The organism is Novosphingobium sp. BL-S-24 (genome assembly GCF_055521575.1).
The window spans coordinates 689,706-747,376 of record NZ_CM145487.1 but is presented as its reverse complement, the minus strand read 5'-3'; the positions used below and the strand labels follow the sequence as shown (position 1 = coordinate 747,376).

Sequence of the window (57,671 nt, the reverse complement as noted above, 5' to 3'; positions counted from 1 at the left end):
TGGTTGCGAAGATAGCCGAGAAAAAGGAGACCGCATGATGACCGTCGAGGACTGCATCGCGTTCGAACAGATCCGCGCGACCGTCGTCCGCTATGCTTGGTCGGTCGATGCGGCCGACTATGTCGCGATGGCGCGGTGCTTCACGCCCGAAGGCAAGCTCCACGTGACGAGCAAGATGACCCTACATGGGCGCGTGGACATCGCCGAAACGCTGGGTACGAGAGCGCTGGCGCGAGGCCACGGCGGGGGCGGCAAGAAGTTCCAGCGGCACAATGTCACCAACATTGATGTCAAACTCGATGGTGAGCAGGCTCGCGTACGCTCTTATTTCACGGTGTTCACCGAGATCGGTCTCGACCATCTGGGCCGCTACGAAGACCGCTTCGTCAAGCTCGACGACGAATGGCTGATCGATGACCGTGTGGCCCGGCTTGATGCGGTGAGTGAACGCTCACGCTTCGCACCGGCGGTTAGCGGCGAGGCTCCGTTCATATCCGATGCGACGCCGGTTTAAGGATTCGCAATTAAGGCGACGTCGAGGCCATCAGCGCCTTCTTTGTTTCCGCTCGATCGGTATGCATACTGACCATTAGCGCGCACACGAAAGTGTGCGGCGCACTGACGAACGGTCGCACCTGCTGAAGGCGGCCATTTGACTTGAGGGCCGCGCCCCCTTTAACGGTTCTCGAATACGGGGCGGCGCTTCTCGAAGAAAGAGGATCGTTTTTCCACCCGATCGCTGGTGCCGATCGTCATCATCTGGCCGCGTGATTCCATTTCCATCGCGGCATCCAGGCTGGGCGCGCCCAGGTTCAGCCAGACCGACTGTTTGGTTATCTGGATGCCGAGCGGCGCATTCTGCATGATCGCGTCCGCAAGTGCGAGCGCTTCGTCCATCAGGGTCCCATCATCGACAACGCGTAGGATCAGCCCAATGTCGCGGGCTTCCTCGGCAGGCAGGTGACGCCCGGTCAGCAGCAGCTCCATGGCACGCTGCGATCCGACCGCGCGGGGCAAGAAATAAGACAAGCCGAATTCGTGGCCTGTGCCGGCATTATGGAACGCGTTGACGAACTTGGCGGAGCGTGCGGCGATCGTCAGGTCCGCAGCAAGAGCAAGTCCATATCCGGCGCCGGCTGCGGTGCCGTTGACCGCACAGATGATCGGCTGGGGCAGATTGCGCATCAGCACGGGTAGCTGGTTGATCGCCCGTGTCGAAAGGCGTGCGCTGTGGGTCGGCCCGACGTCTGTCGGCACGATCGAAGACGTGCCGCCGTTGCGAAGATCATGGCCGACACTGAACATGCGGCCATTGGCCGTCAGAATGACCACCTGAACGTCCGAACGATAGGCCGTCTCTCCAAAGATTTGGGCCAGCTTTTCGTACATGGCGAATGTGAAGCCGTTGCCCGCATCAGGGCGGTTCAACGTCACACGCAGCACGCCGTTACCGGGCATGTCGATCAGGATCTCGTCATGTGCGTCGTTCATTGAAACCTCTTGTCTGAAGGGCGGTCCCCGGCGGAAGTACGGACGGCGAGCCTTGAGGCTCTGCATCATATACAGCCGATGGGCAGCGGCCTGCAGTTATCGTTAGAGCATGATCTGTCCGCCATCGGCATTGATCGTCTGCCCGGTCAGATACCGACTGTCATCGCTGGCGAGGAACAAGGCGATCGGCGCGATATCCGCATTTGGGTCGCCGAACCGCCCCAGCGAGATCTCCTTGCGATAAACTTCGGCCAAGTCGGGGTGCGCGACCAAGAAGTCCGCCGCTGCTGTCGTGAGCGCGGCCGGGCAAAGGATGTTGACGCGGATGTTGTGGCGGCCGAATTCGCGGGCGGCGACACGCGAAAGTCCCCGTATGCCTTCCTTGGTCGCGGCATACATGCCGGCGCCCTGGCCGCCATAGATGCCCTCCCGCGATCCCATGTTGAGGATCGTGCCGCCGCCTGCAGCCTTCATGTGGGGAAAGGCGGCCTGCATGTGATAGAGTGTGCCAAGCAGGCCGGAGTGCAGCACGCCCTCCACCATCTCATCGGTTACTTCCTCCAGCGGCGTACCTGTGCCGGTAGAGGTCTGCGCATTGTTGACCACGATGTCGATCGTGCCGAAGCGTTCGATCGCCAGCGCGATAGCGGCATCCGCATTGCTCCGTGATGACACCTCTCCTGCGATATGCGATCCGGTCTCCGCCGATTTCCTGAGCCGCCCGCTCCAGCTTGGCGCCGTCACGGCCCGTGATCACGACCGATGCGCCGTTCGCGTTGAACAGCTTTGCCAGCGCTAGACCGATGCCCTGGCCACCGCCGGTAATCAACGCGACCTTACCCTCCAGAGTCTGTTTCATGGCTGCCGTTCCTCCATCCCATCGAAATCACGCAAGACAGCATCAAAGCGCTCCTTCATCATGGGTTTAGCATCAGTGCTAGCGCAAATGTTGGCTTTCTCCGCGCGGATGCCGGCCAGGGCGATGCGACCCATCTCCAGGGGATCGATGCCGGCCGAAAGGTCGAACGCTTCCCGCACCTCTGAACCGTCCAGCGTCTCGCGCACCCGCAGATTGGCCATGGCACGCGTCTGCACCACGAAAGGGCACAAAAGCGACACCTGTATATTCTCGTCGGCAAGACTGACGCGAAGCGCATCGGTGATCGCCCAGACGGCCACCTTGGAAATGCTGTAGGCACTGGTGTGGCAGGAAGGCCGAGAAAGAGGCCGTGTTGATAATATGTCCACCCTCGCCATGCGCGCGCAGCTTGGGCAGGAACGCCTTGATCCCGTTGACGACGCCTCCGACTATGATAGCCATCAGCCAGTCCCACAAGGCAAAGTCGTCATCGGCTATTCCGCTTTGCGCCCACGCCGGCATTGTTGGCAAGGAGATGGAGCTTCCCGAAAATGGCCTCGGCATCGTTGGCGGCGCGCAGAACGGCGGCGCGGTCGGCCACATCCAGCAGCACCATGAAGCGCACGTCTTGATGGTCCGCCAGAGCCGCGCGCGCTTCCTCTAGGTGTTTCTCACGTACATCGGCAACGATGACCTTCATGCCGGCGTCCAGGAACGCCCGGCTCATACCGAGGCTGATGCCGCACCCTCCGCCCGTAACGAAGGCGATCTTGCCCCTGACATCACGCATCCTTGTCTCCCTTATCGCGCGCCGCATTATTGTTGGCGCCTCTTACGCACGGTGCGTCAGGCTACGGCACATCCCATTCCAGTTCGAGGTCCCGCATCGTGTTGATGATACCGGAGGACATCCGCGGCGAAGTGCCGGGGACTATCCGGAACTCCGGAATGTTCGTCATCCACTCTTCCAGAAAGATTCGGATTTCGCGGCGTGCAAGGCGGGCGCCGAGGCAAGTATGCGGCCCACTGCCGAAATTCATATGCTTGCGGTTCCGGCGTCGCGGATCGAAGATCATCGGATCTGGGTTGGCTCGTTCGTCCAGTCCCGCCAATGGGAAAATTCCCAGCACCTGCTCGCCTTTGGCGATAGATACGCCACCCAGTTCCACATCTTCGCGAGCGATCCTGGCCAGATTGCTGGTACCGAACCGGCGTGTAATCTCTTCGACAGCGCCGTCGTACAGTTCGGGGTTCGTGCGCAACTCACGCTGAAGTTCGGGGTGACGCGCGAAGTGGGTGGTGGCGAAGCTAGTGGTGTTGATGACGGTGTCCAGCCCCCCGGTCACGACCAGACGCACGATGTTTGAGCGTTCAGTCGGCGTCAGATCGCGGCCCATGACTTGGGCGTGGACCAGCATGCTCACGAAATCGTCGCTTGGCTTGCGCTGTCGCTCGCGAATGAGATCCTCGATGTACTCGCTGGCTTCGACATGCGCTTCCGCCATGCCGGGCTGACCCGGCACCATGCGTTCCGACAGGCCGCGCAGATACGTCGCTTCGCTTTCCGGCATGCCCAGAAGGTTGAGGAACGTCACGATCGGCATGACGCCGGCGAAGTCCGCCATGAAATTGCATCTACCGGCAGGCTTGAGTTGCTCGATGATGGCAACGGCGGCGGCGCGCGCACGGACACTGGCTTCGTTCAATTTGGCGGGAGTGAAGGCGAGTGATACCAGTTTGCGAAACGGCATATGTTCCGGGGCGTCCATCTGGCTCGGCCCGGTGTGGGGCACGATCCCGATCGGGACGAACGGGTCGCTATTTGAAAACAGCGACGGCTCCTGGCAGATGCGAACGATCTCGCTGTACCGCGTGACGACCCAGTGCCCGCCATGGCGAGGTGTCCAGAAGACATCGGGGAAGCTGTCCTGAACCTTCTTCCACAGGGCATGGATATCATCGGTACAGCCGTCGACCAGTCCCGGAATGTCATAGAGGTCGAAATCAAAGGTGCGTTCTTCGGAAAGATGCTGGCGTGCGGCGATCATCGTATCATCCTCTGACTTGTATCATCACAGGCCGGCGAGTTCCGCCGGCCTGTGCAGGGCCCTACCATTTCCTGCGGATCTGCGCGCCACGCCACCGTTCCAGCAACTGCTCACGGCGATCCTGTTCGCTGAAGGCCGGCGTGTCGGCAGGTAGATGATCACGGACTTCCGCCAATTTGACCCGCTTCAACTGAGGCACCGGCGCGCTGCTCGCCTTGTACCACCGGCCTTGGACGACGCCTCGGGTTCGTCCGGCAGTTTCCAGCCAGTTGTGAACTCCGGGATCTCCAATCGAGATGACCGCGCGAAACCTGCCGTCACTATCAAGCCGCGCCTGATGAGCATTGAGACTGGACTGGCACTTGTCCCACTCAATGGTGTTGAAGATGCGATCCGCCAGCAGGACCGACCAGTACTTCGCGGTTTCGGGGATCTCCGTTTCGAGGATCACGGCCTCGTCCTCGGCGATCTCGAACAGTCCCTCGTAATAGCTTTGCCCTTTCAAGCCGCCGATGCCCGACCAGTCGTGGAGGGTCACCGTGTTGATCGGGTTCTGCTCTAGGTTTTTGACGAACTGGACGAAAATCCGCGCATAGCGGTCGGCAAAACCCGTCATTCGTTCAAGCTGATGCGCGATCTCATCCTCGCTCCACCGGCGATACTGGAGCGCGGCGTCGAGGCGGACGATGGTGAAGATGCCGTCGCGCTCATTGAGCCAGTCGTAGCTCGCCTCGCGGATATTGACCGTTCGCGCGCCCTTGTCCAGTTTGAACCAATCGCCCTCATAACCCTCGGGACGCTCGGGGCTGATCAGGAAAGAGAAGCTGCCATCTTGGCCGACCGTCAGGTCGTCGTCGAGTTCCAGACTCAGCATCGGCGGTCCCGGCACGTCGTCCACACCAATCAGTCCCGAACCGATGCCCATCTGAGTGAACAGATTGGTTCCGCGCGTGCCCTCGACCCGATACGTGCCGACGTCGTCGATAAACGCCAGTCGGTACATGTAATCTGGATTGGGAGCCGCGGATTTGATGATCGGGTTGAGCAGGGAGAAGAATGTCGGGCGTTGTGGGTCGTCGGAGAAATGCAGTGCATAGGCTTGGGACAGGCTCATAGCCATTTGCTGTATGGCTTCCTGCCGAAGCCAGCTGTCGTCTGCCCCCAGCACGTAGGACAACGTGTTCTCTATGTCCTTGAGCGAAGCGTGTAAGGTGGACCACTCCATACGTGCGGTTACGTTTGTCATAACGGTATCCTTGCTGGATCAATTGCGCGGGACAGAGGCAAACAATGCTTCACCGCCGGGCTGTAGATGGATCAGTTCGCAATAGTGACCGAGGACCGCGGTCGAGTCGGCATAGAGATAGTCCATGAGGCCTTCCGCCGTGCCAGAGGAGACAGTCGGATAGCCACTTTCCTCGAACGTCCAGATCGTCGCCTGCCACTCCTCGTCACTATGGACGAGAAAGCCAAGATGATGGAAGCGAAGCCCCGATCCGCCGGCTGAAAGCCAGTTCTGATAAAGGGAAGGTTCTGCCGAAGGCTCGATAAGCTCGACCATCGTTTCGCCCGAATAAGCGATGGCAATCGCGTTTGCCGGAGAGCCCGGTCCTGCGGTGTTCATGATAGTCCAGTCCCGGATGGCAAACCTGTCACGGAAGTACGCCAAGCCCCGGTCCATGTTGTCGGTAAGATATGCGGTCTGGAACTGTCCCGCGAAGAGCCTGATGGTCATGCGGCTTCCCTCCTAAAGATTATATCGTTCGATATAGGGTGCGAACGCTTCCGCCACGTGGCGCTCACTTTCGATCGGCTCGTAGACGTGGCTAGGTTTGGCATGGGCCGCATTGGCCGCGGCCCAGCGCCGCATCCGCTGTTCCGCGTCCGCCGACAGCTCCAGACCGAATTGGCCATAGATTCGTTCGACCACTCCCATGGGATCATCGCGTGTTTCATGTTGCCAGACATTGACGATACGGCCCGGCTCGCGATCTTCCACCGCCATGGTGCGGCGCATGGCCTCAGCCCAGAACGATACCTCCCGGGCTTCGACGACCGAACGGTCCACGGACTTTCCGCCCATCAGCCCGCGAAAACCGCTGAGAAGATTGACGAGCGAGGCGATCGTCCGGGCCGGATGCCGGTGCGTCTGGACAAGACAAGCGTCGGGAAACACGCGCAGCATTGCCTCGACCCCAAATGTATGACTGGGATTTTTCAGCAGCCATGGGCGATCATCGTGCAGGCCGACCAGCTTCATTATGTTGAGAAACCGTGCGTAGGATGCAGTTTCGTCCTGGCTCCGGAACCACGCGTCATATTCCGGAATATCGTGCATCGACGTCAGGAAATTGGACAGGAATGTCTGCGCCATGGGGGTGAGGCACTCATCATAGTCGTCCGGCTCTCCGGAATGTGCGTCCATCGTCTCGGGCGAAGAAGCACGCCACGCGGCTAACTGCTTGACGGCTGCCTGGTGTTGAGGATGCGCGGGCCAAGCCTCGCGCGGCGGCCTGGCTATCGGCCCCCAGACGAACCAATGCTCGAGGCCCTGGAATTGCGGGTCGAGACTGAGCAGATGGTGCAGCGCCGTCGTGCCGCTGCGCGGTATGCCCATCACGATTAGAGGTCGCCGTATCGAGCGATCCTTCCAGCCGGGATTGCCATTCCAGCTATTATGGGTGATCAGCCGACTGGAGAGCAAGTCAGTGGCCGTTCGTTCCGCCGCAGCCTGATGCAGTTCCCTGTCTTCGGGGATCGCCGCGACCGCGTCCAGAAAACGCTCAAGACCCTGCTGATAGTCCGAGTCACCGAAGTCGCTGTAGCCCGTCCGCGCGATTGCCGCCTCGTGTAGCGTATCGATGCGGTCCTTCACCATCATGCCCACGGATCCACCATCAGCTTGCCGACGATGCTCTTGCCGTCGCGGAAGGCCTCGAACGCCTGTGGGAAATCGGCGAGGGACACGGTGTCAGTCACCATGGCATTGGCCCGTTCGCCATCCTTTGCGAGCGCTTCGGCGCAGGCTTGGAAATCTTCGCGCGTGTAAGTGCTCGAGAAGCGCAGCGTCAGGTCCTTCATGAGCGCCGCGGCGGGGATGATGCCCTCGGGTGTTGCGCAATAGCCGAGAGCGATGATCTTGCCCTGCGGCCGGATCAGCTCGATCGCCCGCGCCAGCACTCCGGGCACACCTGCGGCCTCGATGATCAGGTCTGGCGCACCACCCAGGACGCGCGTGATTTCGCTCTGGGCATGCTCGCCTTCGAGAATATAATGCTCGGCACCCATCTTCTCGGCGAGCACGCGCCTTCGGCTGCTGCTGGCCAGCACTGCGATGTTCCGTACTCCGGCCTGCCGCAGCCAGAAGATGCAGGCAAGCCCGATTGGGCCGGGGCCGATGACCAGCACCCGGGTCTGCGCGCTCGGCGCGGCCAGACGGACACCGCGCCTGCCGACGGCCAACGGCTCGACCAACGCTCCATCGGCCAGCGTGACGGTGCGCGGGAGGATCGTCGCTCCGCGTGCGCTGACGCGGGCGAACTGCGCCATCCCCTCGGCGTAAGGCCGGAAAGTGGAGCAGAGAACATCGACGCCCGTCTTGCAGGCTTCGCAATGTCCGCAGCCCACAACCGGTAGTGCGGCGACATGATCGCCCCGCTTCAGAGTCTCGACTCCTGCTCCCAGTTCGACCACCTCGCCGGCGAATTCATGCCCCATGACCGTAGCGGGGGGGTAGGTGTAACCGTGACCGCTCGTCGAATGCAGATCGGTTCCGCACACGCCGCAACGTGATACTCTGACGATGACCTCCCCCTCGGCGGGTACGGGCTCTGCTATCTCATTGATGTTCAGCACCGTTCCGGGCCGGTCGAAAATCGCCGCTTTCATCATCTCTCTCCACTTGTCGCTTCGTTCCGCGCGCTTGCGACCTTTACCAGCGCATGCAATCACGGCGCTGAAGATAGTCATATCCCCAAATGGGAAAGAGGACGAGCATGGGACAGGATAAGGCCGAGGCGCTCATCCTCGCGATCCAGCAAGGCGCTCTTGAAGCGCGGCCTTTTGAAAGCTTCGTTCCGCTGCTCTGTGATGCGCTGGACGCAACCTACGCGAATTTGATATTCCGGCGGATCGGAGGATCGCTGTCGGACGAGGTAGAGATTTCGACCGGGGCCGCACCTGACTGGATCGTCAGCCGCTACCTCAGCGAGTTCTCCCACCGAGATCCGATCCCCTATTTTCAGATGGAGCCCGGCCGTGCCTACATTTACGAAGAGCTGACCGACTGCGATCTCGCGGACGATCCCTTCCGCCGCGATTTCCTTGCCCCCGCGGGCTTCGCGCATTTTCTGATCTTCCGGGTCATCGAACCTGCTGGTTCCAACATTTGGATCACCGTGACCCGGAACGCCCAGGGTGCTCCGTTCGGCTTACCGGAGCGCGCGCTTTGCGCCCGGCTGGCAACGCATCTCTCTCCCGCGCTTTCTTGTCACAGCGCTCTGATTCGCGCTCACGCCGAGAAGGCGGAATACCAGCGCGCCGCAGAGATGTTGTCTTTCGGCGTGATCGCCCTGGATGGAAGAGAGCAAGTGCTCAGGATCGACCGCACTGCCGAACGCAGCCTTGAGATGTGCCGCGACATTTCGGTCTCCCATGGGCGCCTGCGTGCCCGGATAGACGATGCCCGCTTGCAGCGTTCACTCCGCGCCGCGCTGGATACGCAGCGTGCGCAATCGCAGCATGTCGCGGGCAGCGCAGGTTTTGACCTGCTGATCGTGCCGATCGATGGACCGCAGTGTGCGGATCGCGATGCCACGCGCCTGCTCGTCTATATTTCCGGGCGAGAACGCGATTTTCGAGACAGGTCCAGCCATATTGCGGCAGCGTTCGACTTGTCGCCGACCCAGGCTCGCCTTGCCACGTTGCTGGTCGAAGGCCGCTCGCTGACCGACGCGGCCAAGGAAATCGGCATCACCGAGCAAACCGCGAGAACGTATTCCAAGGAAATCTATTCACGCACGGGCACCAGCAGGCAGGGCGATCTCATCCAGAGGCTTTTGAAGAGCGTCATAACCCTGGCTTGATCCACGAGTACGAAGGCCGAGATTGCTGTCGTTATCATGCCTGCGGTTTCGGATTTCGCCACATCTACGATCAGCGCGACTGACAAAAGCTCCTATGTTGTAGGCTTGAGCAAAGCCTCGGCATAAGAACGTCAGGTTTTCCTGATAGGTCACAAGACGGCGTAGATGATACTGCAAGACGATGAATGCGGCCCCACGTCTCATATCTTCACGTCACAGCGCCTTAGACTGCACTATCTTGACTGGGGCAATTCCGGCGCTCCGACGGTCGTGTTGCTGCATGGAGGCCGCGACCATGCTCGCAGCTGGGACTGGGTGGCGCGCGCGTTGCGCCCGAAATGGCACGTTATCGCACCCGATCTGCGCGGCCATGGTGACAGCGCATGGTCGCCTGACTGCGCCTATTCGCTGCCTTACCATGTCGCCGATCTGGCGCAATTGGTCCATCAGCTGGAGGGTCCCGTCAGGATCGTCGCCCATTCCATGGGAGGCGCGATCGCATTGCGTTACGCCGGGCTATACCCTGAAAACGTCTACCGCCTTGCCGTCATCGAGGGGCTGGGGATGGCGACCCCGTCGATCAGGGAACTTCGGGACCTCCCCGTGCCACAGCGTTGGCGCCGCTGGATCGAGGAACGACGCGGCCTGTCGGCCCGGGGGAGCGCGCTATGCTTCCTTGGACGAGGCCTATGCCAGGATGCGCGCCGAGAATCCGTTTCTCAACGATGAGCAAGCGCGTCATCTGACCATTTATGGGATGAGTCGGAACGAAGATGGCAGCTGGAGCTGGAAGTTCGACAACTACGTCCGGTCCATCATGCCGTTCGACATCGCCGACGATGATCGGCACACCTTATGGGGCAATATCGAATGTCCCGTGCTCCTGCTTCATGGCAGGACAAGCTGGGCCAGCAACCCGGCTGAAGACGGCAACGCCGACTACTTCCGGCATGCGAGCGTCGTCAGCGTGGAAAATGCCGGTCATTGGCTTCATCACGACCGGATCGACGCCTTCCTCGAGACCTTGCAAACGTTCCTTTGACGACATAGCCGTAGAGTTGGAGTATAGTCGAGGCCGGCGCTGATAGCCAAGTCTTGCCAGGGCGCTTGCTTTAACGGGCATGGCCCGCCCCGACATGTCGATCAAATCTGCTGCTGATGTGAGCGCGCCACTGTCCCACGAACACTAACTGAGCGCGGGGTTAGGAAGGGGACGGTATTTTGTTGCTCGTCTGGCGCCGGACGCGCGCTCTACGCGCTCCTTTTGAAATTCTTCAGAAACGATCGCTTCTTCGTCATTCTCGCGAGCATTGTTCTACGGATAGATACGGTCTCGCCGAGGCACTTCCTTGCGTGGCAGTAAAAACTAATATTGCGAACCTTTTTCTATCATGTTAGTTGAGATTAATCCTACTCGCCATCCGAGCGGCGTGGGGAAGCAAGCGTGGGCTTTGGCTTTTTCACAGCTTTCCAGGTCGAAAGTGACCGAGGCGACAGCGCCAGGTTACGTGATTTTAAATCATCCTCTGCCTCTAAGGCGACCTGTCGATTTGTGCTTGCTGCACGATCGGCGAAGTGAACTTATTTCAGGAAATAGCATGCGATCGGATCTATTCACGCCAGTGCGCGTCTTTCAGGACCGACGGACAGAATGCGTTCGCACAGCCTTGCTGTTGTTCCGCAGCCTTGCGACGCTGTCGATCATAGCACCCCTGCCTGCCATGGCGCAGCAGCGTGCGGCAGAGGCGGCCGCCGAGGATGGCGAAAATAACGCCATTCTCGTTACCGCCCGCCGCCGCAACGAAAGCGCGCAGGATGTACCGATCGCGCTGACCGCCATCCGCGCGGCGGAAATTGCGAATACAGGCAGCTACACCCTGCAACAGTTCCAGCAACTCGCGCCCAGCCTGCAAGTGTTCGCCGTCAACGCTCGCAACACGAACATCAACATTCGCGGTCTCGGATCGAACGTCGCGACAGCTGCCGACGGACTCGACAACGGTGTGGGTGTTTATGTCGACCAAGTCTATCTTGGCCGTGTCGGTCTCTCGGCCTTTGATCTTGTCGACTTGGCTCAGGTCGAAGTGTTGCGTGGCCCCCAAGGCACACTGTTCGGCAAAAACACGACCGCCGGCGCGATCAACATCACCAGTCGTCCTCCAAGTTTCAAGCCACAGTTCGAGGGCGAGGTATCGGGCGGAAACTACGGCTATCACCAAGTGAGGGCATCGGCATCGGTCGGCATTATCGACGATGTTCTTGCTGTTCGCTTGTCGGGATCCGACACCCATCGCGACGGCTTTATCTACAATGTCACCAAGCGCGAGCGCGCTCAGGACAATGACAGCAGTAGCCTGCGCGGGCAGATCCTGTTCAAGCCCGATCCCGATATTTCATTGCGGATCATCGGCGATTGGGCGAGGCTGCGACAAAAGGGCGTCGTGCAGCCGATCGCTGACATCTTCACGACGCTGGACAGCGGTGCCACGCTTGCGAACAATGCTACCATTCGGGCTTCTAGGCTAGGCTATACGTTGCCGGTCGTGGACCCATTCGCGCGTCGTGTCGAAAGTGACGGATATTATCGGATCGCGATGAACCAGTGGGGGGTTTCGGCGCTTCTCGACTGGACGCTTGGCGGCAATGCGTTGACTTCCGTTACCGGCTACCGCGAGTGGAACTGGAGTCCCCGCAACGACGCTGACTTTCTGGCTCTGCCAATCCTTGATGCTTCACATATCAACAACCACCAGCGCCAGTTCAGTCAAGAGGTGCGTCTCGCCTCGACGGGTAAGCGCACCGTCGACTATGTGGTGGGGGCCTACTATTTCCATCAAATTATCGATGGCGATGGCTATACGCGCTATGGTGCGGCGGCACCGTCCTGGTATCTGGGCTCTTCAACGGCCACCAATGTTGCCGCGCTGAACGGATTTACTGCCTTTACGCGCTCAAATCCCAAAACGGACAGCTACGCCGCTTTTGGGCAGGGCACGTGGCATGTTGGCGAGCGCTTGAGCATCACAGCCGGTTTGCGCTTCACGCACGAGGAAAAATCCGGACGCTACATCCAGACGCCTGTTGGCCCGGATCTCGCCGGGTTTGCCGATGCGCAGATTGCAACCATCCAGGCAATTCGCAACGGCTTCGCTCGACCGCTGGACTTCATGGCGGGGCGTAGCGACAACAGCCTGTCCGGAACTATCAACGCAGCCTACAAGGTTTCGGACGGCGTCCTCGCCTACGCGACTTACGCAAAGGGGAGCAAGTCGGGCGGCATCAACCTGACCGCGCTGCCTTTGGGCGTAGACCCGAACGTTCGGCCTGAACAGGTGAACCATTTCGAACTCGGCGTAAAAAGCCAGCTGTTCGATCGCAAGGTCACGGCTAACTTCGCTGCCTTCTGGACGGAGGTGAAAGACTATCAGACATCGGTGAGCAGCACCGACACATCATTCGGCGTGCGTCAGTATATTGCCAACGCCAACAAGGTGCGCACGCGTGGACTGGAGGCGGACGTCCGGGCCGAGCCAACCAGGGGTCTGACATTGTCGATCTCCGGCGCCTATATCGATGCCACGTATCGCGACTATGTCAACGCACCGTGCCCGCCGGAGGCACCAAATCTACCCAACAGGGTTTGTGACCTGACTGGTCATCGACTTGCCGGCGCCTCTAAATATGCCGCCTCGCTTTCCGCGGACTACAGCACGTCCGTCCCCACTGGACTGGAGGCTTACGGACGCGCAGACTATAGCTACCGATCCAGTTATTATACGGCGGTCAACAATAGCCGTTATGCGCTGGTACCGAGCTACGGACTGGTAAATCTTCGCGCTGGCATTCGTAGTGAGAACAAAGTCTGGGATGTGGCCATCTGGGTGCGCAACCTATTCGACAAGGATTATTATCAGGTCCTGACACCCAACGACACCGGCCTGGTGTTGGGCGTGCTCGGTGATCCGCGTACGTGGGGCGCCACAGTGCGCACCAGTTTCTGACAATAAGGGAGAGATACCATGAGACTTCGTCAGTTCGTGCCGGCCGCAGCGCTTCTTATTGGCGCACTGGCCGCCGTTCCTGGGATCGCCGACACACCGGCTGGCTCTTACCACCTCGATACCGAAGGGCAGGTCGCAACCGAGCGCAAAGTGCTTCGCTTGCTTGCGCGGCCCGAGTTGAAGGAGGCAGGAAGTAAGATTTCGGCGATCCTCGCCGCCGATCCCGTCGCGAAGACTCTGGCCGGTCGCGCTCGGTTGCCTCAGGCAGTCGAGGAGCTCCTTTTCGCCGCGACCTTCAACACCGTCGCCGACGATCCCTCTCGCCCCGAGGTACTCTGGGTCTCCAGCCCCGCTCACCGATGGCATGGCCTGTCGGTTCCAGGTTCACGCTATGGCGTGGATAACCCCGACAATATTTATCGCATGATCTTCCTTGACGATGCGCATGAATATCGCATCCGAGGCCGCCATGGGGCCGGCGAACCTCCGATACAGTTCAGTTTCGAATTGTTGACCCACGTCCATGGCGCGAACCCCGAACCTTCGATGCACGGTCTTGGTAAGGCGGTGAGCTTCCTCCTCGACAAGAACGTGAAGACGGAACCCGATGGCAGCTTTACCATTACCGTCGGACCGCGTGGGGAAGGGCCGAACCATATGCGATCTGCTGGTGCGCACGTATTGATCATCCGCGACAGTCTGTCCGACTGGAACCGTCAGACACCCAACGATCTTTCGGTGGAACTGGTATCAGGCCCGGTCGCACCCCAAATCAGCGACGCGGAACTTATCCGCAAGGCTTCGCGGCTGGCCCCCGAGACCGCCCGCCTTTGGCTGGATTTCCGCAAGGATTACTACGCGAAGAACGGGCAGGGGACGGTCAATGCGCCGCCGTCACCTCTGCCTCGTGAGGGCGGCTGGGGCTATGCCGCGCCTTCACAATTGAAATTGGGTCCCGACGATGCGCTGGTCATCACCATCTCAAGCCTTGACGCGCGCTATCTCGGCTTCCAGTTGGCCGATCCGTGGATGATCTCGCAGGATTATTGGAGCCGATCCGGCAGCATCAACAACGGCCAAGCGGTAGCCAATGCTGATGGAAGCATCACCTACGTCATCGCGCGCAAGGATCCCGGCGTAGCGAACTGGCTTGATGCGGACGGACTGGATGAGGGGTCGCTGCTCATCCGCTGGCAAAATCTGGCTGACCAGAACGTCTCTCCCACCGGCGCGATACGGGAAGCGAAGATCGTTCCGGTCATCAGCGTCGCGAAAGAGGCCGGGGCACTCCGCACCACCGCTGCGCAGAGAGCGGAATCGGCGCGCGAGCGGGCAGAAGGCTACGCCCGTCGCGTTCAGGAAACACAGCGAACGGGAGGCTGATTTCACCTGAGATCCGCTTTGCATTGCCGGAAGCCGATTGGTTGTTTGCTGGCGGATCTTGTACAACGCATGATGAAGAATGAATTGCTCCCGTGAGATGCTACGCTTGACCTGATGCTCCGTCGGCTACGATCCCTAGTAATCGGATGCCAATGCAGGGGGAACATCGTTGCAGGCTATCAATCAGGTAAGCGTCCATGGATCAGCACACGCAGGCGGGCGAGTTTATCGTTGGCCTCGGCAGTCAGCGACATCAAGGCGGAGCGGCTGCATCGCAAGCCGTGCCTGATCGCCCTATACCACCTGTCGCGCAAAAAGGATATGACTCCGGCTAGCGGGACATCTCACCCCACTCTATCCTGAGCGTCCAGACCGCTTCTGGTTTGCACCGTCTGGGTCACCGACTCATTATGCTTCAGCCAAATGCGGATGGAAGCAAGTTGGACTGAAGCCAGGAAGTTGTCGTCTCGTTTGTCGTAGCGCGTAGCGACGGCTCGGAACTGCTTGAGTTTGCTGAAGAAGCGCTCGACGAGGTTGCGGTAGCGATAGAGGAAGGCGCTGAAGACGGGGCGGCGCTTGCGGTTTGGCATCGGCTTGATGTTGGCCCAGGCGCCGCGCGCGGCCAACTCGGTCCTGAGCGCGTCACTGTCGTAAGCGCGGTCGGCGAGCAGGACATCACCATCACCCAGAGTGTCCAGCATGTCGGCCGCGCTACGGCCATCGTGCGCTTGCCCTGCAGTGAGTTTGAGTGCGATCGGCAAGCCGTTGGCATCGACCAGCGCGTGGATCTTGGTCGTCAGGCCGCCGCGCGAACGGCCCATGCAACCGGGTCCCCTTTTTTTGCGCCGTTGGCGCCATGCTGGTGAACCCGGATCAAGGAACTGTCGATCATCTGCACATCGCCCTCGTAAGCCGCTGACACAGCCTCCAATATCCGCGCCCAATGTCCTGCCCGCCGCCAGCAGTTGAAGCGGTTCACGCATGTCGTATGCGGGCCATAGCGCGCCGGAATGTCCGCCCACGGCGCACCGGTTCGAAGTCGCCAGAAGATGCCGTTGAGTACACGCCGGTCATCTGCCCGCTTCACCCCGCGCTCCTTCGTGGGCAGCAAAGGCTGGATCACCGACCATTCGAAATCCGTCAGATCAAGCCGCGCCATCCTACTCTCCTTCAAGAGAGTTGGGTCACGATGCAGCCAATCTGTGAATCCCCTTTATGGGTCTGTGACCTAATCCATAGGCCGGCCACATATGCGTGTCGGATGATGTCTTGGTTGATCACCCGAGAAAATATCTTCGAAGGCGAGGACGCGATCAACCAAACCAGTTCCGCCATACGTGGGAAACTCCACAAGGCACGACCTGCCGCAGTCTGGAGCTACGTCGCGCTCGAAGACGCATGCGAAACTCAATTGTTGGCGGTGACGCCAGGAAGGATGGAGCCGACACGTCACGCGGTGTCGCGACGCAACGCCGATCAGATGCGGTGCGCTATCCAAGGATTCACAACTACAATCGCATGTCAAATCGCATACCTCGGGACCAGTCTAACTCACTGGATTGTCAACGCTTTACGCATCAAGACGGATCTGCTGCGGCATCTAAACCACACGTCAAACTGATTTTGAGGCCAAAATCAAATTCGTCTGGACAGTGCTGCTCCGTTCTCTAGAAAAAGCAGAAATAAGGTTTTTGGGAGAATTAAGGAAATGCGCATTCATCTGGCGGCCCTCTTTGCTGGTGTCGGCTTTTCAACGTTGGCATTCGCCACCGCAGCTTCAGCTCAATCGACAACTGACAGTCCTGCGGCGCCAGAGGCTCGGCAGGGAGTTGATGATATTGTCGTTACGGCGACGCGTCAGGAGCAATCGCTGCAACGCGTTCCAATTGCCGTTGTTGCCGCAAGCGGCGAGTCTCTCGCACAGGCTGGCGTGACGAACCTGTCGAATATCAGTCAGATCGCGCCTGGCGTTCAGATCGCGCCCCAGTTCAAGCCAGGTGACGCGGTGTTCCAGATCCGTGGGCAGGTGCAGGCGGATACCGCCCCGACCATCGATGCCTCGGTCGGCGTCTACTTTGATGATGTGTATGTTGCCCGCTCGGCCGGCTCGCTCATCAATTTCGTGGATATCGAACGGGTCGAAGTGCTGAAGGGGCCTCAAGGCACACTGTTCGGCAAGAACACGACCGGCGGCGCGATCCGCGTTATCTCCAAGCGGCCGACCCATGAGTTTGAAGGCTATGGGCTGGTCAGCTACGAAAGCTACAACCGTGGCAAGCTGGAAGGCGTGCTCAATATCCCCATAAGCGACACGCTGGCGGCGCGCTTTGTCGGTCAGATTGATCGCAAGACCGGCGGATATGCCACCAACTACGTCACGGGTAACAAGGTCGATAAGAACAAGACTTACTTCACGCGCGGGTCGCTCCTTTGGGAGCCAACTGATCGCCTGACGGTATTGGTCAGCGGCGACTATACGCGTGTTCGCGGCAACGGTCTTCAGCAATTCCTGCGCTATTATGTACCGGAAAATGGACCTTTCACGGCGCTAGAAGCAGCCTTTGAGAGTGGTCTCGGCTTCGACGCGGCGGCTGGTACGGCAATCCTGCAGGGCCTTGCTTCACCGCATGGTACGCGTACATCCGGTTCGGATTTGCGCGACGTCACGGCCTCGTCTTACAGCTATGATCCCGTCACGGGTAACATCACGGCGAACGGCGGCAGATCCGACCCAAGAACGCGGAACACGACTTGGGGTGTGCTCGCCAACGTAAGCTATGACCTTGATTTTGCCACCCTAAAATCGATCACCGCGTATCGTAAGGTCAAAACTCAGATCGCCTATGACGTCGATGGCACGGAATTCGCGATCCTCGACAGTAACCAGGCAGTGCGTGCGAAGCAGTTCTCGCAAGAGCTGTTGCTGAACGGCAAGGCGCTGGATGATCGTCTCGATTGGACGATCGGCGGCATGTATTTCGACGAAAGTCCGTTTTCGAGCGATACCGTGATCCCACTGGCCGGCGTTTCGTCGCTTTCGGGCGGGGGCGGTACGACGACAATCGCTGATGCTCGCAACTCTTCATGGGGTGCTTTTGTTCAGGCAACCTACAACCTGACTGAAGCGCTGTCGGTAACGGGCGGCGTGCGTTATTCACATGACAAGCGCGAATTCGATGCGAGTTCATTCAGCCTGACGCCAGCGGGCGGCAGTAGCTGCGTTTATACCGCCGCGAACGGACTAGCGACGCTGCCGAGTTTCAGCGCGCCGTGTACCATATCGTCAACGGCAAAGTTCAACGAGTGGAGCTATACCGGCTCGATCAACTATCAGCTCGATCAAAGCAAGCTGGTCTATCTTCGCACATCGCGAGGTTACCGTGCAGGTGGCTTCAATCCTCGCATCAACGCGCCCGAGGTGGTCGGCTCGTTCAAGCCGGAGATAGTGACCGACTACGAATTCGGCATTAAGGCGGACTGGCTCGATCGCGCCTTGCGCACCAACCTGGCTGTCTTCTACTCCAAAGGCACCGACGTGCAGGTCACCGCGAATGGCATATCGCCCACAAACGGCAACGCGACGACGATCGTGCAGAATATCGGCAAGCGTAAAGTGAAGGGCTTCGAAGCCGACATTGTCGCGCGTCCGGCCAATTTTCTCACCGTCAATGCCGGCGTTTCTTACCTGAACGCGCGGTCCAACAATCCGCTTGCCCCTGACGTGCGTTATGTTGAGTTGACCCCGCCTTGGTCTTGGAACATGGGTGCTAGTGCGGACATGAAGCTTGGCCCGGATCTAAAGGGCACCGCCCGCTTTGATTTTAGCTACCGCGACAAGATGCATGATTCGTCGCAGCCGTTCCGTGGTCCGACGGGGGCCATCATTTATACCGGCTATTATCGTGATGTTGCTCTGATCAATGCACGATACACCCTGCGTCATGAGCCAACAGGCATCGAATTCTCCGTGTTCGGCCGCAATCTTGGAAATGAGTTGTATGAGGGTCGCGCGTACAATGTTGGAGGACTGGGCATAGGCGTCGGAACGCTGGCAGAGCCTCGCGTCATCGGTGCTGAGCTGAAGATTCCTTTCGGCGGACGCTGAGTAAAGTTGCAAGCATCTTGGGATTTAGTCCCAGAGTGCTTGAACATGACAAAAGGCCGGGCTGTTAGCTCGGCCTTTTTCGCGTGTCGCTCAGGCCGTCGGGGAGCGAGGCGCCAAACCTGCAGCCAACTCGTCAACCAGCCGCCTTGCCACTTCCGATGCGCTCAGCGCGCCATCGGGATCGTGCCAGCGTGCTGGCCAGTTCAAAGCGCCAGCAAGGGCGAAAGCTGTCAGCTTGACATCGCGGGGCGCCATGGACCCGTCTGCCACGCCTTCCTCGATCAAGGAGCGCAACGCCTGATCGACATCCCTCTTTCGGGCCCGGAAAAGGGTCGCGCCGTTTGGTGAGAGCATCTCCTCACCCGTGCGGATCACACAGCGGCCAAAATCATCCATGTTGATTTCGGCATAGCGGCGCAGGAATGTCAGCAGCCGTTCCAGACCGGTACCGGGTGTGTTTCGGACTTCATGCGCCGCTTGGCTCAATTGCTCCAGGCCTCGGCTTACGCATTCGATCAGAACCTGCTCCTTGTTGCCTAGATAATGATAGATAGTCGGTTTGCTGATGCCTAAGCCGGTGGCCACATCGTCCAGCGAGGCGGCGTGGAAGCCTCGCAGATTGAACATCCGCACAGCTGCGCGCAACACGGCTTCGCGTTTACGCTCGCGCTCCAAAGCACGTATTTCGCGGCTCTTGAATGGGGAGTTTGGATCACGACTGGCCTCATGCGGCAAAGATATTCTCCTTCCGCATTATGTTGACAAAAAACGCGAGATTAAGCAATCTACTCACGAGTAGATAAGGTGTTGGATGTATGAGAAGCGAGTTGCTGGGGGCGCTAAAGCGACCGTTCCATGCGTTCCGCACGGAACGATCCGAATGCGCTTTGCGGACGACGAGCAGCCTCGGAAAAATTTGATCAGCCTTTTGGAGGCGCTAAGTGCAAAATCCAGGTCATGCATGCGCGCGTTAACGCGGTGGATCTCGGATTTAGCGCGGTGACGGTGTCGGCACTCGGTGATCTGATTGACGGTTCGAGTGCTGGAACCATGGCGATGGTGCGTATAGCGTTTGAGAAAATGGTTGCGGTGCAGGATTGCCCGACTGTGCATCAGCGCTGGCGAAGCCAAGGCTGCCGCGATAGAACCGATTGAAGGAGACGGAGCATGGAATTGAATGATGTCGCGGCGATCGTGACAGGCGGAGCCTCGGGCCTTGGTGCCGCCACGGCTCGGCGCCTCGCGGCAGGTGGAGCCAAAGTCACGCTCTTCGATCTGAACGTTGAGGTAGGAAGGACCGTCGCGCAAGAAATTGGCGGCCAGTTCATCTCCGTCGATGTTACGAATGACGGGGCTGCGAATGCTGCGCTGCTCGAGGCCGAGGAAAAGCATGGCAAGGCGCGTATTCTGGTCAGCTGCGCCGGGATCGCGCCACCCTCGAAGGTCATTAACCGGGACGGTTCCGCCGTCGCGCTCGCAGATTTCGCTAAGATCGTGAACATCAACCTGATCGGCACATTCAACGTCCTGTCGAAGTTTGCCGCACGCATCCTTGATGCCGACTTTATCGGTGAAGAGCGCGGTGTCATCATCAACACGGCATCGGTCGCGGCCTTCGAAGGGCAGATCGGTCAGGCGGCCTATGCGGCGTCGAAGGGAGGCGTTGCCAGCATGGCGCTGCCGATCGCGCGTGAACTCGCACGTTACGGTATTCGCGTGATGACGATCGCGCCGGGCATCTTCTGGACGCCGATGCTCGAATCGTTGCCGGCTGAAGCCCAGGCGTCGCTGGGCAAGCAGGTACCTTTCCCTAGCCGTCTCGGCAGACCAGAGGAGTATGCGCAGTTGGCTGAGAGCATTATCGCCAATCCAATGCTGAATGGTGAAGTTGTTCGCCTCGACGGCGCCATCAGGATGGCACCGCGATGAGCGCGCAGCACGGCACCGGCCTGGGCGCGGAGCGCACCTCCGAACTCGCAGCGAAGGTTGAGGATTTCGTTCGCACGATCGTCGTCCCCTATGAGCAGGATCCCCGGCGGGACCATCACGGCGCGCCGACTGATGAACTGGTCATGGAACTCAAGGACAAGGCGCGCGAGGCTGGCGTACTGACGCCGCACGTCATGGCTGATGGCAACCACCTGAGCCAGCGCGAGACGGCTCAGGTCCTGATCGCGTCCGGCCTATCGCCGCTTGGGCCGCATGCCTGCAACACCCAGGCCCCGGACGAAGGCAATATTTATCTGCTGAACAAGGTCGGCGGGCCTATGATCAAGGATCGCTTCCTTAAGCCGCTCGTGGAAGGGCGCGCACGTTCGGCCTTCTTCATGACCGAACCTGCCGAGACAGGCGGCGCCGGATCGGATCCGTCCATGATGAAGACGACCTGCCGCCTGGATGGCAATCACTGGATCGTCAATGGCCGCAAGGCATTCATCACCGGGGCGGACGGAGCGAAGGTTGGTATCGTCATGGCAAAGGCCGACGAAGGGGCATGCATGTTCCTGGTCGACTTGCCGGACCCGGCGATCAAGATCGTGCACATTCCCAATACCATCGACAACTCGATGCCCGGTGGACACTGCACGGTCGATATCGAGGACTTGCGTGTTCCGGCCGACCAGATGCTGGGTAATGCGGGTGAGGGCTTCAAGTACGCCCAGATCCGCCTCAGCCCCGCGCGGCTTTCCCATTGCATGCGCTGGCTCGGCGCCTGCATCCGCGCGAACGAGATCGCGATTGACTATGCCAACCGCCGCGAGGCATTCGGCAAGACGCTGATCAATCATGAGGGTGTCGGGTTCATGCTGGCTGACAACATGATCGACCTGCGCCAGGCTGAACTGATGGTTTACTGGTGCGCAGACGTACTGGACACCGGCGCACTCGGGACGGTGGAAAGTTCGGTTGCCAAGGTCGCGGTGTCGGAAGCGCTGATGCGCGTGGCGGATCGTTGCGTCCAGGTGATGGGCGGAACCGGTGTAACCGACAAGACGATCGTGGAGCGCGTATTCCGGGAGATCCGCGCATTCCGCATCTATGATGGCCCCACCGAGGTCCACAAATGGAGCCTCGCCAAGAAGATCAAGCGCGATTGGAAGGCGGCGCAAGCATGAGCTCGAGCACCGAAGCCAATGCTGGGACAACTGCGGTTCGCGAGCGCTACAGCTTCGACGAAGCGGCGCTTGGCCGCTGGATGGAGGCCAATGTAGCGGACTACGCCGGACCGTTGAGCGTCGAACAGTTCAAGGGGGGGCAGTCCAACCCCACCTACAAGCTGGTGACGCCGAACCGGTCCTATGTCCTGCGGCGCAAGCCGCCGGGGCCGGTGCTTAAGGGCGCGCATGCGGTAGAGCGCGAGGCGCGGGTGATCGGTGCGCTTGGAAAGACCGGCTTCCCGGTCGCACACGTTTATGGTCTGTGCACCGATGACGATGTCATTGGCAGCTGGTTCTACGTTATGGAGATGATGGAAGGCCGTAATTTCTGGGATGCGACCTTTTCGGACGTCCCACGCGACGAGCGCCCGCTGTATTTCGACGCGATGAACAAGACCATCGCGCAGTTGCACAGCTTCGACCCCGCAGCCATCAGTCTGGGCGATTATGGAAAACCGGGCAACTACTTCGAAAGACAGATCGCACGCTGGTCGCGGCAGTACCTGGAAGACAAGGATGCCGGGCGTGATCCCGGGATGGACCGACTTATCGATTGGCTGCCGACCGCCATTCCGGCCGGCGACGAGACGACCATCGTTCATGGCGACTATCGATGCGACAACATGATTTTCCACCCGACCGAACCGCGTGTGCTAGCGGTTCTGGACTGGGAACTATCGACGCTTGGTCATCCGCTTGCGGATTTCGCCAATCATGCGATGATGTTCCGAATGCCGCCAGACATCGTTGCGGGTCTTGCGGGCGTCGATCTGGCGGGCCTCAACATCCCCACCGAGACGGAGTATCGCGAGGCGTATGCGCGTCACGCCGGGCGTCCTCCGATTCCCGATCGCGACTACGCCTTCTATATCGCCTTCAATTTCTTCCGCATGGCGGCGATCTTCCATGGGATCAAGGGCCGCGCCATTCGCGGCACGGCGGCGTCCGCCCATGCTCAGGAGCGCGCAGCCAAGCTCCCGATGTTGATCGCTTTGGCCGTCGAGAGCATGGAGGCGTGCCGATGAGCGAGCCGTCGGTTCTATTTGAAGTCGCGGAGGGGATCGCAAGGATCACGCTCAATCGGCCGCTGGCGGGCAACGCCATCGATCTGGCGATGGCGCGAGCGCTGGTCGAGGCGTCGATACGTTGCCAGACGGATACCTCCGTCCGCTGCGTGATGCTGACGGGCGCGGGAAGATTGTTCTGCGCAGGAGGCGACGTGGCGCTGTTCAAGGATGCCGGCGATCATGTCGATGCTCTGCTTAGCGATCTTGCTGGCACGCTGCACATGGCGATCGCCGGCTTCGCTCGCATGACGAAGCCGTTGCTGATCCTCGTGAACGGCCCTGCCGCCGGAGCGGGGCTAAGCCTCGCGATCGGCGGCGATGTCGTACTGTGCGCCCGATCGGCGCATTTTACGGCCGCATATGGCGGTATCGGGCTTACCCCTGACGGAGGCATGAGTTGGTGGCTACCTCGCTTCGTCGGTTTGCGCAAGGCGCAGGAGATCATCTTGTCCAACCGCCGCATCAAGGCGGATGAGGCCGAGACGATCGGCATGGTGACACGGATCATCGACGATGGGGATCTGGCGCGCGAAGGCGAGGTGCTGGCGCAGCAGTTGGCCCGCGCCGCGACCGGCGCGCTGGGGGCTGCCAGGGCACTGCTGCGCACCAGTTTCGAAACAGCCTACGAGACGCAGTTGGTAAATGAACTGCAATCGATCGTTCGCGCCGGCGCATCTGATGAATGTCGTGAGGGGCTGGCCGCCTACTTTGAGAAGCGCGCGCCGGATTTCGCAAAGAGCTGACATGGTGGATCATCGCGCTCGGTTCGATCCATATGAGGCTGTTGGCGAAGTCTGATCTTGTATTGCCGGCGCTGGGCAGCCGTCATGCCCTGCAAGGCGCGTATAAAGGCGGCGGTGTCGCCAAGACAACGATAGTGTGGAGGCTCTGTAATGACTATTCGGACCGCAATCACGGATCTGCTCGGTATCGAACACCCGATCGTACAAGGCGGGATGATGTGGGTAGGGAGGGCCGAACTGGCTGCGGCTGTATCCAATGCGGGCGGGCTGGGCATACTTACCGCCTTGACGCAGCCTAACCCGGACGATCTTCGTCGCGAGATCGACCGGTGCCGTGCGATGACGGACAAGCCGTTCGGCGTGAACCTGACCATCCTGCCTTCGGTTACGCCACCGCCCTATGCCGAATATCGTCGCGCCATTATTGAATGTGGAATCAGGATCGTCGAGACCGCTGGTTCCAAGCCACAGGAACATGTTGAAGATCTGAAGTCGCACGGCATCGTCGTCTTGCACAAATGCACGTCTGTTCGTCACGCGCTCTCGGCCGAGCGTATGGGCGTCGATGTCATTTCTATCGACGGTTTCGAATGCGCCGGCCATCCCGGCGAGGATGACGTTCCCGGCCTGATCCTCATACCGGCGGCCGCCGACAAGTTGTCCGTGCCGATCCTGGCCAGCGGCGGCATCGGCGACGGACGCGGCCTTGTCGCTGCGCTGGCGCTGGGTGCGGAAGGCATCAACATGGGAACGCGCTTTTGCGCCACTGTCGAGGCACCGATCCATCAGAATGTGAAGCAATTCATCGTCGACAATGACGAGCGTGGCACAAACCTGATCTTCCGCAAATTCCACAATACGGGCCGTGTGGCTCGCAATGGCGTATCCGACCAAGTGGTAGAGATATCCAAGCGCCCTGACGCCGTTTTCGAAGACATTCGGCCTTTGGTGTCTGGCGCTAGAGGTCGGGTGGCGCTCGAAAGCGGTGATATCGAAGCGGGCTTGGTCTGGGCAGGGCAGGTGCAAGGATTGATCCGCGACATTCCGACGTGCGAGGAGCTATTGAATCGGATCGTCACAGACGCGGAGGCGATCATCAGTCGTCGTTTGGGTGCGTTCGTATCTTCGGATCACGCCCTCGTAGCCTAAGCGATAAGCAGCTGTTCGCTGCAAGGATCCCATCAAGCGAGCAGCAGCACACTCTTGTGGCGATCGGCGTCCCGTCCAAACAGGACGTCGATTTCCGCTTTTCTAGCCGCGAGGACGCGGCTGCGATTGAGACTGCCCTTCTCAGTGCGTTCGAACCGCTCCTTCTGTATCGGCAGATCAGAAAAGACCAGCCTGGTGATGCGCTGCGAGGCGCCACTCACCGTGTCGTTGAAGATGCGCATCCTCCTGGCCACCTCCCCTCGCGCTCCGAGGTCTCCCCAAACCATCAGACCCAGTTCCTCGAACCCTTCGCCCAGCACGACGCATTCCGAGATCAGCCCTTCCAATGCGTCGAGCAGTGCCATGCGCAGCTGTCCCGCTAGAACCCAAGTGCCCGTCGCCATCTTGAAATTCTCGCCCGTTCGACCGGCGAAGAAAAGTCCCGAGATTGGGCTCTTTGGATCGAAATGCACCATGTCGCCCGTCCGGAAAAAGCCTTCTTCGTCGAACGCAAGCGCTGTCACTTCGGGCGCGTCGAGATAACCGGGAGTAACCGACGCCGACTGGATCCTGATTTCATAACGTTCTTCCACCGGTACGAGTTTCAGCCGAACACCGGGTTTGGGCAGGCCCAGCGCACTTGCGACATCGCACGACCACGTCAGTGACACGACACCGTGAGTTTCTGTAGTTCCATAGCCGGAGAAGATGGGGATCTCATGGCCGGTCGCTTCCACGGCCATGGACTGGAACTTGCGGCCTACAGCATCCGGCATGGCAGCAGCGCCGGCCTTTATGAATCGTAATCCCTTCAAGAAGCGCGTGCGGAATGCCGCATCCCTTTCGAGTTCAGGCACCAGCATCACCAGCCCCGCCGGCGGGGAGGCGAATTCTGGAGGCATGAGTTCCTTCAGGTTGCGGACTGTATCGTCGAAGAGGCCTGGGACCGGCTTGCCATCGTCCAGATACAGCGATCGCCCCGCATAGAGGATGTTGTTGAAGACGGTGACACCGCCACCGACATGCGACCAGGGCAACCAGGACAGCTCCTTCTCCGGTGGCCGCAGTCCGACGGCTCCCGTCGTCAGCGATGCTTCGAAGCTAAGGCTGGCGCAGCTCATTCCGTGCGTTTGGAGCACGCCCTTGGGCGTCGCAGTGGAGCCGGAGGTCAGCAATATGCGATAGACGGTGTCGGGTCCGATCGCGTCGAGTGCCGCGTCGATGTCGATCAGATCGGCCTCTTGCTCCAACAGGTCCAGCCCCGAGGCCCCGGTAGTCAGGATCGAGCGACGCTCCTGAGCGCAATGCGCCAACGCCGGTTCGAAAGCGGGCGCTGCATCTGCGAAGACCATCGAGGGCTGAATGAGTTGCAGCACATGCTCCATTCGGCTGCGATCCTTGGCCGTCGAATAGCGCACGGAGATCGGCACGGTGATGAGGCCAGCCAGCATGGCGCCAAGTTGTAGTGCAAGATGATCGATGCTCTCGCCCGACAAGCACATGATCCGATCGCCGGGCGTGAGCCCGCGCCCTAGCAACCCGGATGCGATACGCCGCGCGCGCTCAAACATCGCGCCGTAGGAGGCGGTCACCCACTCACCTCCATCGTCACGCTTCGCGATCAAGATGCGACCGGAAACCGCCGCTGCGCGATCCACCAATAGGTGAGCGAGGGATCGCTCGGCGGGCACAACCGGCAGATCATCCCACAGGCGAATGACACCGTCGGCTTCGGCGTGAAATTGGGGACGGCGCGCCAGAAAGGGAGGAGGCTTGGCCACCAGCGAGCTTGATAGATCCATCGGCGGCGTCATTGCCGGAGAGGCAAGACTGGGCCGCGAGCGAAACGTCTCATGAAAAATCCCCGCAACCTAGAACCATGTCCGCAGCAGCCCACAATACCTGCGATTGATTTCGCCGAAGGTCCGTCAAATTATCCTCACACGCCTGTCACCAAGACGATCTTTCCGCCGCCCGGCCCATTTTGCATGATGTCGTGGGCCTGCGGAGCCTCGTCCAGCGGCAAGGTGCGGACTTGTGGCGATCTTATGCGCCCGGCAGCGACATCCTTGCCGATCTGCTCTAGCCGGGCCTTGTCGGGACGCACACTGCTGAACACAGGCAGAATAGCGAGGCTATCCGTCGGTACCGGATCGGTGGATACGGTCCGAAACTTTCCGCCCGGCTTGATCTTCAGGGCCCAGGGGGTGACGAGCGCTCCACCGACGGTATCGACGAGATGGTCGGATGCGACCGCCAGATCGGCCCGATCGAGCGCGATGGCGCTGTCGGCACCCAGATCTAGCGCGGCTTGCTTGTGCGCCTCGCGCACCGCCGCCACCACGATAGCGCCACGTCGCTTGGCGGCATAGAGGGCGAACCGGCCAACCGCACCTGTCGCCCCGGTGATGACGACCGTCTCTCCCGCCCCCGGTTGCACATCTTCGTCGATTACCTGTACGCCGGTCAAGGCGGGGCAGGGCAGGGCGGCCGCCGCGATGAAGTCCAGATCATCCGGGATGACCGCTACGGTATCGGCAGCGGCAACAGCGAATTGTGCGTAGGCGCCGCCCTTCAGGTTATCGAGCATGACCATGACCCGGGTTCCGGGGGCTAGGTCACTGCCTTCCTCGACGATCCCAGCAACGTCGTACCCGGGAACGTAGGGGAACGTGAGCGGCACGATAGTCGCCAACATGCCCTGCCGCCATTTCCAGTCGGCAGGATTGACCCCGATGGCGGCGACACGGATCAAGATCTCGCCAGCAGCGGGTTGTGGCGTCGGCAGATCCAGCGATTCCAGTACCTCAGGGCCCCCGTACCGGTTTAAAATTACTGCCTTCATCCACTCGTCCTCTTATTGCCTTATCAACAAATAGCCGCATAAGTTAACATTGGCGAGTTGCCCGCCATCTATACGCAAGATGGCGCTCGCCATGAAAACAGCATCCGGGCGGCTTCGGTCGCTGCGGAGGAACTTGCGTCCCAGCCATACTGGCCCGCGTGCGTCTCACTCCATCGCCGGACGGCGAGAGCCGGGATCAGGCCAGGGCTGATGTTGTTGACCGTCACTTCCTTTGCGGTGATCGCCTTGGAAAGGCTTACCGTCGTTTTTAGCGTACCCGACGTACCCGCGCCGCAGTCAGGCGCCAGAGGCATCGGGCTTGTGCTCGCCGTGCTGGTTTATTGATGATCCGACCACCTTTCCTAGCTTGCATTGCGCCAGCATTTTGCGAGCCGTAGGTCCCATTACACTTCTACTGTGCATTTGGCCCGACCTGACAGCATCCTTTGCCTATGTCTAGCGTCAGGGAATATTGCGGCATGGTAACGACGTAATTGGACGCGTGTGACGATGCCCGGATCAGTCTATGCTCCACCGCTGAATTGTGCGCGCATATGATGTCTACCGTTCCACAGAACGGCCGCAGCGAGTAGCGAACCTGTGAGGAAGACTGTGACCATGGCGGTGCCCAGCCGCGCGGTACCTACCCAGTACTCCGTCAGGAGCCCGACCGCGAGTGGCCCGCCTCCAGCGCCAACGAGGTTGAAGACAACCAGGAAAATCGACGACGTGCGGCCACGTAGATGTGGCGGAGTGATCATTTGCAGGGCGGCCGCGGACACTGCGGCCACGGTCGTGAAAAGCGTGTTGGCTCCGAACAGCAAAATAGCCAGCCAAGACCATGGTGCGAATATCGCGCCGGCACTTGTCGCCGCCAGCATCAACGCGCCGATCGCCGGGTAGCGAAAATGCGCGTCCAGCAAGCCACGTGCGAAAGCCTTGCCGACCAGCCAGCCGCTTGCCAGAAATCCGGTCATGCCAAAGATGAGTGAAGCGAGCCCGAAGCCCAGACCGATCTCGCCCATCGGCAGGTCGAACCGTCGTGATAGATAGGTCGGCGCCCACGCCCCTGCCGCATAGCTCACTAAGCAGATCAGACTGAAGCCTGCGAAATGCCGCGACAAGACCGCACGATGACCGACAAGAAACGCCAACAATTTTTCGTCGCCAACTTGGCTTTTGGTGGTTACGCGTCGATTAGGCTCTGGAAACAGGAAAACCAGGAAGGCCATGGCTATCCCCGGTAGGCCGATGAGGATGAAAACGGTCTGCCACGGTCGGCCGCCACCCCATCCCAGCAGAGTGACAGCTTCCCCGGACATCGAATAGGTGACGACTAGTCCACCAATGCCCAGGGCTGCGCCAGTGCCGATCATCGCGCCGACCGAAAAGACGGACATCGCCTGGGTGAGACGATCGCGCGGGAACAGATCAGACAGGATCGAATAGGCGGCCGGCAACAACGCTGCCTCACCGGCGCCCACGACGAACCGGGCAGTCAGCAGCTCGCGGTAGGTGTCGGCAAGGCCACAAGCGACAGTGGCAAGCGCCCAGATGAGGACGCCAGCAAAGATTAACAAGCGGCGGTTGACCTTGTCCGCAGCCCAGCCGAGCGGAAGACCGCAGATGGTGTAGAACGCGGCAAAGGCGAAACCCTGCAGCAGCCCCATCTCCACGTCCGAAATCCTCAGGTCGTGCTTGATGGGATCGACCATCAGGTTGAGGATCTGACGATCTATGAGAGACAGGGCGTATAGCAGCAGCAGGATGACGATCGCGCGCCATCCCGCTTTTGCTCCCCGGTCGAACGGGGGCTTGTCGACCGCGACCTGGAGGCGTGTCAGAAGCGGAATCCCATTCGGACGCCATAAGTGTATGGCCGCCCGTAATTGACGTTGCTTGCCAAGGCGGAGATCAGGACGGATTGCTTGTAGACCGTGTCGGTGATGTTTTGACCGTAAATGCCGACATCGAAGTGATCATCTGCCGATGTCCATGTCGCCGAAGCGTTCAGCAATTGATATGGCTTCTGCGATACCAGATTGGCGACATCATAATAAAGGCGACTGGAAAAATAAAGGTTGCCCGCCAAAGCGATAGTGCCACCGAACGCTTCGACGCTATAGTCGGCGCCGACCGTGCCCGACCAGTCTGGCGTGCGGATCATCTGGTTGCCACTCGCATTGGGTATGACAATGCTCAGATTACCTCCGGTTGGCCGGGGTACAAAGCCTTGCGCGCGCGGAAAATCGCGATATCTCGCATGGGTATAGGCGACACCCAGGCGAATGTTGAGGGCATCGAAAAGTCGCACGTTCGTCTCCAGTTCACCACCTCGGATCCGCGCATCGGCAGCATTTTGCAGCACTGATATCGAACTGGTGGCGCCGAATGACTGGAATTGTAGGTCCTTATAGTTGTACTGATAGGCCGCTAGACTGAACGATAGTGTGCGGGCTGCGTTCCCTTTAACGCCGATCTCGTAAGCATCGATCTTCTCGGGATTAACGGGAGATGTTGTCAGAGCGCTCGAGTTGAAGACGCCAGCCTTGAAGCCTTTGCTATAGGTGGCATAGATGTTGGCCGTATCGGTGATGTCGTACTTGACGGAAGCGCGAGGCGTCACACTGTTAAAGTCGGCTTTCGCGGCAACGTCGAGAATACCGTTGGTTCCAACATACGATATATCGTCGCGATTGTAGCGGAGGCCGCCGATCAGCGACAGGCGATCGGTTGGCTTGAATGTCGCCTCTCCATATACCGCATAGGAACGGGTGTGCGTCTCCACGTCGGTCAGCAGCACTTGTGCGACCGAGGTGTAAGTCGGAGCAATGCCGCCGAAAGCCCGGAGTAGCAGCTTGGCACGATCATCAAAGTAGAAGGCGCCGACCAGCCATTGCAGTCGACCCGGCGAGGAGGCAAGATTGACCTCTTGCGTGAACGTCTTGTCACTCGGGCTAAGCCGACTTTCCGACAGTCTGACGGGCGTGACATCGGAGTCAGGTCGCTGATCCGTCGTGTAGCGCCGATAGGCAGTAATTGACTTGAGACGACCGAAGGGAAGGTCGAGTTCCATACGCAAGCTGCCACCGCCGCCGCGCACCTTGACGAACGGAACGAACGATAAGGCGGCGCTGTTGGGGTCTGTTACTATGACAGATCCTGGTAAGGTAGCGGCGGCCGTGTTCCCGTTCAACGGTTGGCCAGAGAACACCGTGTTGTCGAAAGTGTTGAGGTAATCCCCCGACAAGACTAGGTTCAGCGTATCGGACGGCTGAAAACGGAGTTTCGCCCGTCCGTTGAATACCTTGCGTACCGCCAGGCGCGCGCCGGTGACGGCATCCTTGCGGAAACCGTCGTCGACCTGGCGTTTCAAAGTGACGGACATGGCCGCCCGATCACCTAACGGCAGATTGATATGCCCCTGTGCGTTGATCTCGTTGAAACGACCGTAACTGACCGATGCCAGGACGGAACGCTTAAACTGCGGATCGGGTGTGGTAATGCTGATGGCGCCACCAGTCGCGTTACGTCCGAAGAGGGTGCCCTGCGGCCCCTTGAGCACTTCGATCCGTTGGATGTTCACCAGGTCGAGATAATTGCCTGCCTGGAACGGCTGGTACACCCCGTCGACGTAGATCGCTACGTTCGAAGCGTCGCCCGCCGTCGAACCGCTGGACGAAACCCCTCGGATCGCAGGCTGGGCCGTTGAACCATTTGCCTGGAAATTCAGTCCGGGCACGAGTTGATTAAGCGCTAGCCCGTCCGACACACCGGCCCGCGTCAACTGTGCACCAGTAACGGCGGTAATCGACAGGGGAACGTCACGTAGCCGTTCTTCTCTGCGCTGTGCGGTAACGATGATGTCCTGTCCCGCCCCATCAGACTGAAGGAGTGACCCCGACGTATCTGCCTGGGCAAACCCGGCGCTTGGACAGGCTAGAAAAGCGCAAACAATCCCCATGCTGCCAAGCAGTTTGGCCTTTGGCATCGTTCTCTCCCTTTATTGTATTTGAATATAGCACTGATTTAGTCGCCGCTGGCAATGCCGACGTCAAAGGCCGATGTTGAAGGTTGCCATTTGGCAGCCATCAGAGCTACCCCCGTGTTCACGAACAGTTCCTCGCTTAGGTGCTATGCAAGATCAGGGCATCGACATGCTCGAGCTAGTCCGTAATACAAGCGTCCTGCTCAAACGAGAGGATCGGTCAATGCAAGCCAAGTTTCGTGGCGAGCTATTACTACCCGGCTACAACCATGGCTAAGTAACGCTGTGGTGGCGATGCCACCACAGCGATCGAAAACCCAGTTCAAGGCGCTTTAATCAGAACTTGATCGACGCTTCCACCATGAGCAGGCGAGGTTCACCGACGACCCCGGCCGCCATGCCGAGCGAGTCAAGGATGCTGATGCCCGACGCATAATACTTCTTGTTAAGCGCATTGCGAGCGCTCAACGCCATCGAAATTGGAGACTGCATGATGTCCTTCCAGTCTAGCCGTAGGTTGAGGAGGCCGTAGCCCTTATTCGTCAGCCCTTTGAGATCGTCGGGAATAAGAGGCTTTTGGGCAGCGGACAGACGGGCCCGCAGCAACTCCGGCGTCTGAAAAATCTCTGGTAGAAAGATTTTGCTTTGATAAAAATAGGTTGCGGTGAAATCGATGGTGCCAATCGTCTCATCGACCGGCAAGCCCAACCGAGCATTGGCGTTGAACTGATGGCGTGGAACGCTCGCGAATTTCACATCCTTGAAGTTGACCGGCTGGCCGGGGACGCCGTCGACACTGTCGAGGCTTGGAAAGTCCATATACTTTGCATCGACAAATGAATAACCGACCCCGCCACTGAAGATGCGTCCGAAGTCAGCATTAAGCTCAAACTCACCTCCTGAGACTGTAGCTTTTGCGGCATTGATCGTAGAGGATTGGAGTGAATTGTTGGTAAAGACATTAACATTGCGCTGAATGTCGCTATACCATTGATGGTACACGGCCAAGTTCGCCTGAAGCGACCAAGTATCGAAGCGAAAATCCTTCTTCAAGCCGAGTTCGATGTCATCGACGATTTCCGGCTTAAACGGTCTGAACTGCGTGTCTGAAGCCGCTCGCGTGTCAAGTCCGCCGGAGCGATATCCTCGCCGATGCGCGAGATAGACCAGCGTGTCAGGATTGACTTTGTAGTCGGCCGTCAACGACCAGGTCGGTTTGGCAAAGCTCGTGTTTTCCGATCGAGTGCAATTGGTGTACGTGTAGACTACGCCAGGTTGTGAGAGGTTGCATACAAGCCCGATAGGGGCGCCCGGCAATGTTCGGGGAGATACAGCGATCGATCGACGATCTACCGTATATCGCAGTCCGGCAGTAACCGACAAGTTTTCGATGGGAGTCTTGGTTGTTACCTGCCCGTAACCAGCGAAGGCTTCGTTCTTGTAAAGGCCGCCAAGCGCACTTGGGCTTCCTGGATTAATCGGTTCGAGGGCGTGAGACTCAAAGGTATTTTCAATTCCACTCATCTTGAAGTAGTATAGCCCAACGACAAAATTCAGATTATCATCAAATGCATTACCAAGAAACTGAGCCTCTTCGCTAAATTGCTCGGCGTTTTCGATATTTCCGGATGCGAGAATCTGTGTCGGTGTTCCGTCGAAATCGTCAAAATTCCGGTACTTTAAGTCACGATAGCCGGCGATGTTCTTGAAGGTAATGTTATCACTCAGATCGACTGAGGTGGTGTTGTTGATACCCCACACCCGGATCCGGGTGTTTGTTGCAAAATTCGCGCCATTTTCGTACCAGCCGCGCGCCTTCTGGCGTTCGAAGGCAGCTAAGGCACCGGGTACGAAACCGATGGCCGAAGTCGGTAGAATTTCGCGCAACTGAAACATCACGCCCTTAACATCAGCTTTGCTGCCGTAGAGCGTCGTCGTGCTTTTCACTATGTCCGACGGCTCGAAGGCCGCGGTAAGTCGGCCGCTCAATTCCTTACGACCATGAAGCCGATCACCGGTCCTGGGGCCTTCGACAATCTTCCCCCATCCATTGCGGTCGACCACGTTGAACGCCGCACGGAACTTAAGGCTATCCGACGCTGGAATGTTGATCGAGCCTTGAGCACCATAATGATGCCCGCGAGGCTCAAATCCGCCAATCGATGCTGTGAGCTTCCCGCCGAACTCATCCGTCGGCTGTGCGGTACGGAACAAGATTGCACCGCCGGTTGAATTACGCCCGAAAAGCGTGCCTTGCGGCCCCTTCAAGACCTGAACGTTCTCCAGGTCAAACAAACCCAGGTTGCTTCCCTGTACCGCGCCGATCAGGATGTCATCGACATAGGATGCCACGGCGGCATCCTGGGTGAGAACCGTGTCGTTGGCGCGCTGACCGCGAAGCAGATAAGTCGGGTTTTCGTCCCGTCCGGATGCACCCTGCACATTGAGGGCTGGCGTGACCTGCCGAAGATCGGAGGTCTGCTGGATACCGAACTGCTCCAGCTTGGTCGCATTGAACGCGGTAATTGCGACGGGAACGTCCTGAAGGCGCTCATCACGGCGGCGCGCGGTCACCACGATATCGCCGGCACTTGCTCGTTGAGAAGCATCTTGAGAGGCATCGGCGTTTGGATCTTGCCCCGCCGGTTGATCGACGGCTAGTTTCGTCGGTTCTGCAAGCGCTGGACATGCGATAGTAAATCCTGCCGCAAATACGCTCACGAACGCACCCGCAGGAAAAGCATTCCTGTTCATCTCTTTCTCCCCGTTTTTTATTCTTATTAGATTTCAACTAAAGTTAAAATCTCTTGTTGTTAAGTTTAGCCTTTCACATTCGTTGTCGAATGTCACTCCCCATTTGGGGATCAAGCGCCAGTTCTAACTCGCAGGCTAGCGATCCTTCCAGAAGTCGGCTCCGGCGACGCCATCAAGCTGCAGTTCCGCCATTTCCGAAATGCGCAAGATCATCATGTAATTGCCGATGACGAACACGGTTTCGATCAATTGGCGACCGTCGTAAAATGCTGCGACGGCGTTAAAGACGGCATCGTCTACGCGAACGGATCGAACAACCTGACGGGTGAATGCGAGAAGTGCCTTCTCGCGCTCACTAAAGATCGGATCTCCGAACCGTTCCTTGGCGATGGCGTCCACCTTGACGCGCGGGATTCCCATTCGATCGGCGACGACATCGTGCTGCGCGATCTCATACTCGCCTCGCTCCAGATGCAGCGTGGCGAGCGCCACGATCTCACGCTCTAGAGGAGGGACGGTTATCGTGGTGGCCATGGCCATGTTGAATTCAGCAAGCTGGGGCCCCATGGTCTCCGCGATCGAAAGAAGCCGCGCCAGATTGTTGCGCGCGCTAGGCTCCGTCTCGTAGCGGGTCCGCTGAGCCGCGGTCATCGCGTCGGGTTCTACTAACCTGATCCGATTGGCGCGGGGAGAAATTTTGGTAATGGCTTCAGTCATGAATGCTGCTTCCTCTATCTATGTTTGGTTGCTCACGCTGAAGTCAATTCGAGGCTGGCGAGGCGCCTGACGTCGGTTCTTCGCATGATCATCCATGCCATGGGCCGACAACGCCATATATCAGCCCAGCAGGCCGATCGTGTCATGGTCGATCATCGCCGCACCGAAACGCGGCGTAGGCCGTGTTGGTTGCCTCCGTTTGGAAGGTCGTCTCGTTGATGATAAAAATGAAGTAGCCGTATGCGAGACCCTGGCGATAACGTAGCCACGCCTCGTCGAAGTCCAGGCGTGAGCCGCCCGCCTGCTCAAGCGCATCGAGATAATGCATCAGCAGCGCGCTTTCCCACCTGCGGCGATCGGCGATGTCGGTAACACAACCGATATGATAGGCGACCTCCAGCCACCACGGTGCGCGGGCCACGGCGGGATCTAGAAAGGCGGGGCTTCCATCGGCATCCATGTATAGGTTGCCGCTATGGGTATCGCCGTGGATCAGGCAAAACGGGTCCGCTTCGCTAATCTTGGCGAGCTGATCCAGGGCATGCCGCATCCAATTGCGGTCATGGAAAGCGACTGACACGGCGGTGCCGCGCGGCGATTCCACGTATTGCCGCCAACGTTCGGGCTCCAGATAATATTCGGTATAGCCCCGCGAGAATTCGTTGAAACGATTCGCCATCCAGTCCCATTCCCCGCCAGCGAGGAGTTTTGGCGAGTTCCACGTCTTGGCATGCAGCCCCGCAAGCATTGCCAGTCGCTTGCGCGTGTGATCGAAAGAAAACGGCTCCTGCGCCCGACAGAAGCTAACATCGCGCGTCGTCAGATCTTCCATCAGGATAGCCGCGCGCCATCCGCCAGGATCGATGCCGGACCAGTAGGACGCAGGGACATTCAACTCGATCTGCGGTGAGACCTGGGCATAGAAGCGCGCCTCCCACTGATAGAGGTCTTTCATCCGCTCGGAATGATCTTCGAACGCACCCTTGACGATCATCCGTTCCGGCAAGCCGATATCGCGATCATATTCCAACCGGAAGCGGGCCTTCGTGCACGTCGTATGCATGACATCTTGTCGCTCGGCGGCGAGGATGTTCACGTCTCGGCCGCCTGCATGCAAACGCATCGTTGAGCCACTGGATGTCGATCTCGTAAACGCTCTCGGGCAGGCGGATTGTTTCCATTGCCTCTGCCGACATGGCTCCCTCCTCTTCTGAACGGCGTTCCGTTTTTATCGCTAACTGGCAATAGATACCTTTGCAAGGCGGCCGATATGTCTAGAGAAAATGTGCTGACGTCGACTAAGATCAATCGTTGCGAGAATGACGCCGCATTGTCGCCAAGCAAAAGCCACCTTGGCGTCAGTTTCGTTCTCTTTCCGCCATCATGATTTTTGAACAGCGTTCCAAATGCCCTATACTTTCGCCCACCGATCAGCTCAAGATGAAGCCGATCCGCTTAGGCGAGTGAAAACGAGCCGGGATCGGGATGAGAAAGGACCGTAAGTCATCATGAGGTTTGCACCGCTTGATAAGACAGGTCTCCTCGTCTCGCGGCTTTCCTACGGCGCGATGACTTTTGGTTCCGGCTCGAAAATGGCGGGCGGCCTGGTCTACAGCCTGGATCAGGCGAGCGCCGATCGGATCGTCGACCGTTGTCTGGTGCCGGAATCAACTTGTTCGACACCGCCGACAGCTATGCGATGGGCGAGTCAGAAACCATGCTAGTCGATCATGTGCGACGACGATGGTCTGTCGCTGGCTAAGTTACAGCCACCGACATCAAGCAACGCATCGCCACCTTTTGCGGCAGCACACCACAACCTGAGCCGGTGGAGACCGCGGGTAAACGAAGTGCGAAAGTACAGGAGAAAGAAATGAGCCTTAGCTATACTACGGATGCGGTAATCTTCGAGGTCGAGGGCGGGATCGCGACTATCACGCTGAATCGACCGCAGGAAGGCAATGCCATTACCAGTGAGCTGTCGCTGTGCATGCAGGCGGTTTGGGAAGAGGTGAAGCGCAATCCGGACATCCTTGTCGCGATTGTCACCGGCGCTGGCGAACGACATTTCTGCACGGGTGCCGCCGCCGGAGAGCTCAAGACCGGTGAGGAGGGTGCCGGCCTGCTAAACGGTCCGTTGAGCGAGGTCGTGAAGCTTAGCTCGCATCATCATGATGTCTGGAAGCCGGTGATCTGTGTGGTGAACGGCTTGTGCAACGGCGGCGGACTTCACTTCGTGGTAGACGCCGATATCGTCGTCGCGTCGCAGAACGCGAAGTTCATGGATAGCCATGTCAATATGGGCCAGGTCGGCGCGCTCGAGAACATCGGTCTAGCGCGCAGGATGACGCTGGGGAGCGCGCTGCTGCTGACCCTGGTGGGCCGCGACTATCGCATGCCGGCCGAGAGAGCGCATCAGCTGGGCCTCGTAGATCTGTTGGAGCCAACACCTGCCGAGGCTATGGCGACGGCGCGAAGCCTGGCGGCCTCGATCCTCAAGAACAGCCCGCAAGCCACCAGCCTTTCAAAGCAGGCGATCTGGGCCTCGGTGGAACTGGGGTACAAACAGGCCCAGGAGATCGGCTGGCATCTGATCAAGCAACAGTGGAACCATCCCGATTTCGAAGAAGGTCCGCGTGCGTTCATTGAAAAGCGAGCGCCGGAGTGGAACCCCGATCCTAACGCGCGGCGTTGAGCCACCGCGTTTTGGCCCTCTGAGCATAAAACATTCGGGGAGCTTGGCATAAGCGCGTCAGCTCGGGCGCCGCCGGCGTTCGCGCTACGCGGAACTATATGGCGGGTTTCGAGGCGCTGCTGTTCAAATTCCAAGCTGAGCCTTCCGCCGACCGGTGGCCCTCGAAGTAGTGTATGAAAGTCGCGCTGTGCCGATCAGGAGCATGCGCGTTCTGGTTGGCGAAAGTTGGATGGCCGGCGCTTCCAATTGACGCCTTTCGCCACCGCTACGACCGACATCCATGATCCGTTAACCTGCATCGACATAGTCCTCAAATGGGTATGCCTGGGGCACGCATTCCGTCCTATCGACTGGCCGAGGGACCGCACGACAGTGCGGCTGCGCAAGGCGGAGAAACGGTATGTCTGAATACGATCTGGTTGTACGGGGCGGCACCGTCGTGGACGGCGTCGGCAGTCGGCCCGTCATTGCCGACGTCGCGATCAGGGACGGGTTGATCGTTGCGGTCGGCCAAATTGACGGTCGAGGTATCAAGGAAGTGGATGCGGCGGGATGCATCGTCACACCCGGCTTCGTCGATGTTCACACCCATTATGACGGCCAGATCACATGGGAGCAGCGCATGGTGCCGTCCTCCAACCATGGAGTGACGACGGTCGTCATGGGCAATTGCGGCGTCGGCTTCGCGCCCGCATATTCGACCGATCACGAATTGGTGATCAAGTTGATGGAAGGTGTCGAGGACATACCCGAGGTCGTCATGGCCGAAGGCGTGCCATGGAACTGGACCAGCTTTCCCGATTATCTCAATGCGCTCGATCAGCGGCGTGCCGATGTCGATTTCGCGACGCAGTTGCCGCACAGCCCCCTGCGCGTGTTCGTCATGGGTCGGAGGGGCGTGGATCTTGAGCCAGCAACGTATTCCGACCTGGCCGAGATGCGGCGCCTGACGACCGAGGCGGTCCGTGCCGGTGCGCTGGGTGTTTCAACCTCTCGTCATCTTTTCCATCGGTTTCGCACCGGGCAGTTCGCGCCGACGATTGGAACGGGAGACGACGAGTTGGAGGCGCTAGCGCTCGGGCTGAAGGATGCAGGTTCCGGTGTCTTTCAGTGCATACCCCGCCTGGATAGCCCGTTGGAGATCGAGATGGCCGCGCTAAAGCGGGTCGCCCGTACGTCTGGTCGGCCGGTCAACTTCAGCCTGATCACTTCCAATATCGAATATCTGCCGGAGGTCGAGGCGGCTAACCGAGAAGGGCTGACGATGCGCGCGCATTTCGCACCCAGGCCAACCGGGGTGCTGTTCGGGCTTGATCTGAGCTATCACCCGTTTTCATTGCGGCCGAGTTATCGGGAATTCGCGCAAGCACCGCTGGCTGAGAAAGTCGCCCGGATGCGCGATCCAGAGTTCAAGCGGCGGCTACTTTCAGAAACAACGCAGGATGCCAACCCCGCCTTCGTCGAGATCGTCAACATGCGCCAATACTTGTTCCTCCTAGACGATCCGCTCGACTACCATGCGGTGCTGGAAGACAGCTTGAATGCGCAGGCCGAGCGGCTTGGCATCCCGCTCGATGAAGTCATTTATGATGCTTTGCTAAAGGATGAGGGACGCAGCATCCTAGGCCTCTTCTCGAAGGCACCGCGCAGCTATATCGAGATCATGCATTCCTTGGTCGAGACGGATCATGCCGTGATGGGGCTTGGCGATGGAGGCGCGCATTATGGGATGATCTGCGACGCGGCCTATACGACCTATATGCTGACGCAAAGGCGAAGCGGGCCGCTCGGACATGCTCTGCCCATCCTTGTTCAGGCGATGACCAGCCGTCCCGCGGCATCGGTAGGCCTTTATGATCGCGGCGTCGTCGGGCCAGGCTACAAGGCTGATCTCAACCTGATCGACGTAGACTCGCTAGTGCTGCATCGCCCTTCGGTCGTGCGGGATCTTCCGGCTGGCGGGAAAAGGCTGTTCCAGCGTTCGGAGGGTTATCGGGCCACGATCCTCAATGGGATCATCACTCAGTCCAATGGGGAGCCGACCGGACAATACCCCGGACGCCTCGTGCGCGGAGCGCGCCCTGCGCCGGTCGCGCCCTTGCTCGCCGCTTGAGGGCTGATTGAAGCCTCCTCATGTGCTGTATGCCGACCGTGATTAGGCGGGCTACGCTGTGCCGCCTGGAGGCGTGGGTAAAAGGCTCGAAGCGGGCTCATAAGCCATAGGCTAGATCGACTGTCAGGCACCAGTTCGCCCCCTAAGCTAAGTCAAGGTCTCCTAGTCGCCATCTCGATCTACATGGCTTGGTGCAACAAGTATCAGGCTTGCCTCACAGGCACTGTATTAATGGGATAATTTGTATTGGATGCCGCTACTACTCTGGCCTTGGTCGACCCGCAAACGCGCTGCAATGCAACAAAATTATGCCGTGTGCCCTTGACGTCCGATGGAAATCAGGGCTTGAAGCAAGTGCTAACTTAATGAGGTTTCCCAATGCGAATTTGCGCCGCTCTCATCGCCTTCGCCGCGTTCTTGCCTGTTGCCCACGCTCAGACCGAACCCGCCGCCATGGCGCACCCGGGCCAGGTGGTCCGCATGTTGTCTGGTGCGAAAGTCGGGCAGATCGACCGGGTAAACACCGATGGATCCGTGCGCATTATCTATGGAGGTCGCTTCGTCACATTGCCTGCCGACAGCATAAAGAGCGAAGGCAGCCTGGTGACCACCAGCATGGCGCGCAAGGACATCAACAAACTGCGTGACTAATCACCTTTGGCGCTTTGTTGTGCTATCGGAGCTGACGCTCAGGTGACGCCTTGATCTGTGCAAAGCCAAATTATGGTGCCACTCCTTCTGCTCGGGCTGCGGCCGGGTGCGATGCTCTTCGGCGCCACCGGTTGCGGCCCGATCCTCGCCTATTTTGACAGGGGCTCTGTTCGCCTCTAGATCGAACGTGCGATCTGCACGGTGCGGAAATGCACAGGGAGCTGCGAAGCGACGGCGTGGGCAAGATTATAAAGCAAGACCGATCGCGCCACCCTGAACGCGAGCTCAGTAAGTCTGAACTGACAAGGCAAAGGATCCTGGATGCGGCGGCACGAGTCTTCGCGACCCAGGGCTACGCGCACGCACGTTTGAGCGACGTGGCCAGAGAAGCAAAGGTACATGCCGGCGGCATCTATTACTACTTCGCGTCCCGTGAAGTTCTGGTGTCTGAAGTTCTGGACTTGAGCACGCGCCAGTCGATTGCGGATCTGGAGGCTGCACTAGAGGCATTGCCAACGGCGGCAAGTGCCCGCGACCGCCTGCTGGCGGCAGCGACGGCCTTGCTGGAAGGTATCATGGCGCACGATTCGTTCAACCTGGCGCATAATCGTATCTACGCGCAGGTTCCCGAGGATCTGCGAGAGCGTCATCAGCCACTCCTTCGTCGTTACTTTTCGATGTGGCGTAAAATTATTCGCGAAGGGCAGGAGAGCGGCGAGATTCGTGCCGATATCGAGCCCAACATACTCAGGCTTACCATTGTTGGCAGCATTCAATGGGCCACAGAATGGGTCAATGCATCCAACAACAGCGCCGAGGTGCTTGCCGCCCAGATGATGCAGGTATTCTTCAGCGGCATCTTGGTGGAACTGCCCGAGGCTACGCGTTGAACCCGGCCCAGCCGTTCAGCTGATCAGGAAACCGCCATCTACAACCAATGATTGTCCGGTAATGTAGGAAGATGCTGGGGAAGCCAGGAACAGGCACGCGGCGGCAATTTCGGCTGGATCTGCGATTCGGCCGAGCGGGATCCGATTCGGAGTTGTCATTGGTCCTCCCATGACCAGATTGCTGGCCTGCAGGGCGGCCCCTGCTTCCCGCGCGCCCTCGGTCGCCACGCCGCCCGGCAGCACGGCGTTGACACGGATTTTATACTCCGCCGCTTCCAACGCCACGGACCGGGTGAGATTGGTCACCGCCGCCTTGGATGCGCCATAGGCTGAATTGTGAAAGACCAGCGCGCGCTCGCCGCTGGCGGAGGAGACGTTGACGATCGCGCCGCCGCGATCGCGCATCGCTTTCACCGCTTCGCGCATGACCAGAAAGGTACCCCGGACGTTGACCGCATGCGTCTCGTCCCACTCAGCGGCTGTCATGGTCGTGAAAGCGCGTTTTGGGAAGATGGCGGCGCAATGAACTACGATATCAAGCGCGCTATGGTCCGAGATGATGTCGGCGAAGAGGCGCTCCATGATGGCTTCGTCGGATATATCGGCTTGGTAGGAGCGTGCTCGCTCGATTGACGCGGCGGCACCAGCCGCCGAAATGCCGTCCCGGTCCGCGAGCGCCACGTGCGCTCCGGCTTCGGAGAGAAGTGTCGCCACAGCACGGCCGATCCCACGCGCGCCGCCTGTGACAAGTGCGACTTTGCCGTCGAGCGTTAAAAGCCGTCCGATGCCCTGGATCATGAGACTTTCCTCTTGCCGGTGGCGCCCACTGTACGTTTGGGCCTCGCCTTCGTTGTCGATCCACGGCCCGCTGAAATTCAGCTCTTAGCCGCTTCTTCTTGCAACAGCATGTCGCGCATCTCACGCTTCATCAGCTTGCCATTGACGTTGCGCAGGAGCGGCTCGTCCAGGATGGTGAAAGTCTCGGGCCGCTTGTAATCAGCGAGCCGTGCCGCACAGTGTGCCTTGAGTTCGTCTTCACTGACGTTGACACCGCGCAATGAGACGAAGGCATGAACCCGCTCGCCCAATATTGCGCAAGGCTTGGCGACAACCGCGCTTTCGAGCACGCCAGCGTGCTCGGCGAGCACGCTTTCGACTTCAGCGGTATAGATCTTGTACCCACCGCGATTGATCATGTCCTTGATCCGATCAAGCACGCGGAGGAACCCGTCCTCATCCATGTGGCCCAGGTCGCCCGATCGCCAGAAGCCAGACACGATGTTCTCGCGGGTGGCTTCGGGGTTGTTCCAGTATCCCGGAACGACCGACGCGTTTCGCAGCCAAATCTCACCGGATTCTCCACGCGCGCATTCGCGTCCCTGCGGATCCATGATGAGCACTTCCGCACCAGGAGCGGGCAAGCCGACATCCAGCCGGCGCTCGACCGCATATTGCGGCGGCATGATACCCTGAGCGGCGCCCGTTTCGGTGGAGCCATAGAAGTTGAGCAACTGTAAGCTGGGAAGGGTGTCCCGTACGCCTTCGATCACGGGTGCGGGCATCGATGCGCCGCCGTAGCAGCCAATCCGCCAATTGGAGAGATCGTAGGCCCTGAAGTTCGCGCGTGCCAGGCACAGGGCGTACATGGCGGGGACCATGACCGTCATAGTCATCCGCTCCCGGCTGGCAAGCTCAAGAAAGGCGGGAGCCTGAAACTCTTCCATGACGATCAGTGTGCCCGCACACCGGGCCATCAGCGTGATGAGGCAGGTGATGCCGGTCACATGCGTCATCGGCACGGCGACGACCGCGCGGTCTCCATCTCTGATTCCCATGACCCGTTCGTAGATCATGACGGCATGGACGATGTTGACCTCCGCCAGCATCGCGCCCTTGGGCTTGCCGGTGGTGCCGGATGTATAGAGGATCATGTTGATCTCCTCCTCGTCCTTCTTAACCGGCGGGACGATGTCCGTCACGCGCAGCGAGCGGAGCATCTCTCCGGTCGCAACATCGTCGAGGCGGATCAGATCTGCGGCATCTTCGAAATCCTCCTGATCGGGGAGGCGATCCGCCAAGCCCGGATCGTATATCAGGACACGTGCGCCGCTGTGATTGACGGCATAGCTGATCCCGGGGCCGCGCTCGCGGTAACTGATCGGCACCGAGATCGCCCCTGCGCGCGCGATCGCATAGAGCAGCACGACGAACTCGGCCCGGTTGCCGATGAGCATCGCCACACGGTCACCCGGCACGATACCGCGCGCGACCAAACCCGAGGCCGTCTGCGCCACGAGCGCGTCCAGCTGTTTCCAGCTGAGCCGCAAGTCACCCGCGATCAGCGCCTCGCGGCCAGGAGCCTTTGCCACGGAGGCTGCGAACATCTCGTACACGCTGCCGGGCCGGTCGACCCGGCAGTTGACTACCCGGTCCCCGAATAGCGCTTCCTTCCGATATGGAAGGTCGGAAATGTCCCAATGAGCCATGTCAACTCGCCTTGAACGTCATGTCTTCGTATCGAGACAGGTGATATTCCGTGTCGCCATATGCCCGCGTTAGCTGCACCAGGCGACGGTAATGATGGCCGACCGGGTACTCCATGGTCATGCCCATGCCGCCGTGTAGATAGATGCCGAGATTGCCCACCGTCTGCGCTGCGCGATCGCAACGGGCGCGCGCGGCGGAAACGGCACCGCTTCGTTCACTGTCGCTGCGGTACGTTGCTGCCAGGCCACCATGCAGGGCCGAGCGCGCCATCTCGGTGTTTACGAACAAGTCCGACATGATGTGCTGGAGCGCCTGAAAAGCGGCAAGTGGCTGCGCGAACTGCTTGCGCGTATGGAGATAGTCGGCAGTCAGTTCCAAGATATGGTCCAGGCTGCCGACCTCTTGGGCGGCCACCCCGATGGCGCCTGCATCAAGGCCACGTTCCAGCGCTTCCAGCCCGCCGACACGCGCATCCGCATCGACTTGAACATTTTCGAAACTGACATCGGCAGCCCAGCTTCCATCCAACTGGCGATAGCTGTTGCGCGACACTCCGTCTTGATCGGATCCAACCAGGAATAGCGTCACTTCGCCGTCCAGCATGGCGGTGACGATGAACTGGTCGGCACAATCGCCACCCACGACCAGGACTTTCTTTCCCGATATGCGGTAGCCTTCCCCATCAGCCGAAGCTGAAGTCATCGGCCGTGCATAGTGGTAGCGGTTGCCGTTCTCTAGAAGCGCGGGCACGACAAGCGCCGTGCCGGCAACGATCTCCTCGAGCGCCGTGCCAACAAGGGCTGAGGCCGAGCCTGCCAACATCGTGGGCGCCACCACGCCGCATTCCAGAAACGGTTCGGCAATCAATACCTTGCCGCACTCGCCAAGGATCACTGCCGCATCGACGACGCCCCAGCCAAGCCCTCCCTGTTCTTCGGGCACGAGAATGCCGAGCCAGCCAAGATCGGCGAACTGGCTCCACATATCCCGATCCGTGCCGCTGACTTCGAGCAACCGCTTGCGCCGGCTTTCGAAATCGTATTTGTCAGCAAAGAAGCGCCCCGCGCCATCCTTCAAAACCTGCTGATTTTCGTCGAGTGAAAAGTCCATGGGCAATCACTTCTGGAAGACGGCGCGCCAGATTATGCCGCGCTGGATTTCATTGGCGCCACCGTAGATGGGTGCAGCGCGGCGGAACAAGGCCTTGGTCATGGCTCCCGGTACATCTTTCGGCGCATCGCCGAAGCGATCGTCGGTCCAAGAGCCGTCGTGAGGCTCGGGGAAGTCTGGGGCCACCCAAGGGCCGATCACCTCCAGCTGCAGGTCGGCGACGCGCTGCTGAATGTACGATCCTTCTACCTTAAGGCCCGACGCGAATGCCATATCGCGTCCGGCCATCTGTCCGTGCGCGCTTGCCGAGCGCAACACGGCCCATTCGAGCGCGGCGGTGTCGATCTCGAGTTCAGCGAGCTTGCGGCGAAACACCGGCTTGTCGATGAAACGCTCGCCGAAGACCTCTTGCGAGGCCAGATTGCGCAACTTGCGGATTTCGCGCTTTACGCGTTGCACGAGAGCGTTGGAGTGGCGTTCGTTCCCGAGCAAAAACTTCGCATAGGTCCAGCCCATGTTGGCCTCGCCGACAAGATTGCCGACAGGCACCCGGACATTGTCGAAGAACACCTCATTGACGTGATCGCTGTTATCGATCGTATAGATCGGTCGGACGGTAATACCCGGCGTTTTCATGTCGATGATCAGGCAAGATAAGCCCCTCTGCGGTTTCACCGTGGCATCGGTCCGAACCAGCGCGAAGATCAAGTCGGCATATTGTGCCTCGGATGTCCAGATTTTCTGGCCATTGACCACATACTCATCGCCATCGAGCACCGCCGAGGTCTTGAGCGAGGCGAGATCGGACCCTGCATTGGGCTCGGAGAAACCTTGGCACCATAGTTCAGCGCCGGTGCGGATCGTCGGCAGATATCGAGCCTTCTGGGCCTCGGAGCCGAAATTACAGATGACCGGGCCGACTAGACTATAACCCGCGCGCCATTGCACATGCGGCGCATCCGCGGCGGCGCATTCATCTTCAAAAATGTAGCTCTGCAGCGGCGACCAGCCCGCTCCGCCAAACTCGACTGGCCATTCCGGCAGAGACCAGCCCTTTTCGGACAGGATGCGCATCCACTCGCGATTGTCGCGCTCGGTTGGATGCCATCCTTCCGCCTGCCGCCGTGCGATATCGGCGGGAAGCGCATCCTTGATGTAGGCACGCGCCTGCTGGCGGAAGTCGTCCAGCGCATTTGATAACTCCAAGTCCACCGTTCAATCTGCCTTCTGACTAGAGAGTTCGCGTGCTCAATCGACGAGCCGCACGGTCATGCCGCATATGGTAAGCTGGTTCTCTTCGATCACGATTCCGGCGGCTTTGGCGCCTTGCTCGATGCGGCCGCGATCGTGAATCTTGAGATCGATGCCATAAAACCCTTCCTTCTGATCGTTATCTGCTCGAACGAAGCGCAATACACCGTCATCAAGTGTGACCAACCACGCGCCATCGTCGCCCTGCACCGGCAAGTCGAGCAACCGGCCCCAACGCCGCGCCAACGCCTCGGGATCCGGACTGCGCATCTCGGCGCCTACGACTGCCGAAACGGCGGACGAAGCTGGCGTCTCCTGCCATGTGGTCCCTGCCGGGTACCATGGGCCGTCCGGCACATTGTCAGGCAGTTCACGGGCCATGGACAACAGCGCGCCGCCACAATCGCGCGGGTGCAGGTGAATATCCGAATATCTGGGAAATGATGCCTTGTGTGAGATGCGGACGCCTTCCTTGCCCGCCAAGGCCTCGTAGCGGTCGACGTCGTCAGTCTGAAGAACGAGCATATAGCCGGTGTCACCACCCCGTCGATCCATGAAAGCGACGGTCAATCCATCCTGGCGCGTCGGGAACATGACTTCGATGAAGTCGGAACCGGCGGCGAAGATCAGGTTTTCGACGCCGAGATCAGCAAGCACCTTGCGACCGCCTTCAGACATCGGGCCACTCGCGGGAAGGCCATAGGGCGATAGATCACCGCTGCCGTGCACCGGCGAAAGACCCAGCATAGTCTGAAATACGGCCACCGTATCAGCCTTGCTACGCGCCACCAACACGACCTGCCGCAGTCTAAGATTCACGAACGCATCGTCCTCATGGCCATTATGCTGTGCTTTTTCCCGCAATTCGAGGCGGGAGACAAGCTTATTTTAATTTACATTCAAAATAATGCTCAGCGGTCCGCCGCCAGGCGATCTGTGGTATTTGTGTTTGACGGTGTCACGCCCAAGGATCGATCTGGATCTTGCAGTCGGCCAGACCGGATCGCATCGCGTTCATGAGTTCCGGCAGTCTGTCCAGCGGCTCGATCCGCGACACCATGGCTGCAGGCGCTGTTGCGCCAGCTTCAAGGGTGCGTACGACTGTCTCATAATCATCTAAGCTGTAAGTCTTGGAATAGGCGATTGTGACTTCCTTGAGCAGGCAGGCCGCGCCGCTGATCGCATCGGGATGCGTGCAGAAGCCAAGCACGATGATCTGCCCACGAGATCCGGCGATGCTGACCGCCTTGTCGAGCATGCCGGAAAGGCCGACGCATTCGAGAACGACATGCGGCGCGCCACCCAAGGCGTCAGCGACGCCATCTGTATTGGTCAGGAAAGCGTCCGCTCCGATCGTGCCCGCAAGCTCCGCGCTTCGGCGAGAGCGAGCGATCACGGCAACGCTCTTCGCGCCCAGCGTTCGCGCCCAGAAGGCAGCGGCTAGGCCGATGGGCCCTGCGCCGAGCACGGCAACTCGCGTTGTCGGACCGACGTTAGCGCGCCGCACGCCATGCAGCGCGACGGCCAGCGGCTCTACCAGCGCACCGAGTTCATCGCTCACCCCGCCCGGCAGCACGACCGACGATCGCGCCGCAACCGTCACATATTGCGCATAGGCTCCTGCCGCCGAGCCGAAGCCGGCGGCCAGGCCGGTCGTAGCGCACCAGCCCAGCTCACCGCGTCGGCATGGTTCGCATGCTCCGCAACCAAAGAACGGCATGGCGGTGACACGATCACCCAGTTGCAACGACCCGACATCCTTGCCCAGCGCTACGACTTCGCCGCAGAATTCATGTCCTAGCACAGAACCTCGAGGAAACCCGTACCCATCCGCGGCCGTCATGTGCACGTCGCTGCCACAGATCCCACAGCGGCTGACACGCAGCACGACTTCGCCTTTGCCGGGCGAGGGATCGGGCACATTCTCGATCCGCAGGGGTTCGCCCTTTTTGGAGAAGACCGCTGCCCGCATGGCTCAGGCTCCTTGTTCCACACGCTTGATCGCGCGCGCAATCCGCTCGGCGGTTAAGGGCTGGGCAAAGTTGCGGACATGCTGCCGCGCGGTCATCGCCTGCTTCGCCAGGAAGTCGATCTCGTCGCCGTCGACCTTTCCGCCACCGAAGTCGACCAAAGCCGCCGGCAGTCCCAGACCGCGCACGAACGCGCGTTCAGTTTCCAACGCCGCGTCGTCGGCGATGAGTGCCGACTGGACGATCATCCCATAGGCGACGTGTTCGCCATGAGCATGTCGGTGGGTGCGGGGGGCAAGGATCAAGCCGCGCGTCATCGCATGGGCGAGGCCGAGGCCGCCATTCTCGAAGCCGAGCCCACTCATCAGGATCACCGCCTCGACTGTTGCCTCGAAGGACGCGTCTGGATGGCCGATGCCCGCGACGGCGAGCGCAGCGGCCGCATGGATGCGCAGTGTTTCGTACGCGGCCTGCGCGAGCGCCAGCCCGGAAATGGCGGGCAGGGTCCCCAACGGCGTTAGTCCGTCTAGCGCCGCAGCGCAGCCCCGCGCTTCGCCCGCCTTGGCCAGAGCATCGCCGATGCCACAGCGTAGAAATTGCGCTGGTGCACTGGCTAGCACCACCGTGTCGGCGATCACCGCGTCGGGATTGCGACCGAGGCTCTCGACCATGAAGCGATGGTCTTCGTCGCCATAGAGCGCGATCGCGCGGCTTGTGGGCGCATCATTCGACGCTATCGTGGGAACGCTGACGAACCTGGCCTTGCGGTCACGAGCCAGCGCCTTTCCAGCATCCAGCGCCTTGCCGCCTCCCACACCGATGACGACGTCGCACAAAGGGGCGCGTTCACCGATCGAGCGTATCGCCCCAGGCGTGATCTCTCCTTCCAGGGGAATACGGGACGCGTTGGGCAACAACATCGCCAGACGGCTCCCAAGTATGGCCTCGACCCCGGGATCGTTAACTATCAGCGGTGCCGAGCCGAGCGCCGCGATAAGCTCGGGAAGCCGATCCAGCGCATCCGGCCCTTGTAGATAAAGCGGTGGTGCGACGAACTGGCGCAGCGCTCCGCTCACGCCATGTCATCCTCAATCGTGAAAGCATCGCTCGGTGCACCGAATGCCATGTAACCGCCGTCGACGGGCAGGGTGACGCCGGTGATGAAAGCCGCCTGATCCGACGCGAGGAACGTGATCGCATCGGCGATCTGTTCCGCGGTACCATAAGTACCCATGGGCGTGCGCCGGCGGATGCGCCCGCCGTCGACCTTGCCCGCGTCCAAAAGGCCCTGGAGAAGCGGCGTCAGCATGTAGCCGGGAGCGACAGCATTCACGCGGATGTGGTGGGTGCCCCATTCGCAGCCCAGCACGCGGGTCAGCATGCCGATGCCAGCCTTTGCGGCGCTGTAGGCCGTTCGTACCGGCAGGCCCATCACGCCCGCAATGGAATTGAGATTGACGATGGCCCCGCCTTGTCCTGCTTCGATCATCAACCGAGCTACGGTCTTGGAAACGAGGTAGGTACCGGTCAGGTGGATGTCGATGAGCCGTTGCCAGTGAGAAAGCTCCTGATCGACCGTTGGAGTAAAGCTGTCCGGGACCCCGGCATTGTTGACGAGTATGTCGATGCGCCCGGTAAGCGCGGCGGCCTCCGCCACGAAAGCCTTGACGTCAGGTTCCTTCGATACGTCGCCCCCGACGCCCAGATGCCGAGGTCCAAGTTGCGTCGCGGCCTCGCGCGCCGCTTCCTCACGCAAGTCGTTGATGACCACCGTCGCCCCACCTTCGGCGAACCTCCGCGCGGTCGCGAGCCCAAGGCCGCTGCCCCCGCCAGTGACCAGGACAGTCTTGCCGGCAAAGTCAAAAGGTGTCGCCATGCTTATATGCCTTTTTCGATGGCTTCGGCCAAACGCTGCCGGTCGAACCGGTAGAGGCCTTCCAGATAGTCCAGCGGACCGCATTCGTGAAAGCGGTCCTCCAATGCCACGTGCGCCAGTGGCTTCAGCGTGCCGCGCGCATACAGCGTTTCCATTATGAGGGTGCCGAGCCCACCGGACCGGATGTGGTTTTCCAGAACCACGATGCGGGGGAAGCGGGCGCAGAATTCGGCCACCGCCTCGGCATCGAACGGCTTGATCGTCGGCACATGCAGGATCGCTGCGTCGATGCCCTTCGCCGCTGCATCCTTGGCCGCCTCCAACGCGCGACCGCTCATCGTGCCGGTGCTGACGATGCCGACATCCTTGCCATCCCGCAATTGTCGCGCCTTGCCAGCCTCGAAGACGTGGGTCTCAGGATCTAGCAGAACTGGTACGTTCCCGCGGATATTGCGAACATAGACCGTGCCCGGGATATCGGCCGCCGCGCGAACGACCTGCCGCAATTCCACCGCATCGCAGGGATCGATGATGGTGAGGCCCGGCACCGTCCGCATGATCGCGAGATCTTCGGTCGACTGGTGCGTTCCACCCAGACCGTTGACCAGCCCCGGCATATTCGAAAAGATCTTCACGGGCACGTCGCTGTGAGCGCAGGCGATAGTGATGAAGTCCAATGCCCGGCGCGTCAGGAATACACCATACGTGGTGATGTAAGGGATCTTGCCCATGCGCGCCATTCCGGCGGCGACCGCAACAAGGTTCTGCTCCGCCATGCCGACGTTTATGTATCGATCCGGGTGTCGATGCGCAAAAGGAAGGAGGTCGGTGTATTTGGCCATATCGGCCGTCAATCCGACGATCTCCGCGCGTTCGTCCGCCAGGTCGGCGAGCGCGTGCCCGAAGGTCGCCGCTTCATAGGGGCCAGCCTGCGCAGCGACTTCGCCCATGCCGGGCGTGAAAACCGGGCGGCTCATTGTCCCGGCTCCAATTCGTCCGCAAGCCTGTCCCATTCACTTGCCTCCGTGCGTACGAAATGCGCACGCTCGCGCGCTTCGAGCGTCGCAATGCCTTTGCCTGGAACGGTCCTCATCACGATGGCCTTTGGCCGATCGTTCGCAGCGCGCAGTGCGTCGAAGGCGTCGCATAGGGCCGATACGTCGTTGCCGTCGATCTCGACGGTGTCGAACCCGAATGCCCGCCATTTGTCCGCGACCGGCTCGATTTGAGTCGTGACTGGACCATCGGCCTGAATGCCGTTGCAGTCGATCACGGCAACCAATTGATCGAGCTTGAAAGTCGCGGCTGACATTGCCGCTTCCCAGGTCGACCCTTCCTGCAGCTCGCCATCCGAGAGTTCGACGACGACGCGAATATCCTTCCCATCAAGCTTGGCGGCCAGAGCCATGCCAACACCTTGGCCCAGACCGTGACCTAGCGACCCGCCAACCATCTCGATGCCCGGCACGTCATCAAACGTGCTCATCGGCAGGCGGCTGCCGGCCATGCCATACGTGTGCAGGTCGGAAGCAGGGATATAGCCGAACTCGGCCAATCCCGCATAAAGGCCGATGGAATAGTGGCCGGTGCTTAGGACGAATCGGTCACGGTCCGCCCACTCGGCATCGTTGGGATCAAGCCGCAGTTCGCGGAAGTAAAGAACCGCCAGAAGATCGGCGATGCCAAGCCCCTGCGCGACGTAGCCCTGTCCCTTGCCTCGCGCCTGGGTGACGATGTGGCGCCTGATGTTGAGCGCGCGTCGGCGCAGCTCGCTCAGGTCTGCCGCGCCCGGCGAATTGCGCCGCACAGCCACTTTGGTCGCCATTCTGATCCTTCCCGATCCAGTCGATGGAGGTCGCTCTAAGTCGACCCTTCCACCATGTCGAACCTTTTTATCCTTCATTCAAAAACAGGATTCATCTCGCGCGGTCAAGATAGACTTACAAAGAACGCCCGCACCTCGTCCGCGAAAGCTACCGGCTCCTCCATGGCCGCGAAGTGTCCTCCCGAGGGCATCTGTGTCCAACGCTGCAGGTTCATGGAGCGCTCGACGATCGCCCGAGGCGGTATCGGCAGAAATTCCCCCGGGAACAACGCGACGCCGGTGGGCACCTCCACCCTGCTCGAGTAGCGGGGGAGCTCGCCGTCGGCGCCGTAGTACATCCAAAGCGAAGATATCACCGCATCGTTGACCAGATAGATCATGATGTTGCCGAGCAGTAGATCCTTGCTGAAGCGGCTTTCCACATCACCATGGGTATCCCCCCAACGCTGGAACTTCTCGATCACCCAGGCAGCGAAGCCCAGCGGCGAGTCATGCAGCGCAAGGCCGATCGTCTGTGGCCGGGTCGCCTGCTCGTGCGCATAACCTGATTCCAAGGCGCGGACCTCATCTAGCTTTTTGCGCCATTCAAGCGTCTCGGGCGAGTCGTCGGGCGGCGTGCCCAGCAGAAGGTTCAGATGGATCGCCGCGACCACGTCGCCATGGTCGCTGCCAAGCCAATGGGTTACGGCCGCCCCCCAGTCTCCGCCCTGCGCGAAGAAGCGCTTGTACCCGAGTGCATCGGTCATGAGGCGCCGCCAGAGCTGCGCCGTCCTTCGCGGCCCGATCGGCGCGGCGGGTCGGCCCGAAAAGCCATAGCCCGGGAGGGAGGGGATTACGAGATCGAACCCCTCCTCGGCCAATCCTCCGAACTTTTCGGGATGCGCCAGCCGTTCCATGACTTCGAGGAATTCCATGACCGATCCCGGCCATCCATGGGTAAGAAGAATTACGCGGCCCTCGGACCCTGATCCCCGCACATGGTAGAAGTGGACGTCTATGTCCTCGATGCGAGCCTTGAACTGCGGATAACGGTTGAGTTGGGCCTCGGTCGCCCGCCAGTCGAAACTGTCGCGCCAATATTCAAGCAGCTCGGCAAGATAGCTTGCCGATGTGCCATGGCGCCATTCATCGTCATCACGGGGCGCATAGCCAACCTGCGCAAGAGCGAGTTTGGCTGCTATTCGGTCAAGAACCGGTTGTGGCACGGCCACCTCGAATGGAACGACCGGGCCGATGTCATTGGAAGTCATATCGTATGCTCTCCTGATCTGGTCGGCATCAGCCGTTGTTGTTGCTGACCCGGACGGTGGCACCTGCCAAAACCTCGGATACCCGCACCTGACAACTCAAGCGGCTTGTCGAGTCCCGGTCGATCAGGATGTCCAGCATCGCCTCTTCGTCGTCGGATGGTTCCGGCAACCGGGCGAAGGTTTCGACGTCCAGATGCACGTGGCATGTTCCGCATGTCATGCAACCGCCGCATTCCGCAACCACGCCCGGCACCCCGGCGTTTACAGCGGCACGCATGAGGCTGCGGCCAGTATCGCATTGGAGCAGATGAACAACACCGTCCGGATCGATGAACGTTATCTCGGGCATAAAAATCTTGGCGTGCCTCTCGACGGATCCCGGGCGAAGGGCAGCCCTATTGCCTTACGCTGTTCGAGCCTGCAAGAGCAGCCACGTAAGGAGCGGAAAATGGGAAGTCTGCGGCTGTTCGACCCGGTCTGGTTGCAGCAAACAAAGGAAGCTGCACTGGATCTGGATCAGTTGATCCTAGACCCGCATCATCATGTTTTTCCGTCTTTCGATCCGCCCTACGGGATGACGGAGCTGGAAGCAGACCTTGACGACGGCCATAATGTCGCCGCAACCGTTTATATGGAAGCTTTGACGCAATGGCATCGTAGTGGACCATCGCATCTTCGCCCGGTTGGCGAAACCGCCTTCGCGGCAGCGATGGGCGAAGCCGCAGATGTCAGAAAGGCACCTCGGATCGCTGCGGCGATCATCGGTCACGGACAGCTCGATCGGGGCGGGGACACGGTACAGGCGGCTCTGGATGCCCACGTGGAAGCGGGGAGGGGGCGGTTTCGCGGCTTGCGGGCCAATCCATTCTGGTCCGAGCACATCGACCTCGGCATTCCCATGCCGCCAAGGGACTTGTGCGCCACCACCGCATTTCACGACGGTTTCGCACGCCTGGCACCGATGGGACTGGTCTGCGACATCTTCGCCTTTGCGGAAAATCTCCCTGAGATCGTGCGTTTGGCCGCCGACTTTCCTGACACTCCGAAAGTGATTGACTATTGCGGGGCGCCGGCATTTGCGCTCCAGGACAACCCGGACGGGCGTGCGCGATTTGCCAAGTGGCGACAGCAAATCCACGCGTTGGCCGCTTGTGATAACGTCTGGATGAAAGTAGGTGGAGCGGGCGGCGGCTCTTACGCGCCGCTCGGCCCATTGAACCTCCATAAGCGCCCCGCGCCTTGGGGGTCGCTGGAATTGGCAAGCCTGATCCAACCCTTCTATGAGGAATGTCTGAGCGCTTTTGGTACCGTCCGTATCATGCTAGAAAGCAATTTCCCTGTTGATCGGCGTGACTATGGCTACACGGTTTTGTGGAACGCCTTCAAACGATTGACACGGCCGCTCACGATCGAAGAACGCGACGAGATGTATTGGCGCACCGCCGCGAATTTTTATGGCGTCGACATGCTCTCAGGCGCTGATACAAAACCCGTTGCGCAATCTCTGCCTGAAAACTATTGAAACAGCATTCAAAAGTCTTGCAGTGATTGCGAGCAAGGAGATGATGATGGCGACCGAAGTTCTGCTCCCCAAGATCGGTTTTTCCATGAACGAAGGTGTCTTGGCGGAATGGCTCGTCGCCGATGGCGGCGCGATCAGCGAAGGCCAGCCGCTCTTTTCGCTCGAAAGCGACAAGTCGACCAACGAGGTAGAAAGCCCGGCCACCGGGACGCTCAAGATCATCGCGACACCGGGCGAGACTTACGAAGTGGGTTATGTGCTCGGCATCATCGAATAAGCTGACACAGTTCTGATGCGCGGTCTGCATGTGATCCAAACCGCGCATCATGAATTTGTATCGCTACTCAAAAGCCGGCCACGGCCGAAGACCCGGCCTATCCCAGGCTCTGTCCGTCGTCGATGGTGATGGCGCTCCCGGTGACGGCCTTGCTCGCATCAGAACACAGAAAAAGGATCAACGCATCGAGCGCGTCGTGGTCCATCAGGCGGCGGCGGTTGAAGCGGGCGATCTGTTTCTTCCCGCCATCGCTGTCGAACCACTTCGCGTTGATATCGGTGCGAATATAGCCGGGGCAGATCATGTTGACATTGATCCCCTGGCGCACCCATTCGCGTGCCAGAACCTTCCCGAGTTGAATGACGCCCGCCTTGGTCGCGGAGTAAGCGGATAATCCTGCTTCGACGACGTGGGCAGTGATCGATGCGGTGAGCACGATGCGGCCGTGGCCTTGCGTCCCACTACCGGCTGCGATCAGCCGGCGGGCGCCCTCGCGGGCAGTCAGGAACGGCCCGCGCAGATTGAGCGCGGTCACCTGATCGAAGTCACTCACCGGCAGATCTACCGCGGTGCCGGCACCGCTGGATCCTGCATTGGCGATGATGGTGTCCACCACGCCAAATCGAGCCTCGGCAACGTCGTAAGCGGCGATGGTGGAAGCCTCGTCGGTAGCGTCCATGGTGACGGCCATGGCTTCGCCGCCGGCCGCCACGATCTGCTCCACGGCTGACTGCAAACGATCGGGTCGCCGCGCGCCGAGTACGACTTTCGCGCCCGATTGGGCGAGCACTTGGGCGAAGCGCAGGCCGATGCCCGAGGAGGCGCCGGTTACGAGCACCACGCGTCCAGAAAGATCAAAAGTAAATTTTTGGCTCAAGCCCGTTCTCCGTGATGAAAGCCGCTTTCAATCGCGGCCAGGTATGGCTTCAAACCTCTGCGGATCGGGCCCGAACCGGCCATCAGGGCTATCCAGTGCGGCCATTGCCGCGATCGCCTCGTCGTCCAGAGCGATCGATAGACTGTCGATATTGTCCTGAAGGTGGCCGACCGACGAAGCCTTGGGGATTACGACGACGTCGAGGCCGGTGAGATAGGCGAGGATCAGTTGTGCGGTCGTGCACCCGAGGCGGGCGGCGGTGGCTTCGATCTTCGGATTCTTCAAGGCGCTGCCTCGGCCCAAGGGGCTCCACGCCTCGCTTACGATGCCGTGGCGTGCATGAAGGTCACGCAACGCCCGTTGCTGCCATTCGGGATGAAGTTCGATCTGGTTCAAGGCCGGTGCGACGCCTGTTTCGCCGATAATGCGCTCGAGATGATCCGCCTGGAAGTTAGACACGCCGATCGACTTGACGCGCCCTTCCTCCAGAATGCGAACCAATGCTCGCCAGCTGTCCGCATAGAGATCTTTTGCGGGAACGGGCCAATGGATCAGATAGACGTCGATGTAGTCTAGCTGCAGCGCGGCCAGACTTTCGTCGAACGCCCGCAACGCCTCGTCATAGCCTTGCCGGGTGTTCCACAGCTTGGTCGTGATCAGCACGTCCTCGCGCGGGAGGCCGCACTTCTTCAAGGCCTCACCCACGCCCTTTTCGTTGCCGTAGATCGGGGCGGTGTCGAATGAACGATAACCCATCTCGACCGCCTGGCGCATGACCGCAGGCAGATCGGCATTTTCGATTCCCATGACGCCCAAACCAATCAAGGGGAGCGAGATACCGTTGTTAAGGGTCACTGCGCGTGTCATCAATCCTCCGCATCGTTGGCGGAAAGGCCGCAAGCCTTTCCTAACGGGCTGGCGCGGCTGGGCAATCGTAAAACGGTCATAACGTTCTGCACGCGCGATTTTTTGGTTGTCGGATCAAAAATACTTGCACGCCACCGCGAAACGATAGACACGACGGCCATTCGCGAGAGGATGATGGAGAACCATATGTACGAGAATTACAAGGCGCTGAAATTTTCCCGGCGAGGCAAGGTCCTGACCGTGACGATGGACAATCCGCCCATGAACTCGGCCAGCTTCGATCTCCATGATGAACTGTCTTATGTGTTCTACGACATAGCGCGTGATCCTGATTGCTCCGTGGTCGTGTTGACGGGCGAAGGCCGGGCATTTTCCGCAGGCGGCGACATCAAGGACATGCACGACAATATCGAAGACCCGTTCCACCATTCCAAGTTCTTTCGCCGTGGTCCGTTCATTGTGCACGGACTGCTAGAACTGAACAAGGTCGTGATCGCGCGGATCAACGGCCACGCCATGGGCTTTGGTGCGACTGTAGCTTTACTGTGCGATCTCACAATCGCGGCGGACAGCGCCAAGCTCGGCGATCCCCATGTCTTGGTCGGAATTTCGGCTGGT

General features: G+C 59.8%; 51 protein-coding genes and 3 pseudogenes (2 of these 54 cut by a window edge). 20 read left to right on the top strand and 34 right to left on the bottom strand.

Annotation, left to right across the window (positions count from 1 at the left end):
* Both ACZ1JM_RS03365 and ACZ1JM_RS03360 read left to right on the top strand, forming a co-directional pair.
* Window positions 1-38, top strand: partial view of a class I adenylate-forming enzyme family protein gene (locus ACZ1JM_RS03365; RefSeq protein WP_465131724.1) — the final stretch only. Its footprint begins 1,567 nt before the window's first position; 38 of the gene's 1,605 nt are visible here — the last part of the coding sequence; the start codon falls outside the window, past its left edge; the stop codon is at window positions 36-38.
* The gene (locus ACZ1JM_RS03360; protein WP_465131723.1) at window positions 35-514 is read left to right on the top strand and encodes a nuclear transport factor 2 family protein; all 480 of its coding nucleotides are present in this window, start codon (window positions 35-37) and stop codon (window positions 512-514) included. Before ACZ1JM_RS03365 ends, ACZ1JM_RS03360 begins: the two co-directional genes overlap by 4 nt.
* A 161-nt stretch (window positions 515-675) precedes the next feature.
* Here the strand turns inward: ACZ1JM_RS03360 and ACZ1JM_RS03355 are convergent, their stop codons facing one another.
* The 10 genes and pseudogenes from ACZ1JM_RS03355 to ACZ1JM_RS03310 form a co-directional block, all read right to left on the bottom strand.
* On the bottom strand, window positions 676-1,491 hold the full coding sequence (locus tag ACZ1JM_RS03355) for an enoyl-CoA hydratase/isomerase family protein (protein WP_465131722.1): 816 nt from the start codon (window positions 1,489-1,491) through the stop codon (window positions 676-678).
* 102 nt (window positions 1,492-1,593) lie between these two features.
* A complete protein-coding gene (locus tag ACZ1JM_RS03350) occupies window positions 1,594-2,166 on the bottom strand; it encodes an SDR family NAD(P)-dependent oxidoreductase (RefSeq protein WP_465131721.1) in 573 nt (190 codons plus the stop codon).
* A gap of 82 nt (window positions 2,167-2,248) precedes the next feature.
* Window positions 2,249-2,350, bottom strand: a pseudogene (locus ACZ1JM_RS03345) (oxidoreductase); the annotation flags it as partial.
* Window positions 2,347-2,748 (bottom strand): SDR family NAD(P)-dependent oxidoreductase, encoded by a 402-nt coding sequence (locus ACZ1JM_RS03340; protein WP_465131720.1) that lies wholly within the window; start codon window positions 2,746-2,748, stop codon window positions 2,347-2,349. The pseudogene ACZ1JM_RS03345 and the gene ACZ1JM_RS03340, both read right to left, overlap by 4 nt.
* An 89-nt stretch (window positions 2,749-2,837) precedes the next feature.
* Window positions 2,838-3,140: an SDR family NAD(P)-dependent oxidoreductase gene (locus ACZ1JM_RS03335; RefSeq protein WP_465131719.1), complete on the bottom strand. Its 303-nt coding sequence runs from the start codon at window positions 3,138-3,140 to the stop codon at window positions 2,838-2,840.
* Window positions 3,141-3,201: 61 nt separating this feature from the next.
* The gene (locus ACZ1JM_RS03330; RefSeq protein ID WP_465131718.1) at window positions 3,202-4,398 is read right to left on the bottom strand and encodes a cytochrome P450; all 1,197 of its coding nucleotides are present in this window, start codon (window positions 4,396-4,398) and stop codon (window positions 3,202-3,204) included.
* A 61-nt stretch (window positions 4,399-4,459) separates the two neighbouring features.
* Window positions 4,460-5,644 (bottom strand): DUF1214 domain-containing protein, encoded by a 1,185-nt coding sequence (locus ACZ1JM_RS03325; protein ID WP_465131717.1) that lies wholly within the window; start codon window positions 5,642-5,644, stop codon window positions 4,460-4,462.
* A gap of 18 nt (window positions 5,645-5,662) precedes the next feature.
* The gene (locus ACZ1JM_RS03320; RefSeq protein WP_465131716.1) at window positions 5,663-6,133 is read right to left on the bottom strand and encodes a VOC family protein; all 471 of its coding nucleotides are present in this window, start codon (window positions 6,131-6,133) and stop codon (window positions 5,663-5,665) included.
* 12 nt (window positions 6,134-6,145) lie between these two features.
* Entirely contained in the window at window positions 6,146-7,279 is a 1,134-nt protein-coding gene (locus tag ACZ1JM_RS03315) for a sulfotransferase family protein (RefSeq protein ID WP_465131715.1), read from the bottom strand.
* Entirely contained in the window at window positions 7,276-8,367 is a 1,092-nt protein-coding gene (locus ACZ1JM_RS03310; RefSeq protein WP_465131714.1) for a zinc-dependent alcohol dehydrogenase, read from the bottom strand. Before ACZ1JM_RS03310 ends, ACZ1JM_RS03315 begins: the two co-directional genes overlap by 4 nt.
* Window positions 8,368-8,393: 26 nt before the next feature.
* Here ACZ1JM_RS03310 and ACZ1JM_RS03305 point away from each other — a divergent pair, with 26 nt between their 5' ends.
* The 4 genes and pseudogenes from ACZ1JM_RS03305 (at window position 8,394) to ACZ1JM_RS03290 (ending at window position 14,866) form a co-directional block, all read left to right on the top strand.
* Window positions 8,394-9,482 carry a helix-turn-helix transcriptional regulator gene (locus tag ACZ1JM_RS03305; protein WP_465131713.1) on the top strand — a complete coding sequence of 363 codons (1,089 nt, stop codon included), beginning with the start codon at window positions 8,394-8,396 and terminating at the stop codon, window positions 9,480-9,482.
* Between the two features lie 165 nt (window positions 9,483-9,647).
* Window positions 9,648-10,524, top strand: a pseudogene (locus ACZ1JM_RS03300) (alpha/beta fold hydrolase).
* A gap of 556 nt (window positions 10,525-11,080) precedes the next feature.
* The gene (locus ACZ1JM_RS03295) at window positions 11,081-13,483 is read left to right on the top strand and encodes a TonB-dependent receptor (protein WP_465131712.1); all 2,403 of its coding nucleotides are present in this window, start codon (window positions 11,081-11,083) and stop codon (window positions 13,481-13,483) included.
* An 18-nt stretch (window positions 13,484-13,501) separates the two neighbouring features.
* Window positions 13,502-14,866, top strand: a complete 1,365-nt coding sequence (locus ACZ1JM_RS03290; RefSeq protein WP_465131711.1) for a hypothetical protein — start codon at window positions 13,502-13,504, stop codon at window positions 14,864-14,866.
* 344 nt (window positions 14,867-15,210) lie between these two features.
* Here the strand turns inward: ACZ1JM_RS03290 and ACZ1JM_RS03285 are convergent.
* A pseudogene (locus tag ACZ1JM_RS03285) lies at window positions 15,211-16,025 on the bottom strand (IS5 family transposase).
* A gap of 549 nt (window positions 16,026-16,574) precedes the next feature.
* On the opposite strand from ACZ1JM_RS03285, the gene ACZ1JM_RS03280 reads away from it, so the two are divergent.
* Window positions 16,575-18,971 carry a TonB-dependent receptor gene (locus tag ACZ1JM_RS03280; protein ID WP_465131710.1) on the top strand — a complete coding sequence of 799 codons (2,397 nt, stop codon included), beginning with the start codon at window positions 16,575-16,577 and terminating at the stop codon, window positions 18,969-18,971.
* A 90-nt stretch (window positions 18,972-19,061) separates the two neighbouring features.
* On the opposite strand, the gene ACZ1JM_RS03275 is transcribed toward ACZ1JM_RS03280, so the two are convergent.
* Window positions 19,062-19,712 carry a TetR/AcrR family transcriptional regulator gene (locus ACZ1JM_RS03275; protein ID WP_465132569.1) on the bottom strand — a complete coding sequence of 217 codons (651 nt, stop codon included), beginning with the start codon at window positions 19,710-19,712 and terminating at the stop codon, window positions 19,062-19,064.
* A 114-nt stretch (window positions 19,713-19,826) separates the two neighbouring features.
* Between ACZ1JM_RS03275 and ACZ1JM_RS03270 the strand changes: the two genes are divergently transcribed.
* The 6 genes from ACZ1JM_RS03270 to ACZ1JM_RS03245 all read left to right on the top strand — a co-directional run bounded on the left by ACZ1JM_RS03270 (window position 19,827) and on the right by ACZ1JM_RS03245 (window position 25,088).
* Window positions 19,827-20,126, top strand: a complete 300-nt coding sequence (locus ACZ1JM_RS03270; protein WP_465131709.1) for a hypothetical protein — start codon at window positions 19,827-19,829, stop codon at window positions 20,124-20,126.
* Window positions 20,127-20,138: 12 nt separating this feature from the next.
* Window positions 20,139-20,900 carry an SDR family NAD(P)-dependent oxidoreductase gene (locus tag ACZ1JM_RS03265; RefSeq protein WP_465131708.1) on the top strand — a complete coding sequence of 254 codons (762 nt, stop codon included), beginning with the start codon at window positions 20,139-20,141 and terminating at the stop codon, window positions 20,898-20,900.
* Entirely contained in the window at window positions 20,897-22,087 is a 1,191-nt protein-coding gene (locus ACZ1JM_RS03260) for an acyl-CoA dehydrogenase family protein (protein WP_465131707.1), read from the top strand. Before ACZ1JM_RS03265 ends, ACZ1JM_RS03260 begins: the two co-directional genes overlap by 4 nt.
* Window positions 22,084-23,154: a phosphotransferase gene (locus ACZ1JM_RS03255; protein WP_465131706.1), complete on the top strand. Its 1,071-nt coding sequence runs from the start codon at window positions 22,084-22,086 to the stop codon at window positions 23,152-23,154. The genes ACZ1JM_RS03260 and ACZ1JM_RS03255 overlap by 4 nt, the downstream gene beginning before the upstream one ends.
* Window positions 23,151-23,939: an enoyl-CoA hydratase/isomerase family protein gene (locus ACZ1JM_RS03250; RefSeq protein WP_465131705.1), complete on the top strand. Its 789-nt coding sequence runs from the start codon at window positions 23,151-23,153 to the stop codon at window positions 23,937-23,939. The genes ACZ1JM_RS03255 and ACZ1JM_RS03250 overlap by 4 nt, the downstream gene beginning before the upstream one ends.
* Window positions 23,940-24,089: 150 nt before the next feature.
* Window positions 24,090-25,088 carry an NAD(P)H-dependent flavin oxidoreductase gene (locus tag ACZ1JM_RS03245; RefSeq protein ID WP_465131704.1) on the top strand — a complete coding sequence of 333 codons (999 nt, stop codon included), beginning with the start codon at window positions 24,090-24,092 and terminating at the stop codon, window positions 25,086-25,088.
* 32 nt (window positions 25,089-25,120) lie between these two features.
* On the opposite strand, the gene ACZ1JM_RS03240 is transcribed toward ACZ1JM_RS03245, so the two are convergent.
* The 8 genes from ACZ1JM_RS03240 to ACZ1JM_RS03205 form a co-directional block, all read right to left on the bottom strand.
* Window positions 25,121-26,890 carry an AMP-binding protein gene (locus ACZ1JM_RS03240; RefSeq protein ID WP_465131703.1) on the bottom strand — a complete coding sequence of 590 codons (1,770 nt, stop codon included), beginning with the start codon at window positions 26,888-26,890 and terminating at the stop codon, window positions 25,121-25,123.
* A gap of 137 nt (window positions 26,891-27,027) precedes the next feature.
* On the bottom strand, window positions 27,028-27,933 hold the full coding sequence (locus tag ACZ1JM_RS03235; RefSeq protein ID WP_465131702.1) for an NADP-dependent oxidoreductase: 906 nt from the start codon (window positions 27,931-27,933) through the stop codon (window positions 27,028-27,030).
* A 68-nt stretch (window positions 27,934-28,001) separates the two neighbouring features.
* On the bottom strand, window positions 28,002-28,247 hold the full coding sequence (locus ACZ1JM_RS03230) for a hypothetical protein (protein WP_465131701.1): 246 nt from the start codon (window positions 28,245-28,247) through the stop codon (window positions 28,002-28,004).
* 210 nt (window positions 28,248-28,457) lie between these two features.
* Entirely contained in the window at window positions 28,458-29,693 is a 1,236-nt protein-coding gene (locus ACZ1JM_RS03225) for an MFS transporter (protein ID WP_465132568.1), read from the bottom strand.
* Between the two features lie 80 nt (window positions 29,694-29,773).
* Window positions 29,774-31,924: a TonB-dependent receptor gene (locus tag ACZ1JM_RS03220; protein ID WP_465131700.1), complete on the bottom strand. Its 2,151-nt coding sequence runs from the start codon at window positions 31,922-31,924 to the stop codon at window positions 29,774-29,776.
* A 333-nt stretch (window positions 31,925-32,257) separates the two neighbouring features.
* Window positions 32,258-34,675, bottom strand: coding sequence for a TonB-dependent receptor (locus ACZ1JM_RS03215; protein WP_465131699.1), 2,418 nt, complete (start codon window positions 34,673-34,675; stop codon window positions 32,258-32,260).
* A gap of 135 nt (window positions 34,676-34,810) precedes the next feature.
* On the bottom strand, window positions 34,811-35,392 hold the full coding sequence (locus tag ACZ1JM_RS03210; RefSeq protein ID WP_465131698.1) for a carboxymuconolactone decarboxylase family protein: 582 nt from the start codon (window positions 35,390-35,392) through the stop codon (window positions 34,811-34,813).
* Between the two features lie 142 nt (window positions 35,393-35,534).
* Window positions 35,535-36,488, bottom strand: a complete 954-nt coding sequence (locus ACZ1JM_RS03205) for a phosphotransferase (RefSeq protein ID WP_465131697.1) — start codon at window positions 36,486-36,488, stop codon at window positions 35,535-35,537.
* Window positions 36,489-37,220: 732 nt separating this feature from the next.
* On the opposite strand from ACZ1JM_RS03205, the gene ACZ1JM_RS03200 reads away from it, so the two are divergent.
* From ACZ1JM_RS03200 to ACZ1JM_RS03185, 4 genes are all read left to right on the top strand, one after another.
* Entirely contained in the window at window positions 37,221-38,087 is an 867-nt protein-coding gene (locus tag ACZ1JM_RS03200; protein WP_465131696.1) for an enoyl-CoA hydratase/isomerase family protein, read from the top strand.
* A 400-nt stretch (window positions 38,088-38,487) separates the two neighbouring features.
* Window positions 38,488-40,200: an N-acyl-D-amino-acid deacylase family protein gene (locus ACZ1JM_RS03195; RefSeq protein ID WP_465131695.1), complete on the top strand. Its 1,713-nt coding sequence runs from the start codon at window positions 38,488-38,490 to the stop codon at window positions 40,198-40,200.
* Window positions 40,201-40,578: 378 nt separating this feature from the next.
* Window positions 40,579-40,851 carry a hypothetical protein gene (locus ACZ1JM_RS03190; RefSeq protein WP_465131694.1) on the top strand — a complete coding sequence of 91 codons (273 nt, stop codon included), beginning with the start codon at window positions 40,579-40,581 and terminating at the stop codon, window positions 40,849-40,851.
* Between the two features lie 236 nt (window positions 40,852-41,087).
* Window positions 41,088-41,741 carry a TetR/AcrR family transcriptional regulator gene (locus tag ACZ1JM_RS03185; RefSeq protein WP_465131693.1) on the top strand — a complete coding sequence of 218 codons (654 nt, stop codon included), beginning with the start codon at window positions 41,088-41,090 and terminating at the stop codon, window positions 41,739-41,741.
* Between the two features lie 15 nt (window positions 41,742-41,756).
* Here the strand turns inward: ACZ1JM_RS03185 and ACZ1JM_RS03180 are convergent, their stop codons facing one another.
* The 12 genes from ACZ1JM_RS03180 to ACZ1JM_RS03125 form a co-directional block, all read right to left on the bottom strand.
* Window positions 41,757-42,539 (bottom strand): SDR family NAD(P)-dependent oxidoreductase, encoded by a 783-nt coding sequence (locus ACZ1JM_RS03180; protein ID WP_465131692.1) that lies wholly within the window; start codon window positions 42,537-42,539, stop codon window positions 41,757-41,759.
* 77 nt (window positions 42,540-42,616) lie between these two features.
* Window positions 42,617-44,227: a class I adenylate-forming enzyme family protein gene (locus ACZ1JM_RS03175; protein ID WP_465131691.1), complete on the bottom strand. Its 1,611-nt coding sequence runs from the start codon at window positions 44,225-44,227 to the stop codon at window positions 42,617-42,619.
* 1 nt (window position 44,228) lies between these two features.
* On the bottom strand, window positions 44,229-45,338 hold the full coding sequence (locus tag ACZ1JM_RS03170) for an acyl-CoA dehydrogenase family protein (RefSeq protein WP_465131690.1): 1,110 nt from the start codon (window positions 45,336-45,338) through the stop codon (window positions 44,229-44,231).
* Window positions 45,339-45,344: 6 nt separating this feature from the next.
* Window positions 45,345-46,550 (bottom strand): acyl-CoA dehydrogenase family protein, encoded by a 1,206-nt coding sequence (locus tag ACZ1JM_RS03165; RefSeq protein WP_465131689.1) that lies wholly within the window; start codon window positions 46,548-46,550, stop codon window positions 45,345-45,347.
* A 36-nt stretch (window positions 46,551-46,586) separates the two neighbouring features.
* Complete coding sequence (locus ACZ1JM_RS03160) at window positions 46,587-47,408, bottom strand: VOC family protein (protein WP_465131688.1); 822 nt, start codon at window positions 47,406-47,408, stop codon at window positions 46,587-46,589.
* Window positions 47,409-47,547: 139 nt separating this feature from the next.
* Window positions 47,548-48,561 (bottom strand): alcohol dehydrogenase catalytic domain-containing protein, encoded by a 1,014-nt coding sequence (locus ACZ1JM_RS03155; RefSeq protein WP_465131687.1) that lies wholly within the window; start codon window positions 48,559-48,561, stop codon window positions 47,548-47,550.
* Between the two features lie 3 nt (window positions 48,562-48,564).
* Window positions 48,565-49,635: an iron-containing alcohol dehydrogenase gene (locus tag ACZ1JM_RS03150; protein ID WP_465131686.1), complete on the bottom strand. Its 1,071-nt coding sequence runs from the start codon at window positions 49,633-49,635 to the stop codon at window positions 48,565-48,567.
* On the bottom strand, window positions 49,632-50,435 hold the full coding sequence (locus ACZ1JM_RS03145) for an SDR family NAD(P)-dependent oxidoreductase (protein WP_465131685.1): 804 nt from the start codon (window positions 50,433-50,435) through the stop codon (window positions 49,632-49,634). The genes ACZ1JM_RS03150 and ACZ1JM_RS03145 overlap by 4 nt, the downstream gene beginning before the upstream one ends.
* Window positions 50,436-50,437: 2 nt before the next feature.
* Window positions 50,438-51,412 (bottom strand): transketolase family protein, encoded by a 975-nt coding sequence (locus ACZ1JM_RS03140; protein ID WP_465131684.1) that lies wholly within the window; start codon window positions 51,410-51,412, stop codon window positions 50,438-50,440.
* A complete protein-coding gene (locus ACZ1JM_RS03135; protein WP_465131683.1) occupies window positions 51,409-52,260 on the bottom strand; it encodes a transketolase in 852 nt (283 codons plus the stop codon). Before ACZ1JM_RS03135 ends, ACZ1JM_RS03140 begins: the two co-directional genes overlap by 4 nt.
* Window positions 52,261-52,364: 104 nt before the next feature.
* Entirely contained in the window at window positions 52,365-53,510 is a 1,146-nt protein-coding gene (locus ACZ1JM_RS03130) for an epoxide hydrolase family protein (RefSeq protein WP_465131682.1), read from the bottom strand.
* A 28-nt stretch (window positions 53,511-53,538) separates the two neighbouring features.
* Window positions 53,539-53,787 carry a 2Fe-2S iron-sulfur cluster-binding protein gene (locus ACZ1JM_RS03125; protein WP_465131681.1) on the bottom strand — a complete coding sequence of 83 codons (249 nt, stop codon included), beginning with the start codon at window positions 53,785-53,787 and terminating at the stop codon, window positions 53,539-53,541.
* A gap of 30 nt (window positions 53,788-53,817) precedes the next feature.
* Between ACZ1JM_RS03125 and ACZ1JM_RS03120 the strand changes: the two genes are divergently transcribed.
* Both ACZ1JM_RS03120 and ACZ1JM_RS03115 read left to right on the top strand, forming a co-directional pair.
* Window positions 53,818-55,032, top strand: a complete 1,215-nt coding sequence (locus ACZ1JM_RS03120) for an amidohydrolase family protein (protein WP_465132567.1) — start codon at window positions 53,818-53,820, stop codon at window positions 55,030-55,032.
* 46 nt (window positions 55,033-55,078) lie between these two features.
* Window positions 55,079-55,309 (top strand): biotin/lipoyl-containing protein, encoded by a 231-nt coding sequence (locus ACZ1JM_RS03115; protein ID WP_465132566.1) that lies wholly within the window; start codon window positions 55,079-55,081, stop codon window positions 55,307-55,309.
* A gap of 97 nt (window positions 55,310-55,406) precedes the next feature.
* On the opposite strand, the gene ACZ1JM_RS03110 is transcribed toward ACZ1JM_RS03115, so the two are convergent.
* Together ACZ1JM_RS03110 and ACZ1JM_RS03105 are read right to left on the bottom strand one after the other, a co-directional pair.
* Window positions 55,407-56,186, bottom strand: a complete 780-nt coding sequence (locus tag ACZ1JM_RS03110) for an SDR family NAD(P)-dependent oxidoreductase (RefSeq protein ID WP_465131680.1) — start codon at window positions 56,184-56,186, stop codon at window positions 55,407-55,409.
* Window positions 56,187-56,213: 27 nt separating this feature from the next.
* Window positions 56,214-57,053, bottom strand: coding sequence for an aldo/keto reductase (locus ACZ1JM_RS03105; RefSeq protein WP_465131679.1), 840 nt, complete (start codon window positions 57,051-57,053; stop codon window positions 56,214-56,216).
* Between the two features lie 171 nt (window positions 57,054-57,224).
* Here ACZ1JM_RS03105 and ACZ1JM_RS03100 point away from each other — a divergent pair, with 171 nt between their 5' ends.
* Window positions 57,225-57,671, top strand: partial view of an enoyl-CoA hydratase/isomerase family protein gene (locus tag ACZ1JM_RS03100; protein ID WP_465131678.1) — the 5' portion only. Its footprint extends 357 nt past the window's final position; the window shows 447 of its 804 coding nt (coding positions 1-447); the start codon lies at window positions 57,225-57,227; its stop codon lies off the right edge, out of view.

Bases quoted from the DNA above. Each gene is read 5' to 3' on its own strand.
- ACZ1JM_RS03220 (WP_465131700.1), bottom strand. From the start codon at position 31,924: ATGCCAAAGGCCAAACTGCTTGGCAGCATGGGGATTGTTTGCGCTTTT.
- ACZ1JM_RS03270 (WP_465131709.1), top strand. From the start codon at position 19,827: ATGCGTTCCGCACGGAACGATCCGAATGCGCTTTGCGGACGACGAGCA.
- ACZ1JM_RS03120 (WP_465132567.1), top strand. From the start codon at position 53,818: ATGAACAACACCGTCCGGATCGATGAACGTTATCTCGGGCATAAAAAT.
- ACZ1JM_RS03265 (WP_465131708.1), top strand. From the start codon at position 20,139: ATGGAATTGAATGATGTCGCGGCGATCGTGACAGGCGGAGCCTCGGGC.
- ACZ1JM_RS03140 (WP_465131684.1), bottom strand. From the start codon at position 51,412: ATGAGCCGCCCGGTTTTCACGCCCGGCATGGGCGAAGTCGCTGCGCAG.
- ACZ1JM_RS03105 (WP_465131679.1), bottom strand. From the start codon at position 57,053: ATGACACGCGCAGTGACCCTTAACAACGGTATCTCGCTCCCCTTGATT.
- ACZ1JM_RS03130 (WP_465131682.1), bottom strand. From the start codon at position 53,510: ATGACTTCCAATGACATCGGCCCGGTCGTTCCATTCGAGGTGGCCGTG.
- ACZ1JM_RS03235 (WP_465131702.1), bottom strand. From the start codon at position 27,933: ATGAAGGCAGTAATTTTAAACCGGTACGGGGGCCCTGAGGTACTGGAA.
- ACZ1JM_RS03230 (WP_465131701.1), bottom strand. From the start codon at position 28,247: ATGCCTCTGGCGCCTGACTGCGGCGCGGGTACGTCGGGTACGCTAAAA.
- ACZ1JM_RS03175 (WP_465131691.1), bottom strand. From the start codon at position 44,227: ATGGCTCATTGGGACATTTCCGACCTTCCATATCGGAAGGAAGCGCTA.
- ACZ1JM_RS03290 (WP_465131711.1), top strand. From the start codon at position 13,502: ATGAGACTTCGTCAGTTCGTGCCGGCCGCAGCGCTTCTTATTGGCGCA.
- ACZ1JM_RS03325 (WP_465131717.1), bottom strand. From the start codon at position 5,644: ATGACAAACGTAACCGCACGTATGGAGTGGTCCACCTTACACGCTTCG.
- ACZ1JM_RS03215 (WP_465131699.1), bottom strand. From the start codon at position 34,675: ATGAACAGGAATGCTTTTCCTGCGGGTGCGTTCGTGAGCGTATTTGCG.
- ACZ1JM_RS03335 (WP_465131719.1), bottom strand. From the start codon at position 3,140: ATGCGTGATGTCAGGGGCAAGATCGCCTTCGTTACGGGCGGAGGGTGC.
- ACZ1JM_RS03280 (WP_465131710.1), top strand. From the start codon at position 16,575: ATGCGCATTCATCTGGCGGCCCTCTTTGCTGGTGTCGGCTTTTCAACG.
- ACZ1JM_RS03155 (WP_465131687.1), bottom strand. From the start codon at position 48,561: ATGCGGGCAGCGGTCTTCTCCAAAAAGGGCGAACCCCTGCGGATCGAG.
- ACZ1JM_RS03295 (WP_465131712.1), top strand. From the start codon at position 11,081: ATGCGATCGGATCTATTCACGCCAGTGCGCGTCTTTCAGGACCGACGG.
- ACZ1JM_RS03190 (WP_465131694.1), top strand. From the start codon at position 40,579: ATGCGAATTTGCGCCGCTCTCATCGCCTTCGCCGCGTTCTTGCCTGTT.
- ACZ1JM_RS03340 (WP_465131720.1), bottom strand. From the start codon at position 2,748: ATGGCGAGGGTGGACATATTATCAACACGGCCTCTTTCTCGGCCTTCC.
- ACZ1JM_RS03135 (WP_465131683.1), bottom strand. From the start codon at position 52,260: ATGGCGACCAAAGTGGCTGTGCGGCGCAATTCGCCGGGCGCGGCAGAC.
- ACZ1JM_RS03180 (WP_465131692.1), bottom strand. From the start codon at position 42,539: ATGATCCAGGGCATCGGACGGCTTTTAACGCTCGACGGCAAAGTCGCA.
- ACZ1JM_RS03360 (WP_465131723.1), top strand. From the start codon at position 35: ATGATGACCGTCGAGGACTGCATCGCGTTCGAACAGATCCGCGCGACC.
- ACZ1JM_RS03310 (WP_465131714.1), bottom strand. From the start codon at position 8,367: ATGACTATCTTCAGCGCCGTGATTGCATGCGCTGGTAAAGGTCGCAAG.
- ACZ1JM_RS03330 (WP_465131718.1), bottom strand. From the start codon at position 4,398: ATGATCGCCGCACGCCAGCATCTTTCCGAAGAACGCACCTTTGATTTC.
- ACZ1JM_RS03145 (WP_465131685.1), bottom strand. From the start codon at position 50,435: ATGGCGACACCTTTTGACTTTGCCGGCAAGACTGTCCTGGTCACTGGC.
- ACZ1JM_RS03315 (WP_465131715.1), bottom strand. From the start codon at position 7,279: ATGATGGTGAAGGACCGCATCGATACGCTACACGAGGCGGCAATCGCG.
- ACZ1JM_RS03305 (WP_465131713.1), top strand. From the start codon at position 8,394: ATGGGACAGGATAAGGCCGAGGCGCTCATCCTCGCGATCCAGCAAGGC.
- ACZ1JM_RS03115 (WP_465132566.1), top strand. From the start codon at position 55,079: ATGGCGACCGAAGTTCTGCTCCCCAAGATCGGTTTTTCCATGAACGAA.
- ACZ1JM_RS03240 (WP_465131703.1), bottom strand. From the start codon at position 26,890: ATGGATCTATCAAGCTCGCTGGTGGCCAAGCCTCCTCCCTTTCTGGCG.
- ACZ1JM_RS03125 (WP_465131681.1), bottom strand. From the start codon at position 53,787: ATGCGTGCCGCTGTAAACGCCGGGGTGCCGGGCGTGGTTGCGGAATGC.
- ACZ1JM_RS03210 (WP_465131698.1), bottom strand. From the start codon at position 35,392: ATGACTGAAGCCATTACCAAAATTTCTCCCCGCGCCAATCGGATCAGG.
- ACZ1JM_RS03255 (WP_465131706.1), top strand. From the start codon at position 22,084: ATGAGCTCGAGCACCGAAGCCAATGCTGGGACAACTGCGGTTCGCGAG.
- ACZ1JM_RS03355 (WP_465131722.1), bottom strand. From the start codon at position 1,491: ATGAACGACGCACATGACGAGATCCTGATCGACATGCCCGGTAACGGC.
- ACZ1JM_RS03260 (WP_465131707.1), top strand. From the start codon at position 20,897: ATGAGCGCGCAGCACGGCACCGGCCTGGGCGCGGAGCGCACCTCCGAA.
- ACZ1JM_RS03250 (WP_465131705.1), top strand. From the start codon at position 23,151: ATGAGCGAGCCGTCGGTTCTATTTGAAGTCGCGGAGGGGATCGCAAGG.
- ACZ1JM_RS03170 (WP_465131690.1), bottom strand. From the start codon at position 45,338: ATGGACTTTTCACTCGACGAAAATCAGCAGGTTTTGAAGGATGGCGCG.
- ACZ1JM_RS03320 (WP_465131716.1), bottom strand. From the start codon at position 6,133: ATGACCATCAGGCTCTTCGCGGGACAGTTCCAGACCGCATATCTTACC.
- ACZ1JM_RS03245 (WP_465131704.1), top strand. From the start codon at position 24,090: ATGACTATTCGGACCGCAATCACGGATCTGCTCGGTATCGAACACCCG.
- ACZ1JM_RS03195 (WP_465131695.1), top strand. From the start codon at position 38,488: ATGTCTGAATACGATCTGGTTGTACGGGGCGGCACCGTCGTGGACGGC.